Source organism: Kitasatospora sp. NEAU-69, assembly GCF_057158765.1.
Genome location: NZ_JBWXUE010000036.1, coordinates 1 through 57,671, shown reverse-complemented (window position 1 = coordinate 57,671; position 57,671 = coordinate 1). Strand labels below are relative to the sequence as shown.

41 protein-coding genes and 1 pseudogene (1 of these 42 running past the window's edge) are annotated in these 57,671 nt (G+C 72.6%); 17 read left to right on the top strand and 25 right to left on the bottom strand.

Annotated elements, in window-relative coordinates; translation table 11 throughout:
* From AC060L_RS31010 to AC060L_RS30985, 6 genes are all read left to right on the top strand, one after another.
* On the top strand, positions 1-3,911 hold the 3' portion of the coding sequence (locus tag AC060L_RS31010) for a type I polyketide synthase (protein WP_483802284.1). Its footprint begins 1,552 nt before the window's first position; the window shows 3,911 of its 5,463 coding nt (coding positions 1,553-5,463); the start codon falls outside the window, past its left edge; it ends in the stop codon at positions 3,909-3,911.
* A 78-nt stretch (positions 3,912-3,989) separates the two neighbouring features.
* Entirely contained in the window at positions 3,990-4,538 is a 549-nt protein-coding gene (locus AC060L_RS31005; protein WP_483802283.1) for a hypothetical protein, read from the top strand.
* 303 nt (positions 4,539-4,841) lie between these two features.
* Positions 4,842-6,509 (top strand): NAD(P)/FAD-dependent oxidoreductase, encoded by a 1,668-nt coding sequence (locus AC060L_RS31000; protein ID WP_483802282.1) that lies wholly within the window; start codon positions 4,842-4,844, stop codon positions 6,507-6,509.
* Between the two features lie 14 nt (positions 6,510-6,523).
* Complete coding sequence (locus AC060L_RS30995; RefSeq protein WP_483802281.1) at positions 6,524-8,218, top strand: NAD(P)/FAD-dependent oxidoreductase; 1,695 nt, start codon at positions 6,524-6,526, stop codon at positions 8,216-8,218.
* Positions 8,219-8,370: 152 nt separating this feature from the next.
* A complete protein-coding gene (locus AC060L_RS30990) occupies positions 8,371-8,601 on the top strand; it encodes an acyl-CoA carboxylase subunit epsilon (RefSeq protein ID WP_483802280.1) in 231 nt (76 codons plus the stop codon).
* A 182-nt stretch (positions 8,602-8,783) separates the two neighbouring features.
* Positions 8,784-9,404 (top strand): TetR/AcrR family transcriptional regulator, encoded by a 621-nt coding sequence (locus tag AC060L_RS30985; RefSeq protein WP_483802279.1) that lies wholly within the window; start codon positions 8,784-8,786, stop codon positions 9,402-9,404.
* A gap of 175 nt (positions 9,405-9,579) precedes the next feature.
* Here AC060L_RS30985 and AC060L_RS30980 read toward each other — a convergent pair whose 3' ends face one another.
* The gene (locus tag AC060L_RS30980) at positions 9,580-10,215 is read right to left on the bottom strand and encodes a TetR/AcrR family transcriptional regulator (protein ID WP_483802278.1); all 636 of its coding nucleotides are present in this window, start codon (positions 10,213-10,215) and stop codon (positions 9,580-9,582) included.
* Between the two features lie 374 nt (positions 10,216-10,589).
* Between AC060L_RS30980 and AC060L_RS30975 the strand changes: the two genes are divergently transcribed.
* Positions 10,590-11,621: a right-handed parallel beta-helix repeat-containing protein gene (locus AC060L_RS30975; RefSeq protein ID WP_483802295.1), complete on the top strand. Its 1,032-nt coding sequence runs from the start codon at positions 10,590-10,592 to the stop codon at positions 11,619-11,621.
* A gap of 42 nt (positions 11,622-11,663) precedes the next feature.
* Complete coding sequence (locus tag AC060L_RS30970; RefSeq protein WP_483802277.1) at positions 11,664-12,728, top strand: methyltransferase; 1,065 nt, start codon at positions 11,664-11,666, stop codon at positions 12,726-12,728.
* A gap of 88 nt (positions 12,729-12,816) precedes the next feature.
* Here AC060L_RS30970 and AC060L_RS30965 read toward each other — a convergent pair whose 3' ends face one another.
* The 7 genes from AC060L_RS30965 to AC060L_RS30935 all read right to left on the bottom strand — a co-directional run bounded on the left by AC060L_RS30965 (position 12,817) and on the right by AC060L_RS30935 (position 18,173).
* Positions 12,817-13,140, bottom strand: coding sequence for a TcmI family type II polyketide cyclase (locus tag AC060L_RS30965; protein WP_483802276.1), 324 nt, complete (start codon positions 13,138-13,140; stop codon positions 12,817-12,819).
* An 11-nt stretch (positions 13,141-13,151) separates the two neighbouring features.
* The gene (locus AC060L_RS30960) at positions 13,152-13,619 is read right to left on the bottom strand and encodes an SRPBCC family protein (protein ID WP_483802275.1); all 468 of its coding nucleotides are present in this window, start codon (positions 13,617-13,619) and stop codon (positions 13,152-13,154) included.
* Between the two features lies 1 nt (position 13,620).
* Positions 13,621-13,878, bottom strand: coding sequence for an acyl carrier protein (locus AC060L_RS30955; protein WP_483802274.1), 258 nt, complete (start codon positions 13,876-13,878; stop codon positions 13,621-13,623).
* Positions 13,879-13,910: 32 nt separating this feature from the next.
* The gene (locus AC060L_RS30950) at positions 13,911-15,167 is read right to left on the bottom strand and encodes a beta-ketoacyl synthase N-terminal-like domain-containing protein (RefSeq protein ID WP_483802273.1); all 1,257 of its coding nucleotides are present in this window, start codon (positions 15,165-15,167) and stop codon (positions 13,911-13,913) included.
* Positions 15,164-16,435, bottom strand: coding sequence for a beta-ketoacyl-[acyl-carrier-protein] synthase family protein (locus tag AC060L_RS30945; protein WP_483802272.1), 1,272 nt, complete (start codon positions 16,433-16,435; stop codon positions 15,164-15,166). Before AC060L_RS30945 ends, AC060L_RS30950 begins: the two co-directional genes overlap by 4 nt.
* Positions 16,432-16,836 (bottom strand): cupin domain-containing protein, encoded by a 405-nt coding sequence (locus tag AC060L_RS30940; protein ID WP_483802271.1) that lies wholly within the window; start codon positions 16,834-16,836, stop codon positions 16,432-16,434. The genes AC060L_RS30945 and AC060L_RS30940 overlap by 4 nt, the downstream gene beginning before the upstream one ends.
* Positions 16,837-16,937: 101 nt before the next feature.
* Positions 16,938-18,173 carry a SchA/CurD-like domain-containing protein gene (locus tag AC060L_RS30935; RefSeq protein WP_483802270.1) on the bottom strand — a complete coding sequence of 412 codons (1,236 nt, stop codon included), beginning with the start codon at positions 18,171-18,173 and terminating at the stop codon, positions 16,938-16,940.
* A 113-nt stretch (positions 18,174-18,286) separates the two neighbouring features.
* Here AC060L_RS30935 and AC060L_RS30930 point away from each other — a divergent pair, with 113 nt between their 5' ends.
* The gene (locus AC060L_RS30930; RefSeq protein ID WP_483802269.1) at positions 18,287-19,921 is read left to right on the top strand and encodes an FAD-dependent oxidoreductase; all 1,635 of its coding nucleotides are present in this window, start codon (positions 18,287-18,289) and stop codon (positions 19,919-19,921) included.
* A gap of 46 nt (positions 19,922-19,967) precedes the next feature.
* Here AC060L_RS30930 and AC060L_RS30925 read toward each other — a convergent pair whose 3' ends face one another.
* Positions 19,968-21,212, bottom strand: a complete 1,245-nt coding sequence (locus AC060L_RS30925; protein WP_483802268.1) for a multicopper oxidase domain-containing protein — start codon at positions 21,210-21,212, stop codon at positions 19,968-19,970.
* 545 nt (positions 21,213-21,757) lie between these two features.
* Between AC060L_RS30925 and AC060L_RS30920 the strand changes: the two genes are divergently transcribed.
* Together AC060L_RS30920 and AC060L_RS30915 are read left to right on the top strand one after the other, a co-directional pair.
* A complete protein-coding gene (locus tag AC060L_RS30920; protein ID WP_483802267.1) occupies positions 21,758-22,876 on the top strand; it encodes a hypothetical protein in 1,119 nt (372 codons plus the stop codon).
* A gap of 197 nt (positions 22,877-23,073) precedes the next feature.
* Positions 23,074-23,367, top strand: coding sequence for a hypothetical protein (locus AC060L_RS30915; RefSeq protein WP_483802266.1), 294 nt, complete (start codon positions 23,074-23,076; stop codon positions 23,365-23,367).
* Between the two features lie 14 nt (positions 23,368-23,381).
* Here the strand turns inward: AC060L_RS30915 and AC060L_RS30910 are convergent, their stop codons facing one another.
* From AC060L_RS30910 to AC060L_RS30875, 8 genes are all read right to left on the bottom strand, one after another.
* Positions 23,382-24,056 carry a LamG domain-containing protein gene (locus AC060L_RS30910; protein ID WP_483802265.1) on the bottom strand — a complete coding sequence of 225 codons (675 nt, stop codon included), beginning with the start codon at positions 24,054-24,056 and terminating at the stop codon, positions 23,382-23,384.
* Positions 24,057-24,217: 161 nt separating this feature from the next.
* Positions 24,218-25,150 (bottom strand): S66 peptidase family protein, encoded by a 933-nt coding sequence (locus tag AC060L_RS30905; RefSeq protein WP_483802264.1) that lies wholly within the window; start codon positions 25,148-25,150, stop codon positions 24,218-24,220.
* A 27-nt stretch (positions 25,151-25,177) separates the two neighbouring features.
* On the bottom strand, positions 25,178-26,170 hold the full coding sequence (locus AC060L_RS30900; RefSeq protein ID WP_483802263.1) for an ABC transporter permease: 993 nt from the start codon (positions 26,168-26,170) through the stop codon (positions 25,178-25,180).
* Positions 26,163-27,089: an ABC transporter permease gene (locus AC060L_RS30895; protein WP_483802262.1), complete on the bottom strand. Its 927-nt coding sequence runs from the start codon at positions 27,087-27,089 to the stop codon at positions 26,163-26,165. Before AC060L_RS30895 ends, AC060L_RS30900 begins: the two co-directional genes overlap by 8 nt.
* A 24-nt stretch (positions 27,090-27,113) precedes the next feature.
* Positions 27,114-28,703: a peptide ABC transporter substrate-binding protein gene (locus AC060L_RS30890; protein ID WP_483802261.1), complete on the bottom strand. Its 1,590-nt coding sequence runs from the start codon at positions 28,701-28,703 to the stop codon at positions 27,114-27,116.
* A gap of 14 nt (positions 28,704-28,717) precedes the next feature.
* Positions 28,718-30,301 (bottom strand): D-alanyl-D-alanine carboxypeptidase/D-alanyl-D-alanine endopeptidase, encoded by a 1,584-nt coding sequence (gene dacB / locus AC060L_RS30885; RefSeq protein ID WP_483802260.1) that lies wholly within the window; start codon positions 30,299-30,301, stop codon positions 28,718-28,720.
* Between the two features lie 127 nt (positions 30,302-30,428).
* On the bottom strand, positions 30,429-32,282 hold the full coding sequence (locus AC060L_RS30880) for an OmpL47-type beta-barrel domain-containing protein (RefSeq protein ID WP_483802259.1): 1,854 nt from the start codon (positions 32,280-32,282) through the stop codon (positions 30,429-30,431).
* Positions 32,283-32,371: 89 nt separating this feature from the next.
* On the bottom strand, positions 32,372-33,976 hold the full coding sequence (locus AC060L_RS30875; RefSeq protein ID WP_483802258.1) for a phytoene desaturase family protein: 1,605 nt from the start codon (positions 33,974-33,976) through the stop codon (positions 32,372-32,374).
* Between the two features lie 185 nt (positions 33,977-34,161).
* On the opposite strand from AC060L_RS30875, the gene AC060L_RS30870 reads away from it, so the two are divergent.
* Entirely contained in the window at positions 34,162-34,920 is a 759-nt protein-coding gene (locus AC060L_RS30870; RefSeq protein ID WP_483802257.1) for a class I SAM-dependent methyltransferase, read from the top strand.
* A gap of 71 nt (positions 34,921-34,991) precedes the next feature.
* Here AC060L_RS30870 and AC060L_RS30865 read toward each other — a convergent pair whose 3' ends face one another.
* From AC060L_RS30865 to AC060L_RS30845, 5 genes are all read right to left on the bottom strand, one after another.
* Entirely contained in the window at positions 34,992-36,719 is a 1,728-nt protein-coding gene (locus AC060L_RS30865; RefSeq protein WP_483802256.1) for an LCP family protein, read from the bottom strand.
* A gap of 201 nt (positions 36,720-36,920) precedes the next feature.
* On the bottom strand, positions 36,921-37,520 hold the full coding sequence (locus AC060L_RS30860; RefSeq protein WP_483802255.1) for a potassium channel family protein: 600 nt from the start codon (positions 37,518-37,520) through the stop codon (positions 36,921-36,923).
* Positions 37,513-39,024, bottom strand: a complete 1,512-nt coding sequence (locus AC060L_RS30855) for a PT domain-containing protein (RefSeq protein ID WP_483802254.1) — start codon at positions 39,022-39,024, stop codon at positions 37,513-37,515. Before AC060L_RS30855 ends, AC060L_RS30860 begins: the two co-directional genes overlap by 8 nt.
* Before the next feature lie 134 nt (positions 39,025-39,158).
* On the bottom strand, positions 39,159-40,127 hold the full coding sequence (locus tag AC060L_RS30850; protein WP_483802253.1) for a ribonuclease BN: 969 nt from the start codon (positions 40,125-40,127) through the stop codon (positions 39,159-39,161).
* 40 nt (positions 40,128-40,167) lie between these two features.
* The gene (locus AC060L_RS30845) at positions 40,168-41,763 is read right to left on the bottom strand and encodes an MFS transporter (RefSeq protein ID WP_483802252.1); all 1,596 of its coding nucleotides are present in this window, start codon (positions 41,761-41,763) and stop codon (positions 40,168-40,170) included.
* Between the two features lie 223 nt (positions 41,764-41,986).
* On the opposite strand from AC060L_RS30845, the gene AC060L_RS30840 reads away from it, so the two are divergent.
* A complete protein-coding gene (locus AC060L_RS30840) occupies positions 41,987-42,586 on the top strand; it encodes an HdeD family acid-resistance protein (RefSeq protein ID WP_483802251.1) in 600 nt (199 codons plus the stop codon).
* A gap of 25 nt (positions 42,587-42,611) precedes the next feature.
* On the opposite strand, the gene AC060L_RS30835 is transcribed toward AC060L_RS30840, so the two are convergent.
* Entirely contained in the window at positions 42,612-43,247 is a 636-nt protein-coding gene (locus tag AC060L_RS30835; protein ID WP_483802250.1) for a DedA family protein, read from the bottom strand.
* A 100-nt stretch (positions 43,248-43,347) separates the two neighbouring features.
* A complete protein-coding gene (locus tag AC060L_RS30830) occupies positions 43,348-46,566 on the bottom strand; it encodes a putative bifunctional diguanylate cyclase/phosphodiesterase (protein ID WP_483802249.1) in 3,219 nt (1,072 codons plus the stop codon).
* Positions 46,567-46,976: 410 nt separating this feature from the next.
* On the opposite strand from AC060L_RS30830, the gene AC060L_RS30825 reads away from it, so the two are divergent.
* The 4 genes and pseudogenes from AC060L_RS30825 to AC060L_RS30810 form a co-directional block, all read left to right on the top strand.
* Positions 46,977-50,336 carry an amino acid adenylation domain-containing protein gene (locus tag AC060L_RS30825; RefSeq protein WP_483802248.1) on the top strand — a complete coding sequence of 1,120 codons (3,360 nt, stop codon included), beginning with the start codon at positions 46,977-46,979 and terminating at the stop codon, positions 50,334-50,336.
* On the top strand, positions 50,333-51,172 hold the full coding sequence (locus AC060L_RS30820; RefSeq protein ID WP_483802247.1) for a leucyl/phenylalanyl-tRNA--protein transferase: 840 nt from the start codon (positions 50,333-50,335) through the stop codon (positions 51,170-51,172). The genes AC060L_RS30825 and AC060L_RS30820 overlap by 4 nt, the downstream gene beginning before the upstream one ends.
* A gap of 146 nt (positions 51,173-51,318) precedes the next feature.
* Entirely contained in the window at positions 51,319-55,047 is a 3,729-nt protein-coding gene (locus AC060L_RS30815; RefSeq protein ID WP_483802246.1) for a choice-of-anchor D domain-containing protein, read from the top strand.
* A gap of 191 nt (positions 55,048-55,238) precedes the next feature.
* Positions 55,239-55,931, top strand: a pseudogene (locus AC060L_RS30810) (AMP-binding protein); the annotation flags it as partial.
* On the opposite strand, the gene AC060L_RS30805 reads toward AC060L_RS30810, so the two are convergent.
* Positions 55,930-57,615, bottom strand: coding sequence for an ISAzo13 family transposase (locus tag AC060L_RS30805; protein ID WP_483801924.1), 1,686 nt, complete (start codon positions 57,613-57,615; stop codon positions 55,930-55,932). The pseudogene AC060L_RS30810 and the gene AC060L_RS30805 overlap by 2 nt on opposite strands.
* Between the last annotated feature and the right edge of the window lie 56 nt (positions 57,616-57,671).

The window sequence follows — 57,671 nt, the reverse complement described above, 5'->3', positions numbered from 1 at the left end:
CCCCGCTGGCCGACGCCGCCTACACCACCCAGGTCGGCCGCAGCCGGCTCACCCACGGCCTCGCCGTGGCCGGCGACTCGCTCGACGTCGTGGTCGAGGGCCTGACCGCGTTCACCCGCGGCGAGCGCAGCGACGCGTACGTCACCCAGACCCTCGCCCCGCACCGGCAGCGCAAACTCGCCTGGCTCTTCACCGGCCAGGGCTCGCAGTACCCGGGGATGGCCCGCGGGCTCCGCGACGAACCGGCCTTCCGGGAGGCGTTCGAGGAGGTCACCGCGCTGCTCGACCCGCTGCTGGACCGGCCGATCGCCGAGGTGATCGACCTGCCCGGCGACCAGGACTCGCCACTGCACCTGACCGGCTACACCCAGCCGGCGCTCTTCGCGGTCGAGTACGCGCTGGCCCGGATGTGGCTCTCCTGGGGCGTGCGCCCGGCCGCCGTGATGGGCCACAGCGTCGGCGAGATCGTCGCGGCGACCGTCGCCGGCGCGCTGAGCCTGGCCGACGCCGTCAAGCTGGTCGCGGCCCGCGGCCGGCTGATGCAGGCGCTGCCGCCGGGCGGCGTGATGGCGACCGTGGTCTGCGACGAGGCCCGCGCGCTCGCCGCGATCGCCGACCACCCCGGCACGGTGTCGATCGCCGCCGTCAACGGGCCGGCGGACACCGTCATCTCGGGCACCGCCGAGCACGTCGCCGAGGTCACCGCGAAGCTGGCGGCCGCCGGCGTCAAGAACCGGCTGCTCCAGGTCTCGCACGCGTTCCACTCGCCGCTGATGGCCCCGATGCTGGACGAACTGCGCGCGGTGGCCGCCACCCTGGAGTACAAGCCGGCGCAGATCCCGATCGTCTCCAACGTCACCGGCAAGCTGCTGGCGCCCGGCGAGCTCGGCCCGGACTACTGGGTGCGGCACGCGGCCCAGGCGGTCCGGTTCCAGGACGGCGTGCGCACGCTGCACGAGGACGGCTTCCGGACCTTCCTGGAGCTCGGCCCGCAGCCGGTGCTCTCCGGCCTGGGCGCGCGCGGCATCGACGACCCGAGCTGCAGCTGGACACCGTCGCTGCGACGCGGTCATGAGGACCACCAGCGGGTGATGGCCGCCGTCGGCGCGCTGCACCTGCGCGGCGTGACCGTCGACTGGGCTGCCTTCCACAACGGCGAGCCGATCCGCCGGGTGCCGCTGCCGGCCTACGCCTGGGACGGCGAGCGCTACTGGTTCCCGGAGGCGACGCACCAGCGCGGCGCCCAGACGGCCCTGGTGGCCGGCGAGGCGGTCGAGGGCGTCGGCGAGCGGGTGACCGGCACGCCGGGGACCTACCGGATCGCGCTGGACGACAAGCGGTGGACCCGCGAGGCGCACCAGGTGGGTGAGCGCTCCTTCGTCGCGCTCGGCTCGCTGATCGACGTCGCGCTGCTCGCCGCGACCGACGGTCTCGGCGGGGCCTGGGGCACCGTGCAGCAGGTGGTCGCCGGTGAGCCACTGGCGACGGCCGGCGAACCGCGCCGCCTCCAGCTGACGCTGACCGCCGACGACGACCGGACCGAGGCGCGGTTCGAGTTCCGCAGCACCTCCGCGGCCGAGGAGGCCTCGGCGGCGCCGTGGCGGCTGCACGCCGCCGGTGTGCTGCGCCGGCGCCCCGCGCTGCGCACGGCGGACGCTGTACTGGGCGAGGAGGGCGACTACACCGGGCGCGGGCTCGACTGGCAGAGCGTCGAGCTCTCACCAGCGCTCGCCGAGGTGCTGGTCCGCGCGGCCCGCGGTGAGCGCGGCACGCTGCTGGAGCTGTCCGGCGGCGCCGGGCAGGGCCGGGCCGAGCTGCTGGCGGCCGCGGCCGCCGCGCTGAGCTGGGCGGCCGAGCGGCCGGTCGGCGTCCCCGCCGAGCTCGTCGAGTTCCGCTGTGCCAAGCCGGAGCTGGTCCGCTATCTGCAGGCCGGTCCGGACGGTGTCGACTTCCTGGCCCTGGACCGCAGTTGGCTGGGCCACGCGACCGGCCTGCGGATCGCGCCCGACGAGACGGTCGGCGACACCCGCCAGCCCTGGCGCGACCCGCAGCAACTGCTACTGCGGATGGACTGGCTGCCGATCGAGGAGGCCGAGGAGGCCGCCGCGGCCGCCGAGGTCGACCGGCTGGTCGGCGGCACCGACTTCCTGCTGGTGGCGGACCAGGGCGGCGTCGCCGAGCGGCTCGCCGCCGAACTCGCCGAGCGCGGTGCCACGTACAAGCTCTGGCAGCCGCCGCAGGACGCGTTGCCCGCCGACCCGTCGAACGGCCCGTACGCCGAGCTGCTGGCCGGCGTGCTCGCCGACTGGCGCGAGGGCACCTCGAACCCCGGCCGGGTCGTGCTGCTGACCGGCCTGGACGCGCCGGCCGCCGGGCAGACCGACGCCGCCCGGCTGACCGAGTACCGCGACCGCGCGGAACTGCTCGCGGTCGGCCTGGTGCAGGCGATGATCGGCGAGCCGAGCTGCGCGGACGTCCGGCTCACGCTGCTCACCCGCGGCGCGATGCCGGCGGTGGACGGCCAGCAGGGCCACAGCGCCGTCGCGAACACGCTCTGGGGGATGGGCCGGGTCTTCGCGCTGGAACACCCCGAGCACTGGGGCGGCGCGGTGGACCTGGACCCGGACGCCGACGGTGACTCCCTCACGCTGCTGCTGACCGCGCTGGCCGGCACCGGCAACGAGGACCAGCAGGCGCTGCGCGCCGGTGGCCTGAGGGTGCCGCGGATCGTGCCGAGCCGGCCGGGCGCCGCCGAGCTGCGCCGGGAGGTGGCGGTCCACCCCGACGGCAGCTACCTGATCACCGGCGCCTTCGGCGGCATCGGCCTGACCATCGCCCACTGGCTCGCGCTGCGCGGGGCCGGCCGGCTGGTGCTGCTCGGCCGCACCCCGCTGCCCGACCGGTCCACCTGGCAGGACCTGAGCGCGCTGGGCGAGACCACCCGGGACCGGATCCGGGCCGTCCAGGAGCTGGAGGCGCTCGGCGCCGAGGTCGAGGTGGTCGCCGCCGACGTCGCCGACTTCGGCGCGATCGCCGGGCTGGTCGCCCGGCTCGCCGCGGACCCGCTGCCGCTGCGCGGTGTGGTGCACGCGGCGGGTGTCTCGCTGCCGCAGTTCGTCCGCGACGTCCGGCTGGAGGAGTACGACGCGGTCTGGCGCCCGAAGGTGCTCGGCGGCTGGGCGGTCCACGAGGCCACCCTCGACGTGCCGCTCGACTTCTTCCTCGGCTTCTCCTCGGTCGCGGCGACCTGGGGCTCCCAGCACCTGACCAGCTACTCGGCGGCGAACGCGTTCCTCGACGGGCTGGCCCACCAGCGCCGGGCGCTCGGCCTGCCGGCGCTGACCGTGGCCTGGGGCTCCTGGGAGCTGGCGTCCAGTCTGTTCGGCGACGACGTGGTCGAGTTCCTCACCGCCACCGGCCTGCGGCTGCTCTCCGCGCCGCAGTGCCTGCGGCTGATGAGCGCGCTGCTCGCGGGGGAGGAGACGGACCAGGTGGTCTGTGCGGCGGACTGGTCGATCTACAAGCCGATCATGGAGGCCCGGGCCGAGCGGCCGGTCTTCCGGCTCCTGGAGACCGGCTCCGACCAGGACGACGACGGCCTCGACGCGGCGATCCTGGTGGACCTGACGCAGGCCGCCGGCCACGACGAACAGATCGACCTGCTCCAGGTCTACCTGCGCGAGCAGCTCGCGCAGATCCTGCGGCTGCCGCTGTCCGAGCTGGCCGGCGAATTCCACCTGCTGGAGATGGGGCTGGACTCGCTGATGGTGATGGAGCTGGTCGGACGGTGCCGCAAGGACCTCCGGATTGAGCTCAAGAGCCATGAGTTCTTCGCCACCGATGCCAATGACTGGGCTGAGTTCCTGCTGGGACTTTTCCTAGTACGGCAAGGCGAGGGCAAAGCCTCGTAGCGCTCGGGGCTGGCCGGTAGGGTCCTGGCGACAGGCAACCGGCATTGGCGGGTGCACGGTTCAAAACGGGGGGAATGTGTGAACATTGTTCAGTTCAGCTGCGCGGAGGCGGCCACCCTCTTGTACGAGCCGGACGGGCTGCTGCTCCGAAGCTGTTTCCTGCCGATCGATCAAAATCATTCCCGGCACCTGCTCACATTCCAGCTGGGCTATCTGGGGCCGGGGGAGATCACCGTCGTCATCATGCTCGAAGGCGGTGCGATCGACGCGGGCGACGGCCGGCCCGAGACCTCGACGGTGACCCGGGCCCGGCTCTGGGGCACCGACATCGGCTCCGGCGAACTGGTCACGATGGCACCGCCGAGCCCGAGCGTCTCGCTCAGCTACGCCTCGGTGCCCGACGCCCAGGTGAGCTACCGGTACACGATCCTCGGCACCCGGTGTGCCGGGGACGGTACCCGGGGCGAGATCGTCACCGAGATCAGCGGCCGGGTACCGATGCTGGTCGCGACGACCTCGGCCGACGTCACCCGGCGCCCGCTGCCGGGCAACATGGCGAGCGAGTGCGTGGAGGACCTGCCGGGCTCCTCCGACCAGTACTGCGAGAAGCCCGGCAAGGGGGTCTGACCGGGAGCTGCGACCGACGACCGACAGGAGGCGGGGGCCCACCTCCCCAGGCACCCCGCGCGGAAAAGGCGATGGCGGTGATCTTCGGATCACCGCCATCGCCTTTTCCGCAATGCCCTTGCGGTGGACGCTCATTCGACGCGTTCATGCCGGGCACTTTCGGATGTGCGGTCCGGTTCGGCCGCCGGGGGCCGCAGCCGTTGACAGCCAAATCATCGCTTGTAGTATTCATCAAGTGTGGAGCATGCGCCGCCTCGCGTCGTCGAATCCACGTCAACAGCCAACGATTAGGGTGGTGAGGGCATGACCCAGCTCCACAAGATGTCGCAGGGAACGGAGAAGTACGACGTCGCGATCCTCGGTGCGGGCATCGCCGGCTCGATGCTGGCCACGGTGCTCGCGCGCAACGGGGTCCGCGTCCTCCTGGTGGATGCCGCCAGTCATCCGAGATTCGCGATCGGTGAATCGACGGTGCCACAGACCTCCTCCATCGTCCGGATCATCTCCGAGCGCTACCAGGTGCCGGAGATCGCGCACCTGGCCAGCTTCCAGGGGATCCGGGACAACGTCTCGCGCAGCTGCGGCCTGAAGCAGAACTTCGGCTTCGTCTACCACCGCGAGGGCCAGCGGCAGAACCCCGCCGAGATCAACCAGTTCGTGATCCCGAAGCTGCTGCGCACCGAGACCCACCTGTTCCGCCAGGACACCGACACGTACATGTACAACCTGGCGATCAAGTACGGCGCCGACGGCCGCTCGCCGGTGCGGATCGCGGACATCGACATCACCGAGGACGGCGTCGTCCTGGAGTCGGAGCAGGGCGAGGTCTTCCGGGCCGAGTACATCGTGGACGCCGGCGGGTTCCGCTCCCCGCTCGCCGACAAGCTGAGCCTGCGCGAGAACCCGAGCCGCGCGCGCACCCACACCCGCACGCTCTTCACCCACATGACCGGCGTGCGCCCGTTCGACCAGACGCCCGCGGCGGCCGGCCACAACCAGCCCAGCCCGTGGCACAACGGCACGCTGCACCACGTCTTCGACGGCGGCTGGATGTGGGTGATCCCGTTCGACAACCACGCCAAGTCCTTCAACCCGCTGGTCAGCGTCGGCCTGACGCTGGACCCGCGGATGCACCCGAAGGACGACTCCGTCTCGCCGCAGCAGGAGTTCGACAACTTCCTGGAGCGGTTCCCGGAGCTCAAGCCGCAGTTCAAGGACGCCAAGCCGGTCCGGCCGTGGACCTCCACCGGCCGCCTGCAGTACTCGTCCAAGCAGCTGGTCGGCGACCGCTTCTGCCTCACCTCGCACGCGGCCGGCTTCATCGACGCGCTCTACTCGCGCGGCCTGAACAACTCCTTCGAGGTGGTCAACGCGCTGGCCTGGCGCCTGATCGCGGCGGCCCGCTCGGGCGACTGGTCGATGGAGAACTTCCAGTTCGTCGAGGACCTCCAGCAGGGCCTCTACGACTACCACGACGACATCGTCTTCAGCTCGTTCGTGGGCTTCCGCGACTACGACCTGTGGAACGCGGTCTACCGGGTCTGGGGCATCGGCAGCATCCTGGGGGCGATGCGGCTGGAGAACGCCTACTTCGCGTTCCTGCGCAACCGGGACGACAACGTCTTCCGGGACCTGGAGAAGAACGACAACCCCGGCAACCCGTGCCCGATCAGCGACGGTTACCTCAACCTCACCGCGAACACCCGGGACCTGTGCGTCCAGGTCGAGGCGGGCACGCTCAGCGCCGCCGCCGCGACCAACCGGATCGTCGCGATGCTCCAGCAGGCCGACTACTCGCCGCCGTCCTTCGGGCTGACCGACCCGAACGAGAAGTTCTTCCACGCGACGCCGCCGAAGATGATGCGGGCCGGCAAGTGGTCGCACACCGATGCGCAGCCCGAGGTCGGCGCGATGGTCCGCGGTGCGCTCGGCGGCTTCGTCAAGCACCGGCTGCACAGCATCAAGGGCTGAGACACGGACGGGACATGACGATGCATCAGACAGAACCGCTGTCGCCGGTGGACACCCCGTTCGCGGACCCGGCGGAGAAGTACGACGTCGCGGTCCTGGGCAGCCACCTCGCGTCCTGCCTGCTCGCCGCGATCCTGGCCAGGCACGGCGTCCGGGTGCTGCTGCTCGACGCGGCGGACGGGCCCGAGCAGGTGGCCGGCGAGACCACCGTGCCCTACACGGCCGAGGTGTTCTTCACGCTGGCCCGCCGGTTCGACCTGCCGGAGCTCGCGGCCTTCGGCCTCACCAGCGAGCTGCCGGAGAAACTGCGCCGCACCAGCGGCGTCAAGCGCAGCCTCGGCTTCCTGTACCACCAGCCGGGCCGGGAGCAGAGCCCGCGCAACGCGCTGCAGTTCAACGTGCCGGGCGAGCACTCCGAGTGGCACCCGTACCGCCCGGACGTGGACGAGTTCACCCGGGAGCTCGCGGTGGAGCGCGGCGCCAAGGTGGTCCGCTACCGGCCCACCGTGGCGGAGGTCGAACTCGGCGAGGCCGGCGCGACCGTCCGGCTCTCGGACGGCACCGCGTACCGGGCCCGCTACGTGGTGGACTCGCTCGGCCCGAACTCGCCGCTGCTGCGCCGGGTCGGCGAGGCCGCCGAGGGCGCAGGGCTGCGCCACCGCTCCCGGGTGATCGCCACCCACCTGCGCGGCGTCACCCCGTTCGAGGACTGCGTCGACCAGAGCAGCTACCCGAGCGCGACGCCGTGGTCCTGGGGCACGATCAGCCACCTGTTCCCGGGCGGCTGGCTCCAGGTCGCGCACTTCGACAACCACGAGGGCGCCGGCAACCCGCTCTGCGGGGTGGCGCTGAGCGTCGATGCCGACCGGTTCCCCGACCTGCCGGCCGACCCCGAGCTCGCGTTCCGCGCGGTGGTGGAGCGGTTCCCGAGCCTGAAGCGCTGCTTCGCCCGGGCGATCGCGGCCAAGCCCTGGTCCAGCGAGAAGGTCTGGCAGTTCACCGCCGCCGAGACGGTGCTGCCGCGGGCGTTCCTGCTGGAGCGCAGCTCGGGCCGCAACGACCTCTTCCTCTCCCGGGACGTCACGGTCGCGGCCGAGGTGGTGAACGCGCTGGCTCCGGCGCTGATCCGGGCGGCCAGGACCGACGACTGGTCGGTGCGGCGGTTCGAGCCCGTCGCGCGGCTCCAGACGGAGCTGGCGGCGCTCAACGACCGGTTCTTCGTGGCGGCGCGGACGGCCACGAACGACTTCCACCTCTTCAACGCGCTCTCCCGGGTCTGGCTGCTCTGGTCGATCGTGGCCGCGCTGATGCTCAAGTCCGTGCGGAACGACAGCCTGCGCAGCGGGGACTGGAGCGGCGTCAACCGGCTCGACGACGGCCCGTACTGGTTCAAGCTGCCGGCCGGGCTGCCGGAACTGCTCGACGAGACCTTCGAGCTGATCGGGCAGGTCGACCAGGACGTGCTGCTGCCGCGAACGGCGGCGGACCGGATCTTCGCGCTGCTGGACCGGGGCGCGTTCGTGCCACCGCTCTACAAGTTCGCCGATCCGGACGACCGGTACTACCACTTCACCGCCGCCAAGCGCCTGCGGATGCTGGCCTGGAGCAAGACGGCGGCGCCGCCGGAGTTCCGCAAGATGTTCACCAGGGAGAACCTGACCAGCATCAAGCCCTCGGCGGTCGAGGCGGCCCGCAGGACCGCCGGCTGAGCCACCGCTGAGCCATCGCTGGGTCACCGCCGATCGAGCCCCGGCCGCCCGTCGGCCACTGCCCGCGGCCCGGACGCAACCCGTCCGGCCCCGGGTCGTGGCCGGCGGCTCCGCGGCACCGGGGTCCTTCGTAGGACTGGAGGTCGTGCGCCATGTCAGCTGACATCGAGAGATCCGACGGGCCGGCCGAGGAGGGCGCCGCCGCGCGGATCCGGGTGGTCAGAGGCGTCCTCACCGACGACGAACTCGCCGCACTGGTCGTCGTGCTGGGCCTGGTCACCGCCCGTCCCGCCTGCTGCGCCGAACCGGAGAGCCCACACTGGAGCAGACTGGAGCGACTCCCGTACTACCGCTCGCCGGTCAGTTGGCGGTCCGCCGCCTGACGGCCGCTCCGTTCGCAGCCGCCCGCCCGCCGTCGACCCGACGCACACCGTCCGGTCGGCGGCCGGGCTGTGGGTGAGCGGGGGGTGGACTACGGGTGGAGGCGCCGCTGACCCGGCAGCACCGGCGCGGTAGCATACGGGCACGGTCGCATACGTACACGGCCGAGGGAGGTTGGGGCCTGGTGGACGCCGAGGAAGGCGCGGAAGGCACCGCGTGGCGCAAGCGGACCGGCCGGCGGGTCGGCCCGACGGTGAGCGACCACGTGATCCTGCAAGCGGCTCGCCAGGAGTTCGCCGCCCAGGGCTTCGGGGGCACCACGACCCGGGCGATCGCGAAGGCCGCTGACGTCGACGTGGCGCTGATCCACCACTTCTACCTGACCAAGGCGGGTGTCTTCGCCGCCGTCATCCAGGACGCCTTCGCGGTGCCCGACCTGCTCCCGATCGTGCTGGAGGGTGCGGCGGACCGCACCGGTGAGCGGCTGGTCCGGGCGTTCGTCACGCACTGGGCGAAGCCCGAGGTCCGGCCGCAGGTCACCGCCGTGCTGCGGTCGGTCAGCGCGTCCGACGGCGCGGCCAACGCGCTGCGCGGCTTCCTCGCCGAGGAGACGCTGCTGCCGGTGACCACCGCGCTCGGCCGCAAGCGGCCCGAGCTGCGTGCGGCGCTGGTCGGCACCCAGCTGATCGGGCTGGCCCTGATGCGCGACGTGGTCGGCTCGCAGAGCCTCTCCACGCTCCGCAGCGAGCAGCTGGTCTTCAGCGTCGCCGACGTCTGCCAGCGCTACCTGCTCGGCCGGCTCTGACGGCTCTGCGCTCCGGCTCCCGTCACCGCCAGGCACGCCTGCCGACGCCGAACCGCCCCTGACGACAGAGTCGTCAGGGGCGGTTCGGCTGTCGCCTGCGTCGCTCCCGGATTCATCAACGGACGAAGTCATCAGCTGACGAGGGGCAAGGCCGCGGCGCCCGGCGGGCGACCGCTCAGCGGCTGCGGGATCCGACCGTCTCGGCGGCCAGTGGCTCCATGAGGTAGCGCTGCACCGTCCGGCCGATGATCCGGGAGAGCTCCTGCTGCTCGGCGTCGGCGATCGCCGGCGCCGCCACCAGGTAGCGGGTCATCGCCAGCGACATCATCTGGGAGGCGACCAGGTCCGCGCGCAGCTCGTGGTGGTCCGGACTGACCTCCTCGGTCACCGAGCGCAGGATCGCGGAGACGAACTGGTCCTGCACCATCTCGGCGACCTCGACGCTGGTCAGCAGCGCGGAGAGGCGGGCCAGCGAGTTCGCGGAGGTGCTGGGCGCCTCCCAGACCTCGATCAGCGCGCCGACCAGCCGCTGCCCGACCGTGCTCGTCGGGCCGGCCAGCACCCGCCGGACCACCGCCTGCGGATCGACCGGCGCCGAGACGGCCGCGATCAGCAGGTTCTCCTTGGATCCGAAGTAGTGCCGGATCAGGCTCGGGTCCACGGTGGCCTCGCGCGCGATGCTGCGCAGGCTGACGCTGTTGTAGCCGTGCTCGGTGATCGCGCGCTGGGCAGACTCCATGAGCAGCTGCCGGGTCGGCGAAGTGGCGATCACGTCGCCGCCCTCGTGCTTGGAAGTGTCGTTCTGTCCCATGTGACCTCGGCTCGGTCGTTTCCCGTCCCCGGAGTTGGGCATCGTTCATCCCCGTCCGTAGAGCTGATCGGGGGATGAGGTCAATGCCTGATGAAATAGTAGCCGACAGCCGGGCCTCGCAACGTGAGGTTGGTTCAATATTTCAAATATTCCCGGTTAGATAAAAGATCACCACAGCTATCCGGATACGTCCGTTCCGGCGATGCCCTGCGTTACTCTCCGATGGCGGACGGTGACCACCCCGATTAGCGTTGGGACTCATGTCCGTACGAATCTCCGCGCGAAACCCCGCCGCCCCCGCCGACCAGGTCCCGGCCGCCGCCGGGCCGTCCCACAAGCTCGCCGCGACCGCCGCGGCGAGCGCCGCCGCCGCGATGCTTCTCGGCCTCGTCGCCGCCACGCCCGCCCGGGCCGCCACCGTGCACCTGGTGCGGCCGGGCGAGTCGATCCAGCAGGCCGTCGACCGGGCGGCCCCCGGCGACACGATCATGATCGCCCCCGGCACGTACCACGGCAGCGTCCAGATCGCCGTGCCGGGCCTGACCCTGCGCGGCACCGGCCGGCAGACCGTGATCACCCGTCAGGCCGATGCCGGCGTGAATAGTTCCACTGGCACCGCGGCCGGGTGCGCCGCGGCCGGTCACGGCATCTGCGTCACCGGGACGGCCGGCAACCGGCTCGCCGGGGTGCGGATCGAGTCGCTCACCGTCTCCGGCTTCCCGCACAACGGGATCTCGGCCTCGGAAACCGACCGGCTGACCGTCCGTGAGGTGCTCGCCGAGCAGAACGGCGAGGAGGGGATCAGCCAGGAGAAGTCGATCCGCGGCCGCTTCGAGCACAACGATTCCCGGCACAACGGCGAGGCCGGCCTCTTCCTCGCCAACATCGCCGACGGCAAGGGCGGCGCGATCGACACCGAGGGCACGCTGATCACCGGCAACCGCCTGACCGACAACCGGATGGGCCTGGTGATCCGCCGGCTGCGCGACCTGACGGCCGAGCACAACACGATCGGCGGCAACTGCGCCGGCGTCTTCGTGGTGGGCGACGACGGCCGCCCCCGGGCCGGCGACCTGGCGGTCCGCTTCAACCAGGTGACGGCGAACAACGCGTACTGCCCCGCCACCGACAAGCTGCCGTTCCTGCAGGGCGTCGGGATCGTGCTGACCGGCGTCGAGCAGACCCGGGTGACGCACAACCGGGTGACCGGCAACACCGGCACGTCGCCGATGTCCGGCGGCATCGTGCTGTTCCGCAGCTTCGTCGGCGGACCGAGCACGGAGAACACCATCAGCGACAACACGGTGACCCGCAACGGGCCCGCGGACCTCGCGGACCGCGACACCGGGAGCAACACCTTCGCCGGCAACCACTGCGGGCTCTCCGAGCCGGCAGGCCGGTGCTGACCACCAGCCTTGACGTCCCAGACTCGACCCGAGGAGCGCTGGATGACCACCGTTCAGACCGAAAACCAGCTCGGCGATCCGCCGGATGGTCCACAGGCGGCCATCCGGCTGCGTGAAGTCGTCTTCGGTGCCGCCTGCGCCGCCGCCGTCCGGGCGGCGGCGCGGCTGCGCATCGCCGACGTGCTCGGCGAGACGCCCACCGGGCTCGACGAGCTGGCCGACCTGCTCGGCACCGAGCAGCAGCCGCTCAGCCGGCTGCTGCGCGCGCTGTCCTGCTACGGCATCTTCGCCGAGACCCCGGATGGCCGGTACGCGCACACCGCGATGTCCCGGCTGCTGCGCGAGGACGCGCCCGGCAGCCTGCGGTACATCGCGCTCTGGTGCACCGAGCCGTGGACCTGGGAGGCCTGGCCGCGCCTCGACGACGCCGTCCGCTCCGGCAAGCACGTCTTCGCCGACCTCTACGGCAAGGACTTCTTCACCTACCTGCACGCCGACGCGGGGGATTCCGCCCGGGTCTTCGACCAGGCGATGACCCATTCGAGCCGTCAGTCGGCCGAGGACATCGCCGAGTTCCTCGACCTCACCGGGATCGACTCGGTGGCGGACATCGGCGGTGGCCAGGGGCACGTGCTGGCCAGCCTGCTGGAGAAGCACCCGGCGCTGACCGGCGTGCTGCTGGACCTGCCCAAGGTGGTCGCCAACGCCGACCCCCGGCTGCGCGAGGGCGGCGCGTTCGCCGACCGGGTCACGCTGGTGCCGGGCGACTGCCGGGAGGCGATCCCGGTGCGGGCCGATATGTACATCATCAAGAACATCCTGGAGTGGGACGACGAGAGCACCCGTCGCACGCTCTCCAACGTGGTCGCCGCGGCCCGCCCCGGTGCCCGGGTGCTGGTGATCGAGAACCTGGTGGACGACAGCCCGTCGATGCGCTTCACCACCGCGATGGACCTGCTGCTGCTGCTCAACGTCGGCGGCGCGAAGCACTCCAAGGACAGCCTGACCGGCCTGATGGCCGAGGCGGGTCTGACCCTGACCGGCGTCGAGTCGGTCAACTCCTACCTGCACGCCTTCGACAGCACGGTCAAGCCGGTCGCCGGCTGACCGCCGAGCGGCCAGGGACCAGCGCAAAGGAGGAGCGGGGCCGCCACCACGGCCCCGCTCCTCCTTTGCGCTGGTCCTCTGGCCGGCCCTAGTCGCGCTGCCAGCGGTAGAACTCGCGCGCCATCGCGTCCTTGGGCTCGCGCCAGGTCGCCGGGTCGTAGGCCTGCACGAAGGCCGCGAGCCGGTCGCTGATGTCGCGGAACTGCGGGTGGTCCTTCATCTTGGCAACCTCGGGGCCGGGCGGCCGCTCGGCCTCGATCAGGTGCAGGTAGAGGTCGCCGAACTGGAACAGGCTGCGGCCGGTCACCCCGATCAGGCCGGGCAGTTCGCCGCGGTCGGAGTCGGCGAAGGTCTCGGCGATCAGCGGCGCCGCGTCCGGCTTCATCCGGGCGACGATCAGCGAACGGTGCATGGGGACTCCCTTCAGCGGGACAGCCCGCGCTCGTGCGCGTGCTGCTCGACCTTGTCGCGGATCAGTGCCATCTGGATCTTGGAGTTGCGGTTGATGTGCTCGGTCATCCCGGCGTCGTCGACCGGCGCGGTGGGCTTCATCGCGAAGTCCTGCACCCAGCGCATCTCGGTGCCGTCCTCGACCTCGCGGTACTCCCAGCGGATCTCCATCCGCTCGAACGGCCCGGTCTCCACCCGGCGGGCGAGGACGGTGTGGGTGCGGCGGTCCGGCTCGCGCTCGGAGACCCAGCTCCACACCCGCCCCTCCTCGTCCGGGTGCATGGTCAGGCGGAACGTGGTCTTCTCGCCCTGCCGGTCCAGCACCTCGACGCTGGCGTACTCGCTGAAGAGCTGCGGCCAGTTCTCCAGGTCGTTGGTCAGGTCCCAGGTGAGGTCGATCGGCGCGGCGATCAGGATGCTGTTCTCGGTGTGTCCGGCCATCTCAGGCTCCCGTGTTGAGTTGGGCGTTGACCAGGGTGAGGAACTCGGCCGGCGTCTTGCAGTGCTCCGGCTCGTTGTCGATCGAGTGGCCGTAGCGGTTCTCCAGCTCCGAGACGATGCCGAGCAGGCCCAGCGAGTCGAGGCCGTACTGCTCGAACGGGTCGTCGGGTGCGTCCTCCAGCTGCTGCGGCAGGACCGCCAGGCCGGCGCGCGACTTCATCAGCATGGCGAGCTCTTCGAGGGTCACAGGACCGTTCATCTGCGGGTCTCCTTGGAGGGGGTGGGTGGTCATCACAGCCGGTCCTCGCCGGCGCGGCGGAGCACCAGCGCCGAGTTGCAGCCCATCAGGCCGCGGCTCAGCACCAGCGCGGTGCGCAGCGGGACCTTGCGGGCCTGGCCGGTGACCAGGTCCAGGTCGTGGCGGACTTCGGAGATGTTCGGCGTGGGCGGCACCACACCGTGCTCCAGCGCGAGCATCGCGATCGCGACGTCCAGCGCCGAGGCGGCGGAGTAGGCGCGGCCGAAGCCGGTCTTCGGCGCGGTGACCGGCACGGTCGCGGCCCGCCGGCCGAGCGCGTCGGAGAGCGCGAGCACCTCGGCCCGGTCCGCCGCCGGCACGCCGAGCGCGTCCGCGAGGACCACGTCCACCTCGTCCGGCGGGCAGTCGGCCTCGGCCAGCGCGCCCTGGATCGCCCGGGCCAGGCCGTGCCGGGAGTTCTCCCAGCCGGCCGTCCCGGTGAAGGTCGAGCAGTGGCCGGCGACCACCGCCCGGACCAGCGCGCCGCGCCGGCGCGCCGCCGCCTCCTCCTCGACCACGAACATCGCGCCGCCCTCGGCCGGCACGAAGCCGCAGGCGTCCTCGGTGAACGGCAGGTAGGCCCGGCGCGGGTCGGTGGCCAGGCTGAGCTCCGGGTAGCCGAGCTGGCAGACCACCGAGTACGGCGCCAGCGGCGCCTCGGTCGCGCCGGCGATCACCACGTCGGTGCCGCGCCGGATCGTCCGGCAGGCCTGGCCGAAGACGTCGAGCCCACCGGCCTCGTCGTTCGCGAGCACTCCGCACGGCCCGCGGAACCCGCCGCGGATCGAGATCTGGCCGGTGCTGGCGGCGTAGAACCAGGCGATCGACTGGTACGGCCCGACGAAGTGCGGCCCCCGGCCCCAGAGTTGCTGGAGCTCGCCCTGGCCGAACTCGCCGCCGCCGGAGCCCGCCGCGGTCACCACGCCGACGCCGAACCGGTCCTGCTGCTCGGCGTTCAGGTGCGCGTCGGCCAGCGCGAGTTCGGCGGCGGCCATGGCGAAGTGGGTGAACCGGTCGGTCTGCACCAGGAACCGGTCCTCGATCACGTCGCCGGCCTCGAAGCCGTGCACCTCGCCGGCCACCTTCAGCGGCAGGTGGGTGCAGCCGTCCCGGGTGACCGGGCCGAGCACGCTCTGGCCCTGGTGCACGGCCTTCCAGAACCGCCCGGTGCCGACCCCGTTCGGGGCGACCACGCCCAGACCGGTCACCACCGGTTGGCGGCCCGTGCGTTCGGTCTTGCGACGGCTCATCCCGATCTCCCGTCAGCGCTGGCGAGGACGACCGCGGACTGGAAGCCGCCGAAGCCGCTGCCTACCGAGAGCACGGTGCGCAGCGCGGCCGCGGCGCGCGCGGTGCGCGGCACGTAGTCCAGGTCGCACTCCGGGTCCGGGGTCTGGTAGTTCGCGGTCGGCGGCACCACCTTGTTGGCGAGCGCGAGCGCGCAGGCCGCCAGCTCGATCGCGCCGATCGCGCCCAGCGAGTGGCCGACCATCGACTTGATCGAGCTCATCGGGACGGCGTACGCGTGGGCGCCGAGCGAGCGCTTGACGGCCGCGGTCTCGTGCCGGTCGTTCTGCTTGGTGCCCGAGCCGTGCGCGTTCACGTAGTCCACGTCGGTCGGGTTGAGCCGGGCCTGGGCGAGCGCCCGGTCGATCGCCTCGGACATCTCGCGGCCCTCGGTGGTCAGCCCGGTCATGTGGTAGGCGTTGCCGAAGGTCGCGAAACCGCGGATCTCGCAGTAGATCCGGGCGCCGCGGGCCCTGGCGTGCTCCAGCTCCTCCAGCACCAGCACGGCGGCGCCCTCGCCGAGCACGAAGCCGTCCCGCTCCGCGTCGAACGGCCGGGAGGCGTGCTCCGGGTCGTCGTTGCGGGTCGAGGTGGCCTTGATCGCGTCGAAGCAGGCGACCGTGATCGGTGAGATCGGCGAGTCGGCCGCGCCGGCCACGATCACGTCGGCCCGGCCCTCCTCGATCAGGTGGAAGGCGTGCCCGACCGCGTCCAGGCCCGAGGTGCAGCCGGTCGAGACGGTCTGCACCGGGCCCTGCGCACCGACCTGCTCGGCCACCTCGGAGGCCAGCGCGCTCGGCGAGAACGCCCGGTGCAGGTGCGGCCGGGCGGCCTGCGGATCGACGTCCCAGCGGGAGCCGCCGGCGCTGACCGCCACGTAGTCGTGCTCCAGCCGGGTGGTCCCGCCAACCGCGGAGCCGAGCGAGACGCCGACCCGCCAGGGGTCCAGCGCGGCCAGGTCGAGCCCGCAGTCGCGGACCGCCTCGCCCGCCGCGGCGAGCGCGAACTGCACGTAGCGGTCCGCGCGTTCGGTCTGCTCCGGGGCCAGCCCGCAGGCCAGCGCGTCGAAGTCGCACTCGGCGGCGATCCGGGAGCGGAAGCCCGCGGGGTCGAAGAGGGTGATACCGCGGGTGGCGGTGCGGCCGGCGGTCAGCATGTCCCAGAACGCCGGTACGCCTATCCCACCGGGTGCCACCACACCCAGCCCGGTGACGGCGACCCGGCGCATCATGCGGGCGCCCCGGTCTGGGTCTCCTCGGTGTCCACGTGGCCCAGCTCGGGGCGTGGCGCCAGCGGTCCGAGGTGGAAGACCATCCGGGCCTCCTGGCTGCCCACGTTGCGGAACCGGTGGCGCATCTCGCGCGGGATCATCAGCCCGTGGTCGGGCCGCAGCGCGTGGGTCACCCCGTCCAGGTCCACCTCCAGGTCGCCGCTGACGACGAAGACGAACTCCTCGGAGTACGGGTGGTAGTGCTCGCCGATCCGGTCGCCGGGCTGGATGATGGCGACCCCCATGAAGCCGCTGGTGGCCCCCACGGACGTCGGGGTGAGCATGGCGCGCAGGTCGCCGCCACGCCTGCGGTTGGGCGTGGTCTCGTCGAGGGGCACGATGCGTACGGACTGGGTGGTCATGGCTCGCTCTTTCTGCGGTGGCTTGCTGTGGTGGCTTGCTGCGGTGCGGCAGGGGACGGGTGCGGCGGGGGGAGGGCGGGCGGCGGGTGCGCCGGCCGGCCTCAGCCGGCCGGGGCGTGCCGGTCGGTGACGAGTTCCATCGCGCAGCTCTCCAGGAACCGGGCGATCTCGGACTCGGTCGCGAGCTGGAAGTCCTCGCCGAGGCGCAGGAACTGGCGCAGCGCCCAGGACTCCTGGCCCGGCCCGAAGCCGGCCGCCGCCGACGGCGCCGCGTGGTACGGCACCCGCAGGTCCACCAGGCGGACCAGCAGGCCCTCGCGCAGGAACATCGTGCTGCCGGCCAGCGGGTGCCCCGGGTCGCCGGCGGCGCGGGCGTCCTGCTCGGCGAGCAGGATCGCCACCGCCTCGCCGCAGCCCGGCCGCACCGGGTACTCGAAGGCGTGCCGGGTGGTGCCGGTCGTCTCGCCGGGCACGTGCTGCACTGCGGGCAGCGCCGCGCGGGCGAAGAACGCCCGCGCCGAGCGCGGGTCGGTCAGGTCGCGGGCCTCCTCCAGGTACGGGTTGACGGCCTCCTCGACCGCCCGCACCTCCGGCTGCTGCGCGACGTGCCGCAGTGCGTTGCCCAGGTCGCCACGCACCTCGACGGCCCGCACCACCCGGTTGCCGCGCATGAAGAGCGAGGTGCGCAGCAGGCGGGTGGTCCCGTCCACCTGCGCCTCGGGCGAGCGGTAGTCGGCCAGGATCCCGGCCACGGTCGACTCGCTGCCCGGCTCCACGGTGAACGTGATCGCGTGGTGCACGACGCCGCCGAATGCCAGCGGCGGGCTCGGCACCGGGTCGGTGGCCTCGGCCGGCCGCGAGGGCGCGGCCCGCTTCGACGGCTCGCCGCGGGTCGGGTCCGGTGTCTCGCGGGCGATCACGAAACGCAGCGAGTGGGTGTCGCTGACGCAGTCGTGCAGCGGCTCCACCATCTTGCGGTGGGCCGCGCTGTCCACCCAGGCCAGGAACGGCTCGGCGCTCTCCCACTCGCTGGTGATCAGCCACTGGGACGCGTTGCCGAGCGACTGGCAGAGCTGGTCACTGATGTGTCCTGGCACGCCGGCCACCTGGTGGCGGATCCGCTCGTAGGCGGCGAGGAAGTTCTGCTCGTGGCCGTCGTGGACGTCCAGCAGCAGGACGACGCGCAGCCGGGCCGGCTCGGTGGGGCGCATCGGGTGTCGTTCGGGTGCTTTCTCGGACGAGATCGTCACGGTGCTGGGTCCTCTCACAGCTGGCGCTTTCCCCCTGGTCGCATGCGATCGATGGTTACGCGCCGCAACGGCGCGCGCACGGCGCATGAGTCAGCCGGGTGAACCTCGCCCCAGAGGGCCGCTCTGCCGACGCTGGACGGGAATGAAGCTGAACCGGCGGCGGACCCGGCCCGCGGGTCACCGTGACCTGGAGAGTGCCGATGTCCCCGAAAGTCGACGACCACGTGCCCGTCCTGATCACCGGCGGCTCGCTGGTCGGGCTGTCCACCTCGCTCTTCCTCGGCCGCCTCGGCGTGCGGCACCTGCTGGTGGAGCGGCACGCGGCCACCTCGCACCACCCGCGCGGGCGCGGCAACAACGTGCGCACCATGGAGCTCTACCGCACCGCCGGAGTCGAGCAGGCGATCCGCGAGGCCGCCTCGGTGCTCGCCGACAACCACGGCATCCTGCAGGCCGGCTCGCTGACCGGGGACGACCAGGAGTGGCTGTTCCGGCAGATCGACCCGGGCGGCGCGCTGAACCGGCTCAGTCCGTCCGGCTGGTGCCTGTGCAGCCAGAACGACCTGGAGCCGGTGCTGCTGGGACAGGCCCGCGAGCTCGGCGGTGAGCTGCGGTTCGGCACCGAGCTGGTCTCCTTCGAACAGGACCCCGAGGGCGTCACCGCGATCCTGCGCGAGCGCGACGGCGGGCGGATCCGCACCGTGCGCGCCGACTACCTGGTCGCCGCCGACGGGCCGCGCAGCCCCGTGCGGGAGAGCCTGGGGATCGGCCGCAGCGGGCAGGGCGACCTGTTCCACAACGTCAGTATCACGTTCCGCGCGGACGAGCTGGCCGCGGTCGTCGGCGACCGCCGGTTCATCGTCTGCTACCTGACGAATCCGCAGGGCGGCGGCGCGCTGCTGCCGGTGGACAACGAGCGGGAGTGGGTCTTCCACGCGCCGTGGCACCCCGACCGCGGCGAGACGCTGGAGGACTTCACCGACGAGCGGTGCGCCGAGCTGATCCGGGCCGCGACCGGGGTGCCCGGCCTCGCGGTCGAGGTCACCGGCAAGGCGCCCTGGCACGCGGCCGAGCGGGTCGCCGAGCGGTACGGCCACGGCCGGGTCTTCCTGGCCGGCGATTCGGCGCACGAGATGTCCCCGACCGGCGCGTTCGGTTCGAACACCGGCATCCAGGACGCGCACAACCTGGCCTGGAAGCTCGCCGCGGTGCTGCGCGGCTGGGCCGGGCCCGCACTGCTGGAGACGTACGACGCCGAGCGCCGCCCGGTCGCGCTGGCCACCAGCGCGCGGGCCTCGGCGCGCTCCGCCGAGCACCGGCACCCCGGCTACGACGTCAGCCCGGGTGCCGGGCGGCAGGCGGGGATGCTGGCCGTGGTGCTCGGCTACCGGTACGCGTCCAGCGCCGTGCCCGGGGCGGCGGCCGGCGCCGGCGCGGACGTGCTGCCGATGGACTTCCGGCCGGTCGCCGTGCCGGGCGGCCGGGCACCGCACCTGTGGCTGAACCGCTCGGGGCGGCGGCTCTCCACGCTGGACCTCTACGAGGAGACGCCGGTGCTGCTCAGCGGGCCCGAGGACGGTGCCTGGCACGCGGCCGGCGAGCAGGTGGCCAAGCGGCTCGGCGTGCCGCTCAGCTGCCTGCGGGTCGGCGACGGCGCGGAGCACGACCTGGCGCCCGAGCCCGGCGCGGACTGGGCCGGCCTGCACGGCGTCGGCGCGGACGGCGCGGTGCTCGTGCGCCCCGACGGCTTCGTCGCGTGGCGCTCCGAGGGAGCGGGCGAGGCGTCGGAGCCGGTGCTGGCGGACGTGCTGGGCCGGATGCTCAGCCGCCCCTGAGCGCTTGAGCGGCTGAGCATCCGGCGTTCTCCCGGCCGCTACCGGGTCACGGCAGGACCTGGTAGCGGCCGGCCATGCCGCCCATCATGTGCCGCACGACGTGGCAGTGGTAGATCCAGTTGCCCGGATTGTCCTCGGTGTACTCGATGGTCAGCGTGGAGGCGGGCCCGATCAGCTCGGAGTCGACCGAGTCGCCGCCGGACCGGCTGCGCCAGCGGTGCCCGTGCAGGTGGAAGACGTGGAACTCGCTGCCCAGCGCGGCGACCCGCCAGCGCACCCGGTCACCGACCCTGGCGGTGAAGGTCGGGGCGTTGTCCAGGAAGGCACCGCCGTTCACCAGGTTCAGGCTCATCCCCACGGACGGCACGTCCGACCTGTTGACGTCGTGCAGCACGACGACGAACTCACGGTCCACAGCCGGCGTTTCCCGGTCGTTGATCGCGAGCACGCCGACCATCCCGAGCTGCGCGCCGATCTCCATCGTGGGCATCGGTGCCATGCCGTCCGATGCGTCGGCGTCCTTCGGCTTCGGGCCGGGGGCGGCGATCGTCTGCGGCACCGAGTGGTCGTGGTAGGGCCAGGTGCCGGCCGAGGAGGGCGTGCACTGCCAGGTGTACGTGTAGCTGTCGCCGTACGCCACGGCCGTGCCCGGCGTGTTCGGGGCGTCGGCGAGCCAGCCGCCGTCGTTCTCCGGGGTGTAGCGCACGCCGTGCGGGTGCATGCTGTGCGGCCACTTGTAGTGCTGGTCGTTGTTGCGGAAGTGCACCCGGATCTGGTCGCCGACCTCGGCGCGCAGCACCGGTCCGGGGATCCCGCTGTTCGCGCCGATCCCGTCCGGGGCCGGGTCGGCGTCCAGCGGCTGCCCCCAGTTCGGGGTGTAGGCGCGGAAGCCGACGGCCCAGAAGGTGGTCTGCGCGCTGGTGAACTTCTGGCCGGACATCGCGTCGTAGCCGTTCGGCGCGGCGTTGTGCTCGAACGCGTCGGCCTGCACCCAGTACTCGCGCACCCGGCCGGTGGGCCGGAACGTGTCCGCCGCGAACGCGTCCTCCCGGCGCGGCGCCGGCCGGTGGCTGGTGGGCGTGGTGGGGGCAGTGGGGGCGGTGGGCACGGCCGCGCGGGCGGGCGTGCTCAGCGCGGCCAGCGCGCCACCGCCGAGCAGCGTGCGGACCACGGCTCGCCGGCGGGTGCGGCGGGCCGGTGCCCGGTCGGGTGCGTCGTCAGCCTCGTGGGGCTGGTAGGCCTGAGCGGCCAGGATGGTCTCGTCGGCCTGATCGGCCTGGTCAGCCGGCATCGGGTCCCTTTCCGGGAGAGAGGGCCGGCCTGACGGCCCCTCAGTGGCCGTCGGCCCGCACCGTCCAGCGCGTCTCGCGACCCTAGGCACCCGTGGTGGGCGATTCCCGGCAACCGCCCGGGGACTGTCGCCCGTGCGGCGCAGCCGGTTGCTCCGGTTCAGCGGCGCGGTCGCCAACCCGGGTGAGCAGTCCGGGTGAGCGGCCCGGGGCGAGTCGGAACCCTCAGTCCGACCCGCCCCAGCCATCAACATGATCCAATATAAATCAACAATAGTCAACATCCCCCCGGGTCTCGGGGTGATCGAGCGCTGGTCCGCGCGCCGGGGCGCCGGGGCCCGTTCAACCGGAGCCGCATCGTCCGTGTTCTCACCCTGGCGTCATCTTTGACGGTACGTCATCATGAACTGCCGCCGCGCACCGCGGTGATCAACTACGGGTACAGCGCTGCCCGTTCGAGGAACCGTGCAACCGGCCCACCCGTGTGCTCCGCACCGGAACGGCCGTCCCCGACCCCCATGCAATGCACGGAAGGACCCCCCACCGCATGCCTCGCATCAACGGTGCATCAGCTCTCACCTCTCGCTCCGCCAAGACCGCCGCGGCTGCCTCGGTCGCCGCGTTCGCCCTGATCGGCGGCGTCTTCGCGGGCAGTGGGCTCGCCCAGGCGCAGACCGTCGCGCCGACGGCCTCGCACGCCTACCGGCACGGCCTGGTGCCGATGCTCGACCCGGCGACCGGCCGCGCCGTCAACACGCCGGCCGTCAACGGCGCCCCGTCTGCGGCCGACCTGGCCTATGGCGGCGCCATCGACGGCATCGGCGTCACCACCGGTGCGCCGAAGGTCTACGTGATCTACTGGGGCTCCCAGTGGGGCACGTCCACGACCTCCAACGGCCTGGTCCACCTCAGCGGCGACAAGGCCGGCCTGGCGCCCGACCAGCAGAGCTTCTTCAAGGGCCTGGGCAGCAGCACCGACAGCTGGTCCGGCGTCATGACCCAGTACTGCCAGGGCATCGCGAAGGGTGCCAAGAGCTGCCCCTCGACCGCGGCGCACGTCGGCCACCCGGGCAGCACCGGCGCGCTCGCGGGCGTCTGGGTGGACAACTCGGCCGTCCCGTCCTCCGCGAACGGTCACCAGATCGCGCTGGAGGCGATCAAGGCGGCCAAGCACTTCGCGAACACCACCGCCGCGTCGAACCGCAACGCGCAGTACGTGATCACCTTCCCGTCCGGCACCAACCCGGACAACTACCAGGGTCAGGGCTTCTGCGCCTGGCACGACTACAACGGCGACAGCACGCTCTCCGGTGGCGCCGCGACCTCCCCGTACGGCGACATCGCGTTCACCAACATGCCGTACCTGCCGGACGCGGGAGCCGGCTGCGGCCAGGGCTTCGTCAACAAGCCCGGCAACCTGGACGGCGTGACGATCGTCGGCGGCCACGAGTACGCCGAGACCATCACCGACCAGAACCCGGCGGGCGGCTGGACCGACTCCCAGGGCGAGGAGAACGGTGACCTGTGCGCCTGGATCTCCTCCGGCCAGGGCGCCTCGCAGAACATCACGCTGAGCACCGGCAAGTTCGCGGTCCAGTCCACCTGGGCCAACGACTACAGCGGCGGCAAGGGCGGCTGCGAGGTCTCGCACGCGTTCGTGAAGTAGGACGTGAAGCACTACGTGAAGCAGTAGCGACCCGTCTGACCCGCGAGCTCCTCCCCGGCCGTGCCAGCGCCCGGGGAGGAGCTCTGTCGTGGGCGTGCTGCCTGTGCCCGAGTCCGCCAGACTGGAGGCAGGCGCCAAAGCTCGGCAGACGGGAGGCGGCGGCCATGGTCCCGGCACGGAGATCCCGCCTTGGTCGGTTGCTCGCTCGGCTCGGCGCGGCCGCCAAGCGGCGCGGCAGTCCGGACCGCGCCGTGACCCCGGACCGCACTGTGACCCCGGACGGCACTGTGGCCCCGGCCGGGGCCGGGCCGGCGCAGTCCGGTGGGCTGATCCCGCTGCGCTGGGGGCTGGTCACGGGCGAGGAGGCCGAGGTGCTGCTGGTGGCGGCCCGGCTGGCCGGGCTGGTCGACCAGAGCGAGTACCGCGACTCGCTCGCCGAGGTGGCGGCCGCCGACGACGACCGTTACCCGCTGCGGGTTCCGCTGAGGTGACGGATCAGGTCAGGTCAGGTCAGGTCCACCACGTCCGGATCGCGCTCCACCTGCAGGCTGAGGCAGGTCCAGCTCAGCCGCCGCGGTCCGCCGGGTGGCGGCGCCGGGTGGTAGGTGCCGTCCGAGATCGACAGGTTGACGATCAGGTAGGCGTGCCAGTCGGCGCCGACGCCCTGCCCGTCCTGGTAGAACGGCACCCCGTTCGCCGACCAGTCCACCGAGTCCGCGCCGATCCGGGTCTCCAGCTCCACCGTCGCGCCCGGCGCCACGCCGGCCGCGCCGCCGTGCCAGTACAGCTGGCCGCCGCCGACGTGGTTGGTGACCTCCAGCAGGTCCGGGTGGTCCGGGTGGTACTCGAAGAGGTCCACCTCGTTGCCGCCGTCCCGCCAGGTCCAGATCGCCGGCCAGGCGCCGAAGCCGGTCGGCAGCACGATCTGCGCGCGCACCAGGTCGCCGGCCTGGAGCTGGAAGCCCTCCGGGCTGCCCTCGGTGGTCAGCAGGTTGCAGCTCCACAGGCCGCCCCAGAACCGGCGGGTCGCGCTGAACACCCCGCCGGGGCAGTACGACCGGTTCAGGACGTCGAGCTTGTGGTCGGGCCGGTTGGTCGGGCCCATGTTCGGATAGGCGCTGGTCCTGCCGGCCGTCCACTGACTCGGTGACGCGAAGTCCGCGTCGAATACCACTGTCATGGCTGTCGCCCCCGTCCCCGCTGGGTGCCGCTGCGATCGCGGCACGGTACGCAGGGTAGGGTTCCCAGTACGCGCGGTGATAACCGAATCGGAGGCTCCGCCTCCGCGGGAAGTCGGACCGGCCGCTCTCCGGTGTCAGCAGCCGGTGCCAGCAACCCGCGTCAGTGGCCGAGCGGCGGGTCCAGCAGAGTCAGCGTTGACCCGGCCCCCGAGCCGGCCCCGGCCTCCAGCACCGCCCGCACCCCCAGCGGCACCGTCAGCTGCGGGTCGCCGTGCCCCGCCGGCAGGCCGGTGGCGACCGGGACGGCGAGGCCGCCGAGGCGGTCGGCGAGGACGGCGGCGACCTCCGCCCGCGGCCCGCAGTCGGTGAAGTCGCCGAGCAGCACGCCCGCCGCCCGCGCGAGCACACCGGCCCGGCCGAGCTGGGTGAGGATCCGGTCGAGCCGGTACGGCTCCTCGCCGGTCTCCTCCAGGAGCAGCAGGCAGCCGTCGGCCGGCAGGGCGGTCGGCGTGCCGATCGAGGCCGCCAGCAGGCTGGCGTTGCCACCGGCGAGCCGGCCGCGTGCCGTGCCGGGCACCAGCGCGGGGCCGGTGAGGGGGAGCCCGGTGACCAGCTCGGGGTGGAAGAGCACGGTGTGCAGGTGCTCGGCGCTGGCCGGCTGTTCCAGGGCGGCGGTCGCGGGCATCGGTGCGTGCAGGGTGCTGACGCCGAGGCGGGCGGCGAAGGCCTCGTGCAGTGCGGTGATGTCGCTGGAGCCGGCCAGCACCTTGGGCACCGCCGCGGCGAGCCGGTCCCAGTCGAGCAGCTCCAGCACCCGCTGGCTGCCGTAGCCGCCGCGGGCGCAGAAGACGGCGCGGACCGCGGGGTCGAGCCAGGCCGAGGTCAGATCGGCGGCCCGGTGCCGGTCGCTCCCGGCCAGATGGCCGAGGTGCGGGTCGGGGTGCCGGTCGAGGACGTGCGGCAGCACGGTGACCCGCAGGCCCCAGGACTCGAGCAGCGCCCGCCCGGCGGCGAGCCGGTCGGCGGCCACCGGGCCGGCGGGCGCGGCGATCGCCACCAGGTCGCCCACCCGCAGCTTCGGTGGAGTACGCATGGCTGGTGGATGGGGCATGGCCTCGGGTCACCTCAGCTTCGGGTCGTAGGCGTCCCGGACGGCGTCGCCGATCACCAGGAAGCTCAGCACGGTGGCGACCAGGAACAGCGCCGGAAACACGAGCAGGTGCGGGAAGTCGAGGAAGTACGCCTGCGCGGAGTTGAGTTGGAGCCCCCAGGAGAGCGCCGGATACTGCAGCCCGACCCCGAGGAAGTCCAGCGTCGCCTCGCCCGAGATGACGTTCCCGATGTTCAGCATGGCCACCACGACGACCGGTGTCACGGCGTTCGGCAGGATGTGCCGCAGCATCAGCCGCAGCGGACCGGCGCCGGTCGCGCGCGCGGCGCGGACGAACTCGGCGTCGCGCACCCCGATCACCTGGGCCCGCATCACCCGGGTCATCGTCGTCCAGCCGAGCACGACCAGCACCAGCGTCATCGCGCCGAGCCCGTGGTCGGGGAAGGCGACCAGGATCACGGTCGCGCCGAGCACGAACGGCAGCCCGAAGAAGACGTCGGTGCTCCGGGAGATCAGGCCGTCCACCCAGCCGCCGTAGAAGCCGGCCAGCAGCCCGAGCAGCACCGAGAGGGCGAGCGCGCCCGCCGTCACCGCGAGGCCGATCAGCAGCGGTGGCCGGCTGCCCCGGACGATCTGGGCCAGGTAGTCGCAGCCCTGCACGTCGAAGCCGAACGGATGGTCCGGGCTCGGCCCGATCCGCGAGTCGGCCAGCTCGCAGCGCCCGCTGTCGTGCGTCAGCAGCGCGATGAACGGGTCGGGGAACGCGGCCATCAGCGCGATCAGCAGCAGCACGCCCGCGGCGGCCAGGGCGACCGGCCGGGCCGTCAGCTCCCGCCAGCCGTCCCGCGCCGGTGAGGCCGGGCGCCGGTGCCGGCGGCGCGGCCGCCCGCGCGGCGGCAGCACCAGCTCGGTGACGGTGAGGCCGCCGGGCTGGGCGTCCGGTGAGCCGTCCGGTGGGCCGGCCGACGGCTCCTCGGGCGGGCTGAGCGGTGGGCTAGTCATGGCGGATCCTCGGGTCGAGCAGGCCGTACAGCAGGTCCACGGCGAGGTTGGCCAGGCAGAAGACCAGCACCAGCACGGTGGTGATGCCGACCACGGTCGGCCCCTCGCGCAGCTGGATCGCCTGGAAGACCTGCTGGCCGATGCCCGGCAGGTTGAAGATGTACTCGGTCACCACCGCGCCGGCCAGCAGCGAGCCCAACTCGACGCCGAGGAAGGTCATCACCGGGATCAGCGAGTTGCGCAGCGTGTGCCAGACCACCACCCGGAGCCGGGGCAGGCCCTTCGCGCTCGCGGTGCGCACGTAGTCGGCGCGCAGGTTCTCCAGCAGCGAGGCGCGGGTCAGCCGGGCGACGTAACCGGCCCCGAACGAGGCCAGCACCAAGCCGGGCAGCAGGTAGGCGGCCGGCCAGCCCGCGTCCGCGCCGGCGACCGGGAACCAGCCGAGCCGCACGCCGAACACCAACTGCGCGAGGTAGCCCAGGATGTAGCCCGGCACCGCGATCACCAGCGTGGTCCCGGCCAGCACCGCGTTGTCCGCCCAGCGGCCGCGCCGCAGCCCGGCCCACATCCCGAGCGCCATGCCGAGCACCGCCTCCAGCACCCAGGCGGTGAGGGCGAGCCGCAGCGTGACCTGCCAGCGCCCGGCCAGCGCCGCGGCGACCGGCTGCCCGGTGAAGGTCCGGCCGAGGTCCCCGTGCAGCAGACCGCGCAGGTAGTCGACGTACTGGACGAAGAGCGGCTGGTCGAGGTGGTAGCGGTGGCGCAGCTCGGCGAGCACGGCCGGCGGCACCGGGCGGTCACTGGCCAGGCCCTGGATCGGGTCGCCGGGCAGCACGAAGACGAGCGTGTGGATCAGGAAGGTGGTGGCCAGCAGCACGGGGACGGCGTACAGCAGGCGGCGGGCGAGGTAGCGGCCCATCAGCGCTCCTTCGGTGCTCGGCGCTCAGTGGCGCACGGTGACCTGCTCCAGGTGCAGTCCGGCGACGTACGGGTCGAGCTGCACGTTGCCGACCCGGTTGCTCCAGGCGGTCTGGTCCTGCCAGTTCCACAGCGGGATCAGCGGCAGCTGGCGCAGCGCGAGGTCCTCGGCCTGCTGGTAGTAGGCGATGCTCCCGGCGGCCGTCGGGGCGGCGTTGCCGCGCGCCAGCAGGTCGTCGAAGGCCGGGTCGTGCCAGCCCGAGCGGGTGCCGGGACCGAGCAGTCCGGCCAGGTAGTCCTGTTCGCTCGGGTAGTCGGCGACCCAGTTCTGCCGGTACGGGCCGCTCGCCTTGTGGCCGTTCAGGATCGGGCCGAGGTCGGCGGGGGCCATGGTCCGGAACGTGATCCGGCGGATACCGAGGTTCTGCTTCAGCTCGTTGGCGACGGCGGTCATCCACTGCAGGTAGCTGGGGTCGGAGTTGGCGAAGTACAGCTCCAGTGGGCCGCTGAAGCCGCCGGCCTGCTGGAGCAGCTCCCTGGCCCGGGCCGGCTGGTAGTCGCAGGTCTCGCCGCAGGCGTCGGTGCGGTGGCCCGGGATGGTCGCGCCGACCAGCGAGTCGGCGGGCGTGAACACCTCGTTGTAGATCGCCCGGGTGATCCCCTTGCGGTCGATCGCCATCGACAGCGCCCGGCGCAGCTCCGGCTTCGCGTAGCGCGGGTCCCAGACCGGCAGCCCGAGGTAGTCCATGGTGCCGCTCGGGCGGACGGTGTAGTGGTGGCCGAAGGTGCGCTTGGCCTCGTACGCGCGCGCCGGCGGCACGCTGGTCAGGAAGTCGAGGTGGCCGGCTTCCAGCTCGGTGAACGCGGTGTCCTTGCTGGTGAAGATCCGGAAGTGCACGGCGTCCGCCATCGGCGGGCGCGGCCCGCCGTACCCGGCCGCCCGCGCCAGGTCGATCCGCTGGTTGTGCTGCCAGGAGCCGTCGATCCGGAACGGCCCGTTGCCGACGGGGTGCACGTCGAAGCCGTCCGGATCGCTGAACGCGGCCTGCGGCAGCGGCGCGAAGGCGGGGAACGCGAGCAGCATCGGGAACTGGCTGAACGCGGTCTTCAGCGTCACCCGCAGCGTGCGGTCGTCCAGCACGGTGACACCGGCCAGGTGGCGGGTGGCGGGCTGTTGGCCGTCGGACGGATTGAGCTGGTCGTAGCCGTCGATCTGGGCGAAGTAGGAGTTGGCGTCCCAGCCGTTCGGGCCGTACGCCGCGGCGTCCCAGGCGGCGGCGAAGCTGGCCGCGGTGACCGGCTCGCCGTTGTGGAAGCGGGCGCCCTGGCGGAAGGTCAGCGTCCAGGTCCGCTGGTCGGCCGTGTCGACCGAGCTCGCCGCGAGCGGGACGGGGTGGCCGTCGTGCGGGTCGAGCGCGACCGGGGTGTCGAACAGGCCCTCCAGCACCTGGAGCGCGTAGCTGCTGGTGGTCCGGCCGGGGGTCAGGTGGTCGGGCTCGGTGAGCGCGACGGAGTAGGCGCCGCCGGGGACAGCCGGGACGGGGCGGTCGTCCCCGCCGCCGGTGCGCGCGCAGCCGCCGGTCGCGGCGAAGGCGAGCAGCAGACTCGCGAGCACCCGTGTCGGACGGTTCAGCACCGGGCGGCCGCGGTGCAGGCGGCCTCCCAGTCGTGGGCGGTCCGGGTGCCCGGCGCCGGCCGCTGCCGCAGCTGCGCGGCCGCCGCGGCGCCGTCGGAGGCGAGCCGGACCACGAACGCGTCGATCACCGGGCGCGGGCTGTCACCGGCGAAGTCGTTGAGCAGGATGCTGAACGCGAGCGGGTGCGCGCCGGGCCGGTCCAGGTAGCCGGCCAGCGCGTCCACGCTCGTCATCGAGCCGGTCTTCGCGTGCACCCGGCCCTCGGCGGGCGTGCCGCGCAGCCGCTCGGTGAGCGTGCCGCCGACCATCCGGCGCGGGTCCCCGGCCACCGGCAGCGCGTCGTACCAGGTGGCGAACCACGGCTGCTGCCGGGCGAACCGCAGCAGCGCGTCCAGCCGGGTGACGGTCATCAGGTTCTGCCGCGACAGCCCCGAACCGTCCACCTGCCGCCCGGCGGTCGGCTCCAGGCCGCTGCGGCGCAGGAAGCCGCGCACCTGGTCGAGCCCGGCGGCCCAGCTGCCGGAGCCGGACTTCACCCGCCCGATCTCCTTGACCAGGTGCTCGGCGATGCCGTTGTTGCTGAGCTTGAGGAACGGCACCAGCAGCGAGCCGAGCGGCGCCGAGTCGTGCCCCGCCACCGCGGTGGCGCCCGCCGGGGCGGTGCCCTCGCGCACGCCGCCGCGCACCGCGACGCCGTGCCGGGCCAGCGCCGCCGTGAAGACGGTCGCGGCGAGCCGGGCCGGGTCGTCCACGGCGACCCACTCGTCGGTCGGGCCGGCGTCCGCCGGCAGGCTGCCGGAGAGCACCAGCGCGTTGCCGCCGGGCCGCCGGCCCACCCCGACCGTGTCGTCGCTGCCGCCGGCGCCGGTGACCACCCGCCCGCTGAGCTGGACCGGTGCCTCGCCCGGGGTGAGCCGCACCGTGGCCGGCTGCCCGGCCTGGCGGGCCGGCGTCAGCGTGAGGCGGACGGTGCCCACGTCGTAGTCGGTGTCGGTGGTCAGCGTGAGTGCGGAGATCTGCGGGCTGTAGTACTCCGCCTGGTCGTCCCAGGCCCAGTTCTGGCCGAGCGGGATGGCGTCGAAGCGGGACGCGTCGGCGAGCACCGCGCCCGAGACCGAGCTGATCCCGGCGGCCGCCACCTGCCCGGCGAGCGTCTCAAGGTCGGCGGGCAGCAGACTCGGGTCGCCGCCGCCGCGCAGCACCAGGTCGCCGTCGAGCGCGCCGCCGGTGCGCGGACCGGCGGCCAGCACGGTGGTGGTGAACCGGTGGTCCGGGCCGAGCAGGTCGAGCGCGGCGGCGGCCGTGACGGTCTTCATCGTGGAGGCCGGCAGCAGCAGCGCGCCGGGGTCGTGCTGGTAGAGCACCTCACCGGTGGTCGCGTCGGTGACCAGCGCGGACGCCTGGGCGCCGGTCAGCCGGGCGTCACCGAGCAGCCGGTCCAGATCGGCACCGAGCGCGGCGCCGGCCGGGCCGGCCGGGCCGCTGCCGGCTGCGGGACCGGCCGAGCCGGTCAGCAGCAGGGCGACCAGGGCGGCGGCGAGCGGCGCGGCCAACCGCCGGGCGGGGATGCTGCGCACGGTGCCTCCAGAGAAACGGGCGGGCTCCGGGGCGGCCCGGCTGACCACCACCTTCGCGCCGCCGACCGGCCACCGGGCTACGACGACCACGCACCCGCCGAGAATTTCCCCCGCCCGGCGGACACGGTCAGCCGGCGGCGTGCCCGGCCTCCCCCGGGTCGCAGGCGATCCGGATGGTCAGCTCCCGGTCGGGCTCCTGGTTCTGTGCGTGGTCGATCGAGCGGTAGAGCAGACGGTGCCGGCCGTTGCCGCCGATCGTGATCGGGCGGGTGTACCGCTGCCAGCCGGTGCCGTCGAGGTCGTACTCGGTCCCGGCCACACCGGAGGCGTCGTCCGTCGCGGTGAGGGTCACGGTGACGTTCGTGGTGTAGACGCCTTGCGCGTCCGGGCGCGGGTCGGTCGTTGCCGTGGTGACCGGCGGTGTGGTGTCCGCCGGGAGGTCCAGGGCCTCCTGCTGTGGAGTCAGCTCGTTGTCCGGGGTCGGAGCCGGAACACCGGCGGCGGCGGTGAAGTTGCCGATCGAGCCGCAGCGAACATTGACGTTCGTCCAGTCGTTGAAGCTGCTGAGCTTGGTCAAATGCCCGTCGTGGTTGACGTCGAACCTGACCGGGGCCGGATCGGTATAGCCGTCGCAGTTCCAGTCGACCCAGCCGTCTTTCGCCGGCACGAGGTCGAAGCCGCCGCCGTTCGGGTCTGGGCACCAGTGCCTGATGTCGTAGTTCTGCGTGCTACTGGGGAACTTGTTCTCGTCGAGGGCTTCCTCGTCCAGTGTCGCGGTGGTCTGACCGGAGTAGTCGAGGGTTCCGCTCTCCTCGTTCTTCGTCAGGCCGTGCATCTGGTAGAGGTAGTTCATCACGCTGAAGTACTGCGGCTTGTTGTTGACGTCATCGCCGCCACCATGCCGCAGGCCCAGGTTGTGTCCCAGCTCGTGCATCAGGGTTCCGGCCTGCTCGTTGTTCGTGCCGACCTCGTTCGCGAAGCTGCCCAGGCTGATGATGAGGTCGCTTCCGCCGATGACGGCGATGCCACTGGAGTTGTTTCCGGGCGCCAGATTGTGCGCCGAGATCGCGTAGTGGAAGATCGGTGATCGTCCGGTGCTGACGAAACCGCCCTTCTCGGACTTCAGTTTTCCGAAGGCGTCCCACTTGTAGTTGCCGTTGCCGTCGTCCGTGCCGAGGTTACTGGTCTCGGGTAGTTGCCTTGCTCTGCTGAGATTGCCCCAGGTCTTCATGGTCTTGAAGTCGAGAATGCTGCCCGGGCCCGCATCGACGTGCAGGTTGATGCCGGTTGGCGCGAGCCTGCGGTAGTACGGCGATTTCGCAAAGGCATCGACCACCCGCTGGATCGCTGTACTGGAGAGCGCGTGGCTGTGGTCTTCGTCGGCCATCCAGTCGACCTGGACGAAGATGTCCGTCTTGTGCACGTCGGCACCCATCGCGGGCAGGTCGATGAACTGAGGGCCGCTGCCGTCTCCTGGGTCGAGGTAGACGCCGTGCAGCTTCCAGTCGGCGGGGATCCCGTCGCAGGTGAGGGAGTTGCAGCGGAAGAAATAGTCGACCTGCGCGTAGAGTCCGTTGTCGCCCGAGTAACTGGCCAGGTATCCGGGTGGGGCCGTGATGCTGTACGTGTTCGGATAGATGTACGGGACGTTCCAGGAGACCTGGACCACGGCGCCACCCTCTCCGCCGACCAGGAAGCTAGCCGTCGTGGTGCAGTCCTGGGCTGTGCACAGGCCCACGGACCATTGTGCGATTGCGCCTGCCGGGATCGTGGTTGGCACGCGGGTCGGGTGTCCCTGCTGCGCCTTGAGCGTCAGGACGCGGTCGCTCGTGTTGTGAAAGTAGACCGTCGCGCGCACGGAGGTTCGGTGGGCGGCAGCGGCGGGCGAGATGACCGCGACGAAGGTGAGCATGGCGAGGGCCAGCACGAGTACGGCACCGATCCCGGTTCGCCGCGAGTCGGCAGAACGTTTCGTATCCATACGATGACGCTAGGGTGGAGAAGGCCGCCGAGGGGGTCTCACCTGTCGCCTTGTCAATCTTTCGGCCGTACAACCGGATTCACGTGGCGCTACCGTCCCAGTGCCGCCATCGCCGCGTTGTGCCCCGGGATGCCGCTGACGCCGCCGCCGCGCACCGCGCCGGCTCCGCAGAGCAGGATGGTGCGGTGGGCCGTCGCCACGCCCCAGCGGACGGCCGGGTCGGTGGCCGGGTCGGCTGCTTCGTCCTCGTGGAAGGGGAACGCCAGGTCGCGGTGGAAGATGTTGCCGCCCGGCAGGCCGAGTTCGCGTTCCAGGTCCGGCGGGGTCTTCGCCTCGATGCACGGTTGGCCGTGCTCGTCCAGCGCCAGGCAGTCGGCGAGTGGTTCGTCGAGCACCGCGTCGAGGGCCCGCAGTGCGGCGTCCAGTGCCGCCTCGCGGGTGACGGTGCCGGGTCCTGCGGCGAACAGCCGGGCGGGCTGGTGCAGTCCGAAGAGTGTGAGGGTCTGGTAGCCCTGCGCGGCGAGCTCCGGGCCGAGGATCGAGGCGTCGGTGAGCGAGTGGCAGTACACCTCGGACGGCGCGGGCGCCGGCAGCCGCCCGGCGGCGGCCATGCGGTAGGCGGACTCCAACTCCCGGTAGGACTCCGCGATGTGGAAGGTGCCGGCGAAGGCCGCGCGGGCGTCCACCGAGTGGTCCCGCAGCCGGGGGAGCCGGCGCAGCAGCATGTTCACCTTCAGCTGCGAGCCCTCCGGTGCGGGGTCCGTCGATGTGGGGTCTGTCGACGGCTCGCCGAGCAGTCGGGCGAGCGTCTGCGGTGCTGCGTTGCAGAGCACCTGATCGCTCGTCACCTGATGCTCGGTCACATCGTCTCGGTACGTCACCTCGGCGGTGACGCCGTCGGTGGCAAGCGCCGTCACCTCGCAGCCGGTGCGGATCTCGGCGCCGGCCGCCCGGGCGGCGTCGGCGAGCGCGTCGGTGAGCGCGCCCATGCCACCGACCGGCACCGACCAGTCACCGGTGCCGCCGCCGATCACGTGATAGAGGAAGCACCTGTTCTGCCGCAGCGACGGGTCGTGGGCGTGGGTGAACGTGCCGATCAGCGCGTCGGTGAGGACCACGCCGCGCACCAGGTCGTCGGCGAACCGGCGCTCCACGCTCTCGCCGAGCGGCCGTTCGAAGAGCGCGTCCCAGGCCGCCGGGTCGGCCACCCGGCGACGCAGCTGCGCGCGGCTCGGCAGTGGCTCGGTGAGCGAGGGGAAGACCCGTTCGGCGACCTCCCTGGTCATCCCGTAGAACTCCTGCCAGGCCTTGAACTCGGCCTCCGAGCCGGTCAGTTCGCGGAACGAGGCGGCAGTGCCGGCCTGGTCGGCGGCGTCCACCAGCAGCCCGGTCGGCCGGCCGGCGCGGACGGTCGGGGTGTAGGAGGAGATCCGGCGCGGGCGCACGGCGAAGCGCAGGCCGAGCTCGTCGACGATCTTGCGCGGCAGCAGGCTGACCAGATACGAGTACCGGGACAGCCGAGCCGGCACACCGGCGAACGGCCGGGTGGAGACGGCCGCCCCGCCGGTGTGGTCGAGCCGTTCGAGGACCAGCACGCTGCGCCCGGCCCGGGCCAGGTAGGCGGCGGCGACCAGGCCGTTGTGGCCGCCGCCGACGATGACGGCGTCGTACTTGGTGCGGGTGGCTGCGGGCATAGGCCTGTCCTACCAGGGCCCGCGGGCCGGCGCCAGAGTGCCGGCGATCCGCCGGAGGGCTTCGGGGAGGTTCCGGTCGCCTACGGATCTTGTGGGGTGACGGGCCGGCATATATCGTCCCGATGTATCGAGTTGATATATCGGGGCGGCACTCGCGGCCGCCCGGTCCGACACGGGAGGGCGCGATGAGGACGATCGACTACGACACCGAGCAGTACCGGGACTACGCGCGCGGCCGCGCGCTCAGCGAGCGGCAACGGCAGACCTGGATCGACGCCTTCGCGGCGGTGCTGCCCGCGCAGCGCCCGCTGGTGGGACTGGACGTCGGCTCGGGGACCGGCCGGTTCACGCCCGCGTTGGCGGAGGCGTTCGGGCCGGTCACCGGGGTCGAGCCGGCGGTGCGCATGCGCGAGGTCGCGCAGGCGCAGTCCCGGCACCCGGAGGTGCGGTACCTGGCGGGCGCCGCCGAGGAGATACCGGTGCCCTCCGGCAGCGCCGACTACGCGCTGATGTTCCTGTCCTGGCACCACGTCCGCGACAAGCCCCGGGCGGCACAGGAGTTGGCCCGGGTGCTCAGGCCCGGTGGGCGGCTGCTGCTGCGCGCGAACTTCCGCGACCACCACCCCCGGCCGTGGTGGCTGGAGTACTTCCCCCGCGGTTACGAGGCGGACGCCGCGATCTTCCAGCCGCTGCACGAGGTCATCGAGACGTTCACCTCGGTCGGCTGGCGCGTCGCCGGGTTCGGCACGGTCACCGAGCCGTCCGCGGGCACGTACGGCGAGATGCTGGAGCGGCTGCGGCTGCGCACCCTCTCGTTCTTCGCGCAGCTCGATCCCGACGAGCTGGAGGTCGGCTTCCGCCGGCTGGAGCAGGCCGTCGCCGCGGATCCCGACGCACCGGCGCCGGTGTTCGCCGAGCCGCTGCTCACGCTCGAACTGGGCTGATGCGGCTTCTCCCGGGCCATCGGCCTCCGCTGTGACGGGAGCTGACGGTCCGGGAGAAGCGAACAGCCGGGTTACTGCGCCGAGTCGGGGACGTCGGGGCTCTTGGCGTAGGCCTGGGTCGGGTTCATGCCGACGCCGTTGAGCTCGACGGTGCGGTCGGTGCTGACCTGGGCGCACTTGCTGTTGTCGTCGGCGGTCTGCGCGTCGCTGTTGCTCAGCGCGGCCTGGGTGTTGACCGGTGCGGGTGCGGCCGGGGAGCCGCCGGCGGCCGGGGACCCAGCGGCGCCGAAGGTGGTGCCGCTGGTCCAGTCGGTGCCGATGACGAGCGTGATGCCGGTGCCGCGACCGGGGACGACGGCGCTGGCGGGCAGGCCGACCGAGGCGGCGACCTCCTGCGCGTCGGCCTCGCGACCGGCGGTGTAGGTGACCTCGCTCGTGGTGGCCGAGGCGGTGAACTTCTCGGCGGCGGTGCCCGGGTTGTAGCCGGCCGTCTTGAGCGCGGTGGCGATCTCGCCGCCGCGGCCGGTGACGCCGCTGCCGTTGTCGACGTGGACCACGATGTCCGCCTTCGGCGCACCGGCGCCGGCGCCCGCGGCGGGTGCGGCGGCGGCCGTGGTCGGGGCGGCGGGGGCCGGGGTGTTCGGGTCGCTGGTCGAGGTGGCCGAGGCCGCCGCGGAGGACTTGTCGCCGCTGTCGGTGGTCAGCGACTGGTCGTTGATGATCGCGTTGAACAGGTTCTTCGCAGCCGGCGCCATCAGCACGCGCCCGTCCTCGCCCTTGAGCGTGTCCGGGGTGTTCTGCATCGTGGTGAAGGTGATCCGGTCCGGCTTGACCTTGTTCAGGTCGTCGGCCAGGCCGACCAGCTGCGGCACGCCGTCCAGGCCGTTGTCCACGGTCAGCGCCTTGGTCGCCGCGTTCGCCAGGCCCAGGACGGCGGCCGGGTCCGTGAGCGTCCCCGCGCTCTTCAGCTGGCGGATCATCGAGCCCATGAACATGTGCTGGGCGACCGCGCGGCCGAGGTCGCTGCCGTCGCCGAAGCCGTGCCGGGTGCGGACGAACTGGAGCGCCGGCATGCCCTTGAGGGTGTGCGTGCCCTTCTTCAGCTTCAGGTGCGAGTACGGGTCGTAGACGTCGTTGGAGACGCAGATCGGCACGCCGCCGATCGCGTCCGACATCTGCACCACGCCGGAGAAGTCGACCTTTATGAAGTGGTCGAGGGGTATACCGGTCAGCTGGTGCACGGCGGCCACGGTGCAGCCCGGGCCGTAGTCCAGGGTGCTGTTGATCTGGCCGCGCTGGGGCTTCATCGACGTGTGGTGCACCGTGTCGGTGCAGCCGGGCAGGTCGGTCATGATGTCGCGCGGGATGCTCATCACGGTCGCGTTGCTGCGGTCGGCCGAGACGTGCATCACCATCTCGACGTCCGCGTTCGCGCCCGGACCGCAGTCGCCGCCGATCTGGCAGTCGGTCGCGTTGTCGCGCTCGTCCGAGCCGATGATCATGATGTTGATCGGCGTGCGGCCGAACGCGTCCGGCTTCTCGTGGCCCGCGTCACCGGAAGTGCCGGCGAACAGCGCCGAGCTCTTGATGTTGCCCGAGAGCTCCGAGTAGAAGTAGCCGCCGACGCCGGCGGTCAGCAGCACCGCACCGGCCGTCGTGTAGCCCAGGATCCGCAGACCCCTGCGCTTCGGCTTCTTCGCGCCCTTGCGAGCCGCGGCCCGCCCGCCCGCAGCCGCTGGGGGCTGCCCGCCGGAACGCGCACGACGCGCCTGGGCCCTGCCCGCTGGTACCTCGGTCATCCCCGCAAGTCCTCATTCCTCGACCCGCGCGACATGCGCTGCCGTTCGATGGGCAGGACGACAGCGGGGGTTCACCAGGTTGCACTGTTGCGCAATCTAGCAAGTGAATCTGAGGATGCCGAAGTTCGGGGGTGCCGGTGAGCTGCAGGCAGCGCTGCAGGCACCGATGGGGGCACTGATGGGGGAGGGTCTCCGCGCGGGTCAGTCGTCTTGCGGCCGGCCGTCGCCGGAGTCCGTCCCGGCGGTCCCCGGCTTGGGGTCCAGCTGCCGGCGCAGGCCCGCGTTCACCGCGTTGACCACCAGCCGGGCCGCCACGCCGAGCAGGATCAGGTCGGCCAGCATCTGGCCGGTGGTGATCACCCGGGCGGTCCTGGTGCGGGCGGTGATGTCCCCGAAGCCGACCGAGCTGAAGACGGTGATGGTGAAGTAGAGCGCGTCGGTCCGGGACAGGCGCTCGGTGAAGCTGCCCGGCGCGTTGCGCTCCAGCACGTAGTAGGCGCCCGAGAAGAGCAGGCAGAAGAGCGGGATCGTGGTGGCCAGCGCCTCGACCGCGCGCAGCCGGGGGTAGTCGGAACGCATGATCGCGAGCGTCTGCCAGACGAGCAGCAGTGTGATCACGATCATGCCGAGGATGAGCGGCAGCAGGGCGTTCAGCCGGAACCGCCCGTCCAGCGGCGCGAGGTAGTACAGCGCGCCCAGGCCGGCCGTGGTCAGCAGCACCCGCACCAGGGTCAGCACCCCGGCCCGGCGGCCGGCCGGGCTGGACCGCCCGGGCCGCCAGGGCGGCGGCGCGTCAGCCACCGGACGTCCCCTGTGGTGCGGCGGCGGCGGCGGTGGTGGCGGCGCCGGCGGCGGGCGCTGCCGGGCCCGGCGCCAGGAACTCGCGGATCCCGAACGCGGCCAGCACGGCGACCGCGTACCAGAACACCACCGGCGCGCTCGGCTGGTCCCACAGCACGAAGGCGATCGCCGCCAGCAGCAGGATCGTGACGCCGACCGCGTGCTTGTGCCGCCGGACGAAGTGCTCGACCGGGCCGGCCCGGAAGCCGACCGACTCGGCGACCGACCGCACCCCGGCCGCGCCCTGGGCGCCCGCTCTGCGCACGGTCGTCGCGGCCCGCGAAGGCCCGACGAAGAACGCGCCGAGCGCGATGACCACGGCGAGCGTGCCGACCGTCCGGACCGACTTGCGCAGGAACGTCACGAGCGCGTCGTAGACGGCCTCGGCGGCGTCCGGTGAGGCGTCGGCCGGCAGGTGGTCCAGGAAGTACGACCGGAACACCGCGAGCGCGATGCCCAGCAGCAGCATCGCGGCCGCGACGCCGACCGCCGCCCAGAGCAGCGCCCGGCGCCGGTTGACCGCGAGCAGGACGCCGCCGGCGGCGATCAGCGCGGCCACCACCGCGAGCCAGTCGCCGAGGATCTCGAGCAGCCGGAAACCCGACTTGACCTTCGCGAGGTCGGGCGAGGCGAAGATGACGAAGTCGGTGTGGACGGTCGGAATCGAGGACGCCACGCCCAGGCCGCCACTGACGAGCTTCGCCTTCACCTGGTCGATCACCGGCGCGAGATCGACCGTGACCTCGTTGTTCGTGAGCTTGATGACGCCGCCGCCCTGGCCGGTCAGCGCCTTCGCGACCGAGGAGTGCGCGGCGCGGACGGCGTTCGTCCAGATCGTCGCGAACTGGTCGCTGCTGACCACCTGCCCGACCACGTTGTCGACCAGGCTGGTCAGCCCGTTGCCGATCGGCCCGGTCAGGCCGCCGATCAGCTGGGCGACCTGCGGCGGGATGCCGTTCGCCGCGGCCGCCTGGGAGAGCTGGTTCACCAGGGAGTTCACGTCCACCTGTTGCAGCACGGCACCGCTGATCTGCTTCGTGACGGCGTCCTGGATCCGCGGGTCGCTCGCCAGCGGGCCGATGGTCGCGACGAAGGTGTCGGTGTCGGTCACCAGGTTGTGCGCCCAGACCGCGAGCACGGCGAGCAGCGAGAGGACCGAGGCGAGCACGATCAGCACCACGGATCCGCTGGTCCGCAGCCGGTGGTGCTCCTGAGGTGGCCCGGCGGCCTCCAGCTGGGCGACCCGGCGGCGCAGCGCGACGACGTCGTCCTCGTCGGACGGGCCGCCGGCGCTCGGGTGGTCGGACGGCTGATCGGACGGCCGCTCGTCCGGCTGGTCGGACGGCCGGCTGCCCGGTTGCCCGCCCGGTTCCCCGCTGGGCCGGTCGCCCGGTCGGCCGTCCGATCGTCCGCCCGGCTGCTCGTCCGGCTGCCCGTCGTCCTCGGCGGAGGCTGTCGGCGGCATCTGTGCTCCTGGTGGCTCGGCCTGCTGGGCGGCGAGTGGCTCGACTGTGCTGAGCCGGGGCCTTCTCCCCAGCAAAACCGAGAACCCGGCCCGCCACGACCTGCGCTAACCCGGACGGGCCCCGGGGCCCGTCGTCAGAGCTCCTTCTGCCCGGCGCCGCCGGTCGGCGGTTCGGACGGCCGGTCGGGTGACGGCTCGACCGGTGGCTCCGGCGTCTCCTCGGTCGGTGGCCCGGCCGCAGGCCCGGTCGGTGGCTCCGGGGACGGCGTGCCGAGCAGCTGGATCATCGGGCCCTCGTTCGCGATCACGTAGCCGACCGCGATGCAGAGCGTGATGGCCGTGAAGAGCACGATCAGCCAGGAGAACATCGTGAAGATCGGGCCCATCGCACCGAACTGCGCGAAACTGCGCTCCAGCGCGCGCGGCACGTAGAGCGTGGAGACCTCGACCAGCGTCACCAGCGCGACCCCCGTCAGGGCCGCCCCCGGCAGCAGCGGCAGCCACGGCACCCGCCCGCCGAGCAGCAGGTGCTGCGTCCACCACCAGAGCAGCGTGCCGGAGATCACCGAGAGCACGCCGCCCAGGCCCCAGCCGGCTCCGAACGCATCGTGGATCTTGCCCTGGAACAGCAGCGCGACGAGCCAGACCAGCAGCCAGGCCACCCAGCGCCCGGCCGCCAGCCGGGTGCTCGCCCGGGGCAGGTGCCAGGACCACTCGCACAGCCGCTGCAGCGCTCGGCTGCACGCGGTCGCCGACAGCAGCGTGACCAGGATGCCGACCGCGCCGGTGCCCTCCTTGAGCTGCGTGTGGCCGGAGCTGAAGACGGTCGTGACCTCCTCCAGCGGGGCGCCGCGCAGCCCGAGGACGATGCGCAGCGAGTCGACCAGACCGTCGCGGATCCAGCTCGGCGCGAAGGCCGCGATCACGAAGACGACCGGCAGCGCGGTCAGGAAGGTCTGCGCGGCGAGCCGGGTGGCGGTGTCGAGCACGCGCACGTGGATCAGCTGGGTGGTGAGCCGCTCCAGGAACGGCGTGGTGCGCAGCGTGGCCGCCGAGGTGTCGAACCACCGGCGGACGCGTTCGCTCCTGTCGCGCCAGCTCACGGCAGGCTCCGGTCGGGCACGGGCACGGGCACGGGCACCGTCACGGCCCGGTCGGGGCGGCGGCCGCCGGTGATTCACCCGTCCGGGCCGTGGGCAGCCGGTGGGTGAAGGCGAAGCAGCCGAGCGTGATCGCGGCCGTCGCGAGCAGCGCCGCTCTGAGCCCGGCGAGCTGGGCCTCCCGGTAGCCGTCGACGAGCGCGGCCGCCTCGTCGGGCGGCACCGCCGTCCCGGCCAGCGCCGTGGCGACGGAGTCGGCGGGCACGAACATGATCCCCGCCTCCAGCCGGCTGCCGGCCGCCTGCCGGACCTCCTGCGAGATCCGCGGATCGTCCGCGATCACCTCGGTGTACGCGGTGGCCAGCGCGCCGATCAGGATCGCGCCGATCAGTGCGGTGCCGAGCGAGGAGCCGAGGTTCTGCGCGGTGTACTGGAGCCCGCCGACCTCACTGCGGTCCGCCGTGCTCACGCTGGACTGGACGACGTTGCCCAGCTGCGAGGCGAGCAGGCCCATGCCGAGCCCGAGCAGCGCCATCGCGAGCGCGAACGACAGGTTGTTCAGCGTGGGCTCGATCGTGCCGACCAGCCAGACGGTCGAGATCAGCAGGACCAGCAGGCCGATCCGGATCACCGCCCGCGGCGAGGCGAACCGGCCCAGTCGTGAGCCGCCCAGCGACGCCGCCAGCATCGTGATCGACACCGGCAGCAGCTTCAGCCCGGTCTCGAAGGCCGTCAGGCCCTGGACGACCTGGAGGTAGAGCGGGATGACGAAGAACAGGCCCAGCAGGATCAGGTTCTGGCTGAACAGCATCAGCAGTCCGGACCGCAGCTCCGTGATCCGGAACAGGCCGAGGCGCACCAGCGGGTTCGCCTGGCGCCGCTCCCACCAGTCGAAGACGCCCAGGACGACGCCGCCGAGCGCGATCCCGAAGACCGTCGGGGAGTAGCCGAGCACGGTGAACGGGGGATTGCGCGGCTGCAACCAGCCCCAGGTGCCGCTCTGCAGCACGGACACCACCAGCAGCGCGAGCCCGGTGGCCGACAGCACGGTGCCGACCCAGTCCAGCCGTGGCCGCTCGGTCGGTTCCTGCTCCTGCGGGATCCACCCCATCAGCAGCAGGATCGCGACCACCAGCACGACCTCGCCGGCGAAGACCAGCCGCCAGGTCAGGTAGGTGGTCAGCCAGCCGCCGAGCAGCGGGCCGACCGCGATGCCGGCGCCGGCCAGCCCACCGATCACGCCGTACGCGACCGCGCGGTCGGGGCCCCGGTAGGCGCCGGCCACCAGGGCGGCGAGCGCCGGGAGCACCAGCGCCGCGCCGAGGCCCTCGATGATCGACCAGCCGAGCGCGAGCACCCAGAGCGTCGGTGCGACGGCGGTCAACGCCGAGCCGACCCCGTAGATCACCAGCCCGAGCGAGAACATCCGGCGGCGGCCGAACATGTCGCCGAGCTTGCCGCCGGTGATCATGAAGGCGGCCATCACCAGGGTGTACAGCGTGATGACCCCCTGGATCGCGGTGACGGTGGTGTCGAAGTCCTTGACCAGCTGACTGATCGACACGTTCATCACCGAGGCGTCCAGCACCATCAGGAACTGGGCGGTGCCCAGCACGATCAGCGCCTTCCAGCGGTTCACCGCACCTCCACGGCCTGCGGCCATCGGCAGCAAACGGGCAGTAGCGGCCAACGTATCAGCGGGTGACCGATCGGGCGCGGAGAGTGCCACTGGGGGAGAGGGACCGGTGCGGCCCGGGGCGACCCGCTCGGCGCGGGCGCGGCCGGGCGGGTCGCGGCACACTGGGGTGATGGGGGTGTCAGGTCCCACGCGGCCCCGGCCGCGACGACCGAGGGAGCCACCGGTGACCGAACCGTTCCGGCCCGCCTACGCGGACCCGCAGTCGTATCTGGCCGGCCTCGGCCGGTCATGGTGGTGGATGCTCGGCTTCGGCGTGCTCACCGCTGCCGCCGGCGTGATGATGCTCAGCTGGCCCGAGGAGACCGTCCGGATCGTCGCGATCATCATCGGCATCCAGCTGCTGGTGGCCGGGGTGGTCCGGTTCGTCAGCGCCTTCGGGCACGAGGAGCGCGGGACGGAGGGCCGCGCCCTGCGGGTGCTGCTCGCGCTGCTCGCGATCCTGGCCGGTGTGCTCTGTCTGCGGCACCAGTTGCAGACGATCGGCTTCCTCGCGGTGGTCGTCGGGCTCTACTGGCTGCTCTCCGGTGCGGTGACGCTCTGGGTGGCGATCAGCGAGCAGGACCTGCCGTACCGCGGACTGATGCTCTTCTTCGGCGCGCTCGGCATCGTGGCGGGCATCGTGGTGCTCAGCTACCCGGTGGGGTCCGCGATCGTGCTGGCCCGGCTGATCGGGCTGTGGCTGCTGCTGCTCGGGCTCTTCGAGGCCGCCATGTCGTTCGCGGTGCGGGCCTCGGCGCGCCGACTGCAGCAGGCCGCGGGCTGAAGGGCCCCGAAAGGCGCCGCCGGGCTCAGCGCGACGTACGGCGCCGGGAGAGCAGCAGCGGCAGCGCGGAGAGCACCACGACCGCGAGCACCACCGGCAGCAGGTAGTCGTCTATCCGCGGGAACGAGCTGCCCAGCGCGTAGCCCGCCAGGATCGTGCTCTGGGTCCAGAGCAGCCCGCCGACCACCTGCCAGAGCGTGAACGTCCTGGTCGGCACGCGCAGGACGCCGGCCAGCGGGCCGAGCACCGAGCGCACCATCGGCACGAAGCGCCCGAGCACGATCGCCTTGCGCTGGCCGTACCGGTCCAGCAGGTGTTCGGCCCGGGCCGCGGTGCTCTTCAGCCGGGTGCTGCGGCTGCGCGCGAGCAGCGGCTGCCCGCCGTGCCGGCCGATCAGAAAGCCCAGCTGGGTGCCGACGATCGAGCCGGCCCCCGCGCAGAGCAGCACCTGCCAGAGCGTGAGGTACGGCCCGTGGTGCGTGCTCGCGGTGGTGCCGGACGCGCAGAGCACGCCCGCCGGGAAGAGCAGCGTGTCGCCCGGCACGAAGAAGCCCACCACCAGCAGCCCGGCCTCGACGAACGTCACCAGCAGGACCGCCAGCGCGCCGTAGGAGGCGAGCAGCGAGGAGCCGCTGGTGACGTTGAGCGCCGTCGAGACCATCCGTTACCCCCTCCCCCCGGCCGGTCCGCTCTGGGCCCGGTGTGCGGGGCCGCTGCCCCGTGATCTTGTCCCCACTGTAGTTCGCCCGACAGGCCCTGGGTCAGGGCTGGCGTGGTTGCGGCTGCACCGGTCGCAGCGCCAGTTCGGGGCGGCCGCGGGCAGCCTGGAGGCCGGCCTGGTCCGCATCGTTGCGCACCAGCACGCCGGCCTGCTCGACCGAGAGCGGCTGTGCGAACAGGTAGCCCTGGCCGAGCGGGCAGCCCATCGCGGCCAGCAGGTCGCGCTGGGTGCTGTCCTCGATCCCCTCGGCGATCACCTGGACGCCGAGCGTGTCGGCGATCCGGGCGATCCCCTCGACCAGCGCGTACTGCTGCGGGGAGTGCGCCAGCCCGTCGATGAAGGACTTGTCGATCTTCAGGATCGAGATCGGGAACTCGCGCAGGTAGCTCAGCGAGGAGTAGCCGGTGCCGAAGTCGTCGATGGCGATGCCGACCCCGAGGTCGCCCAGTGCCCGCATGTCGGCGTGCACCCGCTCGTCGCGGCGCATCAGCACGCTCTCGGTCAGCTCCAGGACGAGCGATTCGGGTGCCAGGCCGGAGTTGCGGACGGTGTCGCGCACGACGTCCACGAAGCCGGCGTCGCGGAACTGGCGGGCCGAGACGTTCACGTTCAGCCGCAGCGGCGGGCGGTCGCCGGTGCGGCGCCGGGGGCCGCTGAGCCGCTGCCAGTCGGCGGTGTCGGCGGCGGCCCGCTCCAGCACCCAGGCGCCGAGCCGGACGATCTGCCCGCTCTCCTCGGCGACCGGGATGAACTCGTCCGGCAGCACCATGCCGCGCACGTCGTGCGGCCAGCGCACCAGCGCCTCGAAGGCCACCAGGTCGCCGTTGGCGAGGTCGACGATCGGCTGGTAGTGCAGCGCGAAGGAGGAGTCGGCGATCGCGATCGCGCTGTCCAGGTGCTCGTTGAGCTCGTGCCGTTCGATCAGCCCGGCCTGCAGGGCCGGCTGGTAGTGGCGCCACTGGCGCTTGCCGGCCGCCTTGGCCGCGTAGAGCGCGAGGTCGGCGTGGGTGAGCAGCTCGGCCGCGTGCACGCTGTCGTCGGTCGTCGCGACGCCGATGCTGGCGGTCACCCGGACGGCGCCGGAGCTCAGCTTGAACGGCTCGGTGAACGCGCCCAGCACGCTGTCGGCGATCGCCTCGACGTCGGTGGGCCGCAGGGCGTCCTCGACCAGCACGGCGAACTCGTCGCCGCCGAGCCGGGCCGCGGTGTCCGAGGTGCGCAGCGCGCTGGAGACCCGCAGTGAGACGGCGATCAGCAGCTCGTCGCCGACCGCGTGCCCCTGGGTGTCGTTGACCACCTTGAAGTCGTCGACGTCCACGAAGAGCACGCCGGTCACGGTGCCCGCCCGCATGCTGCGGGAGAGCGCGTGGTCCACCCGGTCGAGGAAGAGGACCCGGTTGGCCAGGCCGGTCAGCGAGTCGTGGAACGCCCGGTGGGTCAGCTCGCGCTCCATCTTGCGCTGCTCGGTGACGTCACGCAGGGTGAGCACCAGTCCGCCGACGGTCGGGTCCTGGCGCAGGTCGTTGCAGTGCACCTCGGCCTCGATCGGGATCCCGTCCTTGCGCAGCAGCCGCCAGTGCTCGCGCTGCTCGCTGCTGCCGCGCGAGCGCATCCGGACCAGCGCGTTGCCGATCGCGCGGCTGTCCTCGGTCGGCACCAGGTCGGTCAGCCGCCGCCCGTCCAGACTCGGGTAACCGAGCACCCGTTCGGCGGACGCGCTGGCGTAGCGGATCCCGTCGTCGTCGGCGGTCAGGATCAGGATCACGTCGGAGGCGTTCTGCACCACCGTGCGGAAGTACGCCTCGCTGTTGCGCCGGTTGACCTCCTGACTCAGCATCACCCGCTCCAGCGCGAGCGCCGACTGCGCGGCGACGATCTCCAGCGAGCTCCATAAGGCGGTCAGCTCCTGCGCGGTGCCGGTCACGATCAGCATGCCGAGCAGCGGGTCGCCGGACGGGCGCTCCTCCAGCGCCATCGGGCTGAGCAGCGCGGACGGCTTGCCGCCGAGCAGGCCGGCGAGTTCGCTGCCGAGCTCGCCGGTGGGCAGCAGCTGGGTCTCCTTGACCGAGGCGAGCACGAGCAGCCGGTCGGACCTGGTGCCGCCGGGGTGGGTGCCGCCGGAGTGGGGGGCGCCGTTGTGCTGCGCCTGGCGCACGTGCAGCACGCCGTTCTCGTTGATCGCGAGCAGCGCGCGGTGGTCGTCGTTGCGCGGCATCAGCCGGGTCGCCACCGCCTGCACGGCGCCGGCCACCTCACCGACGGTGACGGCGGAGGTCAGCGAGGCGCCGGCCTCGCGCAGCGCGCGTTCGCGGGCGATCGCCTGACGGTGCACCAGCACCACGCCGGCCAGCCGGGCGAGCACCAGCAGGAAGAGCACCGCGGAGAAACCGCCGATCAGGGCGGCGTGCGAGGTGTCGCCCTGCGAGGCGCCGAGCACCAGGATGCCCGGTGCGATCAGCGAGGCGAGGGTGAGCAGCGCGAGCCGGCCGGCCGTGATGTCGCTCTGCTGGGTGGGGATCGGCCGGGTCAGCTCGACCATCGACGGGTGCAGCGCGGCGGCGCCCCAGGCGCAGTAGAAGGCGGCCCAGCCGAGGTCCACCGGCGTGCCGATGTGCCAGGTGCCGTGCAGCTGGATCAGGCCGTACAGCGTGTCGGAGACCAGCAGGCCGACGGTGCCGACGGTGAGCAGCAGCAGGGCGGGGCTGTTGCCGCCGCGGGGGACGAGCAGGCGCAGCAGCATCGCGAGGATCAGGATGTCGCCGAGCGGGTAGGCGATCGAGACGGCCTTCGACAGCGCGCTCAGCTCGGGGGTGTGGACGTACGGCAGGATCAGGTAGATCCAGGCGAGCAGACCCAGGCCCACGGTCAGCGTCAGTGCGTCGATCAGGCTGGCGCGGTCCTGATGGGCCGTCCGCCAGCGGATGAACCCCAGCACGCCGGCCGCGTACAGCAGGTACTCGGCGAGGTAGAAGCCGTCGGCGACCGACGGGAACGGGTTGTTCAGGTGCAGGAACTGGGTCTGCACCACCTGGACGACCTCGCCGCTGGTGAAGCTGAAGTTCGCTGCCGCGAGCAGTAGCCAGGGCAGTGGGTGGGCGGGCCGGTTGAGCCGGACGCCGACCAGGATGGCCGCCACGCCACCGAGTCCGATCCCGGTCCACCAGATGATCCGCTGCGTCGGATAGGCGTAGTAGATCCCGGTGAACGTCACCATCCACACGAGGTAGCCGAGCATCAGCTGCTGTCGTCGAAGGGTCAAGAGTGCTACCTCCTGCGCGACATCACCGGGTGGGCCGGATGGGACTCGCGGCGCGCGCGGCGCGGCGCCGCAGGAGTTCGGGGTGGAACCTCTGGTGCGGGGAAATGCGTCGGGCGAAATCTGTCGGGCGAATCGTGGAGTCGGCCGGATTCGGTGAATTCTCGGGAAGGGAACGGGGAATCCGGCCCGATCGGCAAGACGCCTGTGTGATCAGTATAGTTGGCATGGACAGCGGCGCGCCCGGCCGAGCCGGAGCGCCCCGCCCGACACCCCGGCTGCCACCAGGCGGGCTCCCCGTCCACCGAATCGGACGGGCACCCGCACGCGCTGGCCCCGGGACGACATCGCTGCCCGCCGGAGCCGGGTATCCCGATCGCGCTGTTTCGGCCGCCCCAGCTGAGGTCAGAACCGTGGATGGTCTCTCCCCGAACAGCAGTAGCCACCACCTGGTGCTGTGCAATGCCGACGGGCAGTACACGATCTGGAGTGGCGGCAACCCGGTTCCCTCGGGATGGCGGAGCGTGTCCGAGGCGGAGTCCCGCCAAGGTGCGCTCGCCGAGATCGGCCGGCTCTGGAGTGGTCCGGGCGGGGCGGCCGGCGTCGGAACCGATGCCAGGGCGACCGCGGGGCGGGGCCCGGTCGGCGGTGACACCGTCCACCGGCTCTTCGCCGCCCGGGCCGCCCGTGACCCGCAGGCCGTCGCGGTGGTCGCCGAGGAGGACGAGCTCAGCTACGGCGAGCTCGACGCCCGGGCCGACCGGCTCGCGGCCGCGCTGCGCGGGCTCGGCGTGCGGCGCGGGGCGGTGCTCCCGGTCTGCCTGCCGCGCAGCGCCGACCTGGTGGTGGCGCTGCTCGCGGCACTGAAGGCCGGCGCCGCCTTCCTGCCGCTCGATCCGACCCACCCGGACCGCCGGCTGGTCCAGCTGGTCAACGACTCCGGCGCTGAACTGCTGATCACCAGCCGCGGCCACCGGCGGCGCTTCGCCGACTGCCCGACCGAGCCGGTGCTGGTCGAGGAACACCGCTCCGGCGGCCGCCACACCGGCCAGGGCGCCGCTCCGCGCGGCGGTGCGGGGGAGTCGCCGGAGCAGGCCGGGCCGGCCGATCCCGCGTACCTCATCTACACCTCCGGCACCACCGGCGCACCCAAGGGCGTGCTGGTCAGCCACCGGGCGCTGGTCTTCACGCTCACCCGGGTCGCCGAGGCGTACCGGCTGTCGCCGGCCGACCGGGTGCTGCAACTGGCCGCGCTCGGCTTCGACACCTCGCTGGAGCAGATCTTCGCGACGCTGCTCAGCGGCGCCACCCTGGTGCTCGGCGGCGCCACCACCTGGGCGCCGACCGAACTGCTCGACCGGCTGCCGCGGCTGGGCCTGACCGTCGCCGACCTGACGCCCGCCTACTGGCACCAGTTCCTCGGACTGCTCTCGGACCGGGACCCGGCGCCACCGGGCCTGCGGTTAGTGATCGTCGGCGGCGACACCGTGCACGCCGACGACTGCCGCAACTGCCTGCGCCGGCTGCCCGGCGCCCGGCTGCTCAACGCGTACGGCGTCACCGAGGCGGCGGTCACCTCCACCCTCTGGGAGGCCAGCGCGGCCGTGCTGGACGCGGCCCCGGCGGCGCCGGTGCCGATCGGCAAGCCGCTGGCCGGCGCCCGGGTGCACCTGCTGGACGGCGAGCTGCGCCCGGTGCGCCCGGGGGAGAAGGGCGAGATCCACCTGGGCGGACCCGGCCTGGCGTTCGGCTACTGGCGCGCGGCCGGGCCGACCGCCGAGCGGTTCCTGCCGGACCCGTACGCGGACGGCCCCGGCGAGAGGATGTACCGCACCGGGGACGCCGGCCGCTGGCGCGCCGACGGCAACCTGGAGCTGCTCGGCCGGTTCGACGACCAGGTGAAGATCCGCGGCTTCCGGGTGGATCCGGTCGAGGTCGAGTCGGTGCTGGCGGCCCACCCGCTGGTCCGGCTGGTCCGGGTCAGCTCCGACGAGGACGGTGACGGTGACCGCCCGCTGACCGCCTACTACACGCTGGTGGACCGGACCGACTCGGATGCCGCCGGTCGCCGCGCCGCGCTGCGCCGGTTCCTGGCCGAGCGGCTGCCGGACTTCATGGTGCCCGCCGAGTTCGTGCTGCTCGACCGGATGCCGCTCACCCCGGCCGGCAAGATCGACCGCCGGCGCCTGCCGCGCACCGAGCCGATGGTGCGGCGCCGCCGCGAGGAGGTGCACAACCGGGTCGTGCTCGAACCGCCCGGCCGTGCCATCGGCTCGCCGGCCGCCCGGGCCGCGGTGGCGCAGCTCTGGTCGCAGGTGCTCGGGGTCGAGCGGGTCACGGACGAGGACGACTTCTTCGACCTGGGCGGCAACTCGCTGCTGCTGATGGAGATGCTGGCCCGGGCCCGGATCATGTTCGGCATCGACGTCGGCTGGATCCGCTTCCTGACCCGCTCGCTGCTGCGTGACGCGGGCCTGGGCCAGTTCGCCGCCGCGATCGACACCGCGCGCGGCGGCACGGCGGCCGTCAGTGGGCAGGCGGTGGACCTGGCGGCCGAGGCCGTCCTGGCGGACCTGCCGGTGCGCACCGGCGGCGCGCCGCGACCGCGCCGGGACCGGCCGGCCGAACTGCTGCTGACCGGCGCGACCGGGTTCTGCGGCACCCACCTGCTCGCCGCGCTGCTGGCCGGCACCGAGGCCCGGATCCACTGCCTGGTCCGCGCGCCGGACGAGGAACACGCACTGGAGCGGCTGCGCGCCGCGCACCAGCGGTTCCGGCGCGAGGACCTGGCCTCCGCGCGGGTGGTGCCGCTGGTCGGCGACCTGACGCTGCCGCTGCTCGGCCTGACCGAGCAGCGCTTCGACGAGCTGGCCGGCTCGCTGGACGGGATCCACCACCTCGGCGGCCAGGTCAACTTCATCTATCCGTACCACCAGTTGCGGGCGGCGAACGTCGGGGCGACCCGTGAGGTGGTCCGGCTGGCGGGTCGCTCCCGGGGCATCCCGGTGCACTACCTGTCCAGCCTCGCGGTGCTGGCCGGCTTCGGCGCGGCCGGGGTGACCGAGGTGACCGAGGAGACGCCGCTGGCCCACCAGGACCAGCTCGGCGTCGGCTACGTGGAGAGCAAGTGGGCGGCCGAGGCGCTGCTGCACAACGCCGCCGCGGCCGGGCTGCCGGTCACCATCGTGCGGACGAACGACGTGACCGGAGACCTGGCCACCGGGGTGATGAACACCGGGACCGAGATCTGCGCACTGGTCAAGTACGTCGCGGAGACCGGTAGTTGCCCGGACGTGCAGCTGCCGCTCGACTTCGTGCCGGCCGACCGGTTCAGCGAGGCGTTCGCCTACCTGGCGACGCATGCGGACGCGGCCGGCGAGGTCTTCCACCTGGTCAGCCCGCGGCCGGTCCTGGTCGGGGTGCTCGCCGAGCGGCTGCGGGCGTTCGGCTATCCGGTCGAAGAGGTGCCCTACCAGGCCTGGGTGGAGGAGCTGGTGCGGTTCGCGGCCGGGCACCCGACGCATCCGATGACGGCGTTCGTGCCGCTCTTCGTCGAGCGCTGCCCGGGGACCGAGTTGTCGATCAGCGAGATGTACTTCCGCCCGACGTTCCCGCGGTTCGGCCGGGCGAACGCGGAGCGGGCGCTGCGCGGCAGCGGGATCGAGCTGTCGCCGGTGGACGACGCGCTGCTCGACCTGTACCTCGGTCAGCTGCTGGCCTCGGGCTGGCTGGCGGCGCCGGTGCGGACCGCCGTCCCGAGGAGCCCGCGATGACGGCGCTGCCGGGCGGGTCGGGTAGGTCAGGGGACGGGGACGGGGGCGGGGAGTGGAGCTGGGCGGCGGTGGATCCGGCCGGTGCGCCCGGTGACGCGCCGGCCGCGTTCTGCGCCGACCTCTCGGCGGCCGGCCTGCTCGCGGCCTACCGGCGGGGCCTGTTCCCGATGCCCGCGCCGGACGAGTACGCCCGCTGCCTCAACGAGGCGCTCTTCGAGGAGCAGGTCGCGGCCGGCGCGATCGCGGTGCCGCCCGGCGCCGAGGTGCCGTACCAGGTGGCCTGGTGGTCGCCGGACCCGCGCCCGGTGATCGCCCCGGGCCGGGTGCACCTCGGGCGTCGGCTGGCGCGCCGGCTGCGCAACACGCTGCACTGGACGACCAGCGTGGACCGCGCGTTCGGCCCGGTCCTGGCGGCCTGCGCCGCCGGGCGCGAGCAGCACTGGCTGACCGGCGAACTGCGCGAGGGCCTCAGCCGGTTGCACCAGGAGGGCTGGGCGCACAGCGTGGAGGTCTGGGCGGACGGGGAGTTGATCGGCGGCGCGTTCGGCGTGCTGGCCGGGCCGGTGCTCAGCCTGGACTCGATGTTCCACCGCCGGCCGGATGCCGGCCGGGTGGCCGTCGCCGATCTGGCGGCCCGGTTCGGCGAGGCCGGCGGGCAGTTGGTGGACGTGCAGTGGGACAGTCCGCACCTGCGCACGCTCGGGGCGACCCCGATCGCCCGGGCGCGCTACCTCGCGGTGCTGGGTGAGGGGGGCGAGGGTGGTGCGCCCGCCGTGTCGCCGACCGCCCTGCCGACCGCGCTGCGGCCGGCGGCCCGGCTGGCCCGGCCGGCCTGAACCGACCTGCCAGTGTGGTGGGTTGAGCGGTATTGCACTCGTGCACGACCTGACGTAGTCGCCCGTGGGGCCCGACGGGCTGAAAAGCCGCAGCATGTCGGATGTGGTGTAGACGAGTTGATGATACGTCAGACACGATCCGGGCTATGCACATATCCTTCACACGGTCCGGCGTCCGCCGCCCGCTCGGCTCCCTGCTGGCCGGTGCGCTGCTGCTCGGCGCCGCCCTGACGACCGGTCAACTGGTCCATCCACAGACCGCCCGCGCCGATGAGACCACCGTCTCGCAGGATCCGCTGCGCACCGGCTGGGATCCGAACGAGCCGGGGCTCTCGCCGGCCCAGGTGTCCGGATCCAATTTCGGCCAGCAGTTCTCCACCGCGGTGGACGGCCAGGTCTACGCGCAGCCGGTGGTCACCGGCGGCACCGTCGTGGTCGCCACCGAGAACGACAACGTCTACGGCATCGCGGCGGCCAGCGGCGCGACGACCTGGACCCGCAACCTCGGCGCCCCGTGGCCCGCCTCCACGATCGGCTGCGGCGACCTGGCACCGAACGTCGGCGTGACCGGAACGCCCGTGGTGGACCCGGCGACCAATACCGTCTACCTCACCGCGAAGGTCAACGACGGCCCCGACGCCTCGCACCCGCACTGGTACGTGCACGCCATGGACGCCGCGACCGGCGCCGAGCGCCCCGGCTGGCCGATCGTGGTGCAGGGCTCGCCGGTCAACGACCCCAGCCGCACCTTCGACCCGAACGAGCTGGGCCAGCGCCCCGGCCTGCTGCTGATGGGCGGCTCGCTCTACATCGGCTTCGGCTCGCTCTGTGACCTCGGCAACTACGTCGGCTACCTGGCGGGTGTCAACACCTCGACCGGCGCGGTCTCGCTCTGGGCCACCGAGGACGGCTCGACCAACGCCAAGGCCGGCATCTGGATGAGCGGCGCGGGCCTGGTCTCGGACGGCGCGGGGCGGATCTTCGTCACCACCGGCAACGGCGTCTCGCCCGCGCCCGGTCCCGGCACCAGCCCGCCGGGCCAGCTCGCCGAGTCGCTGGTGCGGCTCGGCGTGAACGGTGACGGCTCGCTCGCCGCCCAGGACTTCTTCAGCCCGTCGAACGCGAGCACGCTCGACCTCAACGACACCGACTTCGGCTCCGGTGGCCCGGTCGGCCTGCCCTCGCCGGCCTTCGGCACCGCGGCCCACCCGCACCTGATGGTGACGGTCGGCAAGGACGGCCGGATCTTCCTGCTCGACCGTGACAACCTCGGCGGCCGCTCGCAGGGCCCCGGCGGCACCGACGACGTGCTCGGCGTCAGCGGCCCGTTCGAGGGCGTCTGGGGCCACCCGGCGGCGTTCGGCGGGAGCATCCCGTTCGTCTACACGGTCGGCAGCGGTGCCCCGCTGCGCGCGCTCGCGTACGGCACCACCGGCGCCGGTGCGCCCGCGCTGACCAGCATCGGCACCAGCAGCGGGACCTTCGGCTACTCCTCCGGCTCGCCGATCGTCACCTCGAACGGCAACGACCCGTCCAGCGCGCTGATCTGGGTCGAGTACACCGACGGCTCCAACGGCGCGAACGGGCAGCTGCGGGCCTACGACGCGGTGCCGGTCAACGGCGTGCTGAACCTGCGCTACTCGGCGCCGATCGGTACCACCTCGAAGTTCGCGGTGCCGGCCACCGACGGCGGCCGGGTCTTCGTCGGCACCCGGGACGGCCACGTGCTCGGCTTCGGCAGCCCCTCCGGCGCCGCGCTGACCGGCACCGCGCCGGACCTGGGTGACGTCGCGGTCAACACCACCGCGCAGACGACCGTGACGGTCACGGCCACGAAGAACGTGACGATCTCCGCGGTCACCACCGGCGGCCCGTTCACCGCGGCGCCGACCGGCCTGCCGGTCTCGCTGACGGCCGGCCAGACGTACGCCGTGCCGGTCACCTTCGCCCCGACCTCGCCCGGCGGCGCGATCGGCCAGCTCGGCTTCACCACCGACTCCGGCACCATCGACCTGGGCCTGAGCGGCTACGGCACGAGTCCGGGCCTGACCGCCTCACCACCGGCGCTCACCTTCGAGACGAGCCCGACCGGCATCACCCAGACGCTCGGCGTGACCTTCACCAACACCGGCACCGCCCCCGAGACGGTCAGCTCGACGAGCGCGCCGAACGCGCCGTTCCAGGCCACCGGCCTGCCGGCGGCCGGCAGCACGCTCCAGCCGAAGCAGTCGCTCATGGTGCAGGTCGCGTACACGCCGACCGCGGCCGGCAACGACTCCGGCTCGCTCTCGGTCACCGGCCAGAGCGGCACGGCCACGGTCGCCCTGAGCGGCAGCGCGATCGTCGGCCAGGCCAAACTGACGATCACCCCGACCAGCGTCGACTTCGGTTCGGTGCAGGTCGGCCAGACGGCGGTGCGCTCGTTCGACATCAGCAACACCGGCAACATCCCGCTCACCATCACCAAGGCCGCGCCGCCCACGGCGCCGTTCCAGACCACCAATCCGATCGCCGAGGGCCAGCAGATCGGCCCCGGTCTGGTGATCCACCAGACCGTGTGGATCAACGCGACGACGACCGGCCCGGTCACCGGCACGTACCTGATCACCTCCAACGACGGCAACGGCCCGCAGCCGGTCACCCTCACCGCGAACATCACCCCGCCGCCGACCGCAGGCCAGATCACGCTGCCCGCGCCGAGCGCCGGCGGCTGGCAGCTGAACGGCTCCGCGGCGCTGAACGGCAACGACCTGCAGCTCACCGGCGCGGTCGCGCACCAGGCCGGCTCGGCCGTCTTCGCGACCCCGGTCGCGACCGACGGGCTGACGGCGAACTTCACCTCGGTGATCGGCGGCGGCACCGGCGCCGACGGCCAGACCTTCACGCTGCTCGACCCGACCACCTCGACCCCGAAGTCGGTCGGCGGGTCCGGCGGTGGCCTCGGCTACCAGGGGCTGAACGGCGTCGCGGTGGTGCTGGACACCTTCAAGGGCGTCGGAGCCCCGGCGAGCAACTTCGTCGGGATCGCGACCGGCGGCGGCGCGAGCGGGCTGACGTACGCGCAGACCGCGACGAACGTGCCGAACCTGCGCACGGGCACGCACGCCGTCTCGGTCGCGATCAAGGGGACCACGGTCACCGTCAAGGTGGACGGCACCCAGGTGCTCCAGGCGGCGGTGCCGACGCTGACGCCGGCCGCACTGGTCGCCTTCACCGGCGGCACCGGCGGGCTCGACGACTTCCACACCGTGCGCGGCGCGGCGATCACCGCGACCTCGTACGCCGTCGCACCGCCGGCCGCGAACGACGGCTGGACGTTCAACGGCTCGGCCGCGATGTCCGGCACCGACCTGGTGCTGACCCAGGCGACGGTGAACCAGCGCGGCACCGCGTTCTCGGCGACCCCGATCGCCTCCGCCCACCTGCACGCGCACTTCACCGCGCAGCTGAACGGCGGCACCGGCGCGGACGGCCTGACCTTCACCATGCTGGACGCGTCCAAGGCCGGAGCGACCTCGCTCGGCACCGGCGCGAGCGGGCTCGGCTACGCGGGGCTGCCAGGCGTGGCGGTCGCGCTGGAGACGCTGAAGCACTCCGGTGACCCGTCGTCGAACTTCGTGGCGGTCGTCACCGGCGCGACCGGCAACCAGTTGCAGTACGCGGCCACCTCGACGACCGTGCCGCAGCTGCGGCAGGGCACGCACACGGTCGATGTGACGGTGACCCCGGCGAGCCACCTCCAGGTCGCGATCGACGGCAAGCAGGTGATCGACACCCCGGTCACGCTGCCGGCGAACGTGCTGCCCGGGTTCACGGCATCGACCGGCGGGGCGACCGATGTGCACACCGTGCGGGGGGTGAGCGTCAGTTACTGATACCGGCGGGTAGTACGGCGGGAGCAACCCGCGAGTAGTCCATAAGTTACCCATGAGTCCCCGGCGGCGCCGTGCTGCCGGGGACTCGTGCTGTGCGGACGAGTCGCCCGAATGCGTGTATCGATCCCTTGACTGGCGTCACCAACGCGCCATACTGGCCTCACTCCCGCTCGCCGAACGAGGTGTCGCCCATGGAGCTCTCACCCTCAGCGCATCTGGACACGTTCTGTCGCGACAGTCTTCCGCCGCCCGAACAGTGGCCTGAACTCATCTTCGAGTTACCGGAGTTGGCTTATCCGGCCCGGCTCAACTGCGCGCAGGCGCTGCTCGACGACACGATCGAGCGGCTCGGCCCCGACCGGCGCGCCCTGCTCACCCCGACGGAGCAGTGGAGCTACGGCCTGCTGCGCGACCGGGCGGACCGCGTGGCCCGGGTGCTGACCGAGGACCTGGGTGTGGCGGCCGGCAACCGGGTGCTGCTGCGTGGACCCAACAACCCCTGGCTGGTGGCCTGTTGGCTGGGCGTACTGAAGGCCGGTGCGGTGGCGGTCAGCACCATGCCACTGCTCCGGGCACCCGAACTGACCGCGATGCACGAGATCAGCATGCCGGTGGTCGCCCTCTGCGACCACCGGAGCCTGGACGAACTCACCCGGGCCCGGACTCCCGGCCTGACCGTCCTCGCCTACGGCGGCCCGGGGCCGGACGACCTGACGGCCCGGTGCGCGGCCAAGCCGGCCACGCCGTTCACGGCGGTACCGACCGCCGCCGACGACGTCGCGCTGATCGCCTTCACCTCCGGCACCACCGGCCGCCCGAAGGCCACCCTGCACTTCCACCGAGACGTGCTCGCCAACGCCGACACGTTGGGCTTGCAGATCATCAACTCGCAGTCTTGATCTCTGCCGGAAGAGTGATGCCTTGGGTCGTGGCGAGCTTGTAGAGGGCGTCCAGGTCGGACAGTTGGGCTCCGGCAGGCTCGATGGTGTGGCCTGCGGCCTGGAGGAGGTTGCGGACGTCGCGGATGCGGCGGTTGACGGTCTCGGGTGTGACACAGAAGAGCCGGGCCACGGCGACCTGCGGGAGACCGAGCCGCTGGTGGAGCAGAACGGCCAGGAGGCGGTCGGCCAGGGTGAGAACCGGTCGCCGGCCGGTGGTGCCGTCGCCCTTGACGCGGGGCCGGTGGCCGCGCCGCTTGTCGAGTTGGCCCTCGCGCTGGGTGTCGTGGAGGGACGTGAGCGTGGTGATCAGGGCGTCCCACTCGGGTGCGGGTAGGCCGGTCAGGATCGGGTGGCAGAGCCAGGCGAGGTCGGGGCTGGGTTGGTCGAACGGGTCGGGGGCATCGCTGACCTGGGCGTATTCCTCGGGCCGCAGGGAGTAGTTCCACTCGCCGTGCCAGTCGTGGCGGTCCAGGGGCAGGGCGTCCATCTGCCGGTCGCCGACCGTCACACCGGTGGGGTAGGTGGCCGTGTCGAGTTCGGCGTGGACGGTCAGACCGGTGCGGGTGGTCGTTGCGGCGATGCTGTTCACGATGACCTCGTGGCTGCTCAGGGGCCTGCCGCGCCAGTTCATGGTGATGTGGGAGAACAGCCGGTGTTCGACCCTGTTCCATTTAGATGTACCCGGCGGAAAATGACACACAGTGATGATCAGGCCGGTCTCCACGGCGAGGGCAGCGAGTTCGGCCTTCCAGGCACGGGTGCGGTAGCCGTTGGAGCCGCCGGCGTCCGCGGTGACCAGCAGGCGCCGGGCACCGGGGTAGGCGGTGTGCCCGGCGCCGCGCCACCATCGCCTGATCGATTCGACCGCGAACGCGGCGGTGTCGTGGTCGGTGCCCACGTTCACCCAGCCGGTGTTCGCGGCCAAGTCGTAGATGCCGTACGGGATCGCCTTGCCCAGTTCCTTGTCGGGGAAGTCATGGGTGGAGACCGCGACCGGGTGGCCTGCGCGCTCCCACTCCCGGCCGCCGTTCTTGTAGGGGCCGACGAGCTCTTTCTTCTTCGTGTCCACGCTGACCACCGGGTCGCCACCCGCCTGGTGAGCCTTGGCCTGTTCGTTGATGTAGCGGAACTGGCCGTCCCGGTCGGGATGTTGGCGACCCTCGATGGTCTTGGCGTTGCCCTGGAGGCTGAAGCCCTCCTCGCGCAGCAGGTCCCCGACCGTGTCCGCCGAGATCCGGTACCCCTGGCGGGTGAGCCGGTCGGCGAGGTGGCGGGTGGACTTGGTGGTCCAGCGCAGCGGGGACATCGGATCGCCGCGCTCGTCGGGCTCGACCAGCGCCAACAGTGCGGTTCGCAGGGCGGGTTCCAGGTCGACGGCGCGCTTGCGGCCGCCGCCCGGCCTCCGCACCCGGCCCAGCGGCGGCTCGCCGGACTCCAACTCGTCCACCCCGGCGGACACGGTCGCCTCACGCACCCCGGCGGCACGGGCGACGTGCCTGATCCCGCCATGCCCGATCGACCGGGCCTCCGCACCCAGCAGCAACCGCCGCTGCCGCTCGTCCAGGTGCGGCATGATCGCCTCGAACTTGGCCTGCAGCAAAGCCTGCTGCTCCCGCGATGTTCTCATAGCACATCAACGAGCCAGAACACCGGAAGCCACGGGTTACTTCTCTGCAAGCCCTT

What these genes read in the sequence shown, in the direction of transcription:
- AC060L_RS30880 (WP_483802259.1), bottom strand. Translation starts at nt 32,282, where the DNA reads ATGGATACGAAACGTTCTGCCGACTCGCGGCGAACCGGGATCGGTGCC.
- AC060L_RS30905 (WP_483802264.1), bottom strand. Translation starts at nt 25,150, where the DNA reads ATGCGTACTCCACCGAAGCTGCGGGTGGGCGACCTGGTGGCGATCGCC.
- AC060L_RS30935 (WP_483802270.1), bottom strand. Translation starts at nt 18,173, where the DNA reads ATGCGCCGTGCGCGCGCCGTTGCGGCGCGTAACCATCGATCGCATGCG.
- AC060L_RS30815 (WP_483802246.1), top strand. Translation starts at nt 51,319, where the DNA reads ATGCACATATCCTTCACACGGTCCGGCGTCCGCCGCCCGCTCGGCTCC.
- AC060L_RS30960 (WP_483802275.1), bottom strand. Translation starts at nt 13,619, where the DNA reads ATGGCCGGACACACCGAGAACAGCATCCTGATCGCCGCGCCGATCGAC.
- AC060L_RS30995 (WP_483802281.1), top strand. Translation starts at nt 6,524, where the DNA reads ATGACGATGCATCAGACAGAACCGCTGTCGCCGGTGGACACCCCGTTC.
- AC060L_RS30925 (WP_483802268.1), bottom strand. Translation starts at nt 21,212, where the DNA reads ATGCCGGCTGACCAGGCCGATCAGGCCGACGAGACCATCCTGGCCGCT.
- AC060L_RS30820 (WP_483802247.1), top strand. Translation starts at nt 50,333, where the DNA reads ATGACGGCGCTGCCGGGCGGGTCGGGTAGGTCAGGGGACGGGGACGGG.
- AC060L_RS30975 (WP_483802295.1), top strand. Translation starts at nt 10,590, where the DNA reads ATGCTTCTCGGCCTCGTCGCCGCCACGCCCGCCCGGGCCGCCACCGTG.
- AC060L_RS31000 (WP_483802282.1), top strand. Translation starts at nt 4,842, where the DNA reads ATGACCCAGCTCCACAAGATGTCGCAGGGAACGGAGAAGTACGACGTC.
- AC060L_RS30865 (WP_483802256.1), bottom strand. Translation starts at nt 36,719, where the DNA reads ATGACCGAGGTACCAGCGGGCAGGGCCCAGGCGCGTCGTGCGCGTTCC.
- AC060L_RS30895 (WP_483802262.1), bottom strand. Translation starts at nt 27,089, where the DNA reads ATGGGCCGCTACCTCGCCCGCCGCCTGCTGTACGCCGTCCCCGTGCTG.
- AC060L_RS30945 (WP_483802272.1), bottom strand. Translation starts at nt 16,435, where the DNA reads ATGATGCGCCGGGTCGCCGTCACCGGGCTGGGTGTGGTGGCACCCGGT.
- AC060L_RS30910 (WP_483802265.1), bottom strand. Translation starts at nt 24,056, where the DNA reads ATGACAGTGGTATTCGACGCGGACTTCGCGTCACCGAGTCAGTGGACG.
- AC060L_RS30930 (WP_483802269.1), top strand. Translation starts at nt 18,287, where the DNA reads ATGTCCCCGAAAGTCGACGACCACGTGCCCGTCCTGATCACCGGCGGC.
- AC060L_RS30870 (WP_483802257.1), top strand. Translation starts at nt 34,162, where the DNA reads ATGAGGACGATCGACTACGACACCGAGCAGTACCGGGACTACGCGCGC.
- AC060L_RS30855 (WP_483802254.1), bottom strand. Translation starts at nt 39,024, where the DNA reads ATGCCGCCGACAGCCTCCGCCGAGGACGACGGGCAGCCGGACGAGCAG.
- AC060L_RS30900 (WP_483802263.1), bottom strand. Translation starts at nt 26,170, where the DNA reads ATGACTAGCCCACCGCTCAGCCCGCCCGAGGAGCCGTCGGCCGGCCCA.
- AC060L_RS30920 (WP_483802267.1), top strand. Translation starts at nt 21,758, where the DNA reads ATGCCTCGCATCAACGGTGCATCAGCTCTCACCTCTCGCTCCGCCAAG.
- AC060L_RS30990 (WP_483802280.1), top strand. Translation starts at nt 8,371, where the DNA reads ATGTCAGCTGACATCGAGAGATCCGACGGGCCGGCCGAGGAGGGCGCC.
- AC060L_RS30955 (WP_483802274.1), bottom strand. Translation starts at nt 13,878, where the DNA reads ATGAACGGTCCTGTGACCCTCGAAGAGCTCGCCATGCTGATGAAGTCG.
- AC060L_RS30835 (WP_483802250.1), bottom strand. Translation starts at nt 43,247, where the DNA reads ATGGTCTCGACGGCGCTCAACGTCACCAGCGGCTCCTCGCTGCTCGCC.
- AC060L_RS30950 (WP_483802273.1), bottom strand. Translation starts at nt 15,167, where the DNA reads ATGAGCCGTCGCAAGACCGAACGCACGGGCCGCCAACCGGTGGTGACC.
- AC060L_RS30970 (WP_483802277.1), top strand. Translation starts at nt 11,664, where the DNA reads ATGACCACCGTTCAGACCGAAAACCAGCTCGGCGATCCGCCGGATGGT.
- AC060L_RS30805 (WP_483801924.1), bottom strand. Translation starts at nt 57,615, where the DNA reads ATGAGAACATCGCGGGAGCAGCAGGCTTTGCTGCAGGCCAAGTTCGAG.
- AC060L_RS30940 (WP_483802271.1), bottom strand. Translation starts at nt 16,836, where the DNA reads ATGACCACCCAGTCCGTACGCATCGTGCCCCTCGACGAGACCACGCCC.
- AC060L_RS30965 (WP_483802276.1), bottom strand. Translation starts at nt 13,140, where the DNA reads ATGCACCGTTCGCTGATCGTCGCCCGGATGAAGCCGGACGCGGCGCCG.
- AC060L_RS30980 (WP_483802278.1), bottom strand. Translation starts at nt 10,215, where the DNA reads ATGGGACAGAACGACACTTCCAAGCACGAGGGCGGCGACGTGATCGCC.
- AC060L_RS30875 (WP_483802258.1), bottom strand. Translation starts at nt 33,976, where the DNA reads ATGCCCGCAGCCACCCGCACCAAGTACGACGCCGTCATCGTCGGCGGC.